Below are 44,882 nucleotides of genomic sequence, written 5' to 3'. Positions count from 1 at the left end.
GGGCGCCCGCGGCTGCGGGCGCCCCGCCCCCATGGAACTACTGGATGGTGTTGCTTACTTGATGTCGGCGTCGGTGTAGTAACCGGAGTCGATCAGTTCCTGCTTGTAATTGTCCTTGGTGACGATCACGGACTTCAGCAGGAAGGCAGGAACAACCTTGACCTTGTTGTTGTAGGTCTTGGTGTCATTGGTCTCGGGCTCCTGGCCCTTCAGGACTGCGTCCACCATCTTCACGGCCTGCTCGCCGAGCTTCCGGGTGTCCTTGAAGATCGTGGAGTACTGCTCGCCGGCGACGATGGACTTCACCGAGCCCTTTTCCGCGTCCTGGCCGGTCACCACCGGCAGGGCGCCCTTGGAGTAGCCGCCGGTGCTGGTGAGTGCGGAGATGATGCCGATGGAGAGTCCGTCGTAAGGTGACAGCACGCCGTCGAGCTTCTTGCCGGAACCGTAAGCGGCGGTGAGGATGTCCTCCATCCGCTTCTGGGCGGTGGCCGCCTGCCAGCGGAGGATGGCTGCCTGTTCAAACTTGGTCTGGCCGCTGGGCACCTTGAGGGTGCCGGCGTCCAGGTACGGCTTCAGGGTGTCCATGGCGCCGGTCCAGAAGAAGTTCGCGTTGTTATCGTCCGGGCTGCCCGCGAAGAGTTCAACGTTGAACGGGCCCTTGCCTTCGACCTTCTTGCCGGAAGCGTCCACCAGGCCCAGGCCGGTCAGCAGGGACGTTGCCTGCTGGACGCCCACCTCGTAGTTGTCGAAGGTGGTGTAGAAGTCGACGTTCGGGGTGCCGTTGATCAGTCGGTCGTAGGCGATGACCTTGACGTTCTGCTCCTTGGCCTTGGCCAGGACGTCGGTCAGCGTGGTGCCGTCGATCGCCGCGATGATCAGGGACTTCGCGCCCTTGGTCAGCATGTTCTCGATCTGGGAAACCTGCGTGGGGATGTCGTCGTTGGCGTACTGGAGGTCCGTCTTGTAGCCGAGCTTGGCCAGGGACTCCGAAACGTTCTTGCCGTCGGCGATCCAGCGTTCCGACGTCTGCGTCGGCATGGAGATCCCCACCAGGGCTCCGGCAGCGTCGGCGCTGCTGGAGTTGGTGGCGGCGCCGGGGCGGCTTCCGCAGCCGGTAGCCCCCACCGTAACAGCCAGGACGACGGCGACGGCGCCCAGGAGTTTCTTGATTCTCACGTTATTCTCCTTCCGTGGCCTGGTAGGACCACGAATCGGTGCTTGAGCGGAAAGCGTATGTACTTTCCGCCGGCGCCGGCCATTTGTGTCCGGCGTACCGAGGCCGTTCCGCGTTCCACAGGACCGGCACCGGAGGCTGTCATCACCGGAGTTCTACGTCCGGCTTGCCCCAACATCGCTGTTAGCGCTAACAATTATGGACTATGTTATCGCTGACAAAGCTGTGAAGCAAGACACAGATTGGTGACGGTCTGGGTGGTTGTGGTGGATCGATGGGGCAAGGCTCGGTCCGGAAGCAACAGCTGATCTCCCGCCCATTTGAGGCCGGCCGTCGGCTGGACCCCCGCACCAGGCTCAGGCACATCGGGGCTTGCTTCGTTTGTCTTTATCCGTACCGGCACTTCCTCCAGCAGGGGGAGGCTGGGCTACATTGGAGGACGAAGCAACAGCGGGCCCTCTGCCCCGGTCGCGGCCGGACTCATGGGAGACAGTCTGCTGGACCCCCGGACCTGGCTGAGGCAGATGGGGGTTGCTTCGTTTAAGCGGACACGTCCGCGCCCTCTACCGTGCAGCGCGATCGGGATGGTCACGTCCCGGTGGGTCCGGGTCTGGACGGAGACGGTATTGAATTCAGCGCCCACGGCAATTTAGCCGCTCATTTCCAAAATGACCCGCTCGCCTGCCGGGGCGCGGTAGTTTCCTGCGCCCAGGTGATGGTGTCTTGGCGGCGAGGGGCTGGCGGCAGGCGTTACGAACACCTGATGCGGGGCCTGCCAAAATTGCCAAAACGATTTGCCCGAGACCGTGGCTCACTGTATGGCGACTGTTCTGGTGGCGTCAAGGGGCTTGACAGGCCTCTGCCGACATCCCTAATCTGATGCCAAGTCGATTTGGCAAAACGATTTTTCATCCAATCCACTTGAAGCTTCCAAACCCCATCCCCACGTAGATTCCGTCAAAAGAAAGTGAGTCGACAGCGATGTCCTCTCGAACCACGATTTCCCGGATCACCGCCATTGGCGGGCTGTCCACCGCGGTGCTTCTGGCAGCAACCGCCTGCGGCGCGGGGGGGGCCCGGCGGCAACGTCGGGTAGCGCCGGTACCAGCACAGTCAACGTCCTCGTTGAGGCCGGTGGCCACGCCGAGCTGACAGGCGTCGCCGAACAGTGCAAGAAAGAGACAGGCGTTAACGCCAACTTCGTCGAGCTGCCTTACGACGGCATGTTCAACAGGCTCTCCAGCGAGTTCTCCTCCGGCAACGTCTCGTTCGACGTGGCCGCCCTGGACTCCGTCTGGCTGCCCAGCTTCAAGAATGCCGTGCAGCCGATCGACGAGCTCTTCACCGACGAAGCGAAGAAGGACATCTTCCCGGCCCTGGTCAAGGAAGCGAACGTGGACGGGCACTTCATCGGCATGCCTGCCTGGACCAACGCCGAGATCATCCTGTACCGCAAGGACCTGTTTGAGGACGCCAAGAACAAGGCTGACTTCAAGACCAAGTACGGCTACGACCTCGCAGCCCCCACGACGTGGAAGCAGTACCAGGACATCTCGGAGTTCTTCACCAAGGACGGCATGTTCGGAACTGACGTCAAGGGCGGTGTGGAAACCGAATGGCTGGCCCACGTCCTGCAGGCCGGCTCGCCGATGGTCCTGGACGAGAACAACAAGGTGGTCATCGACAATGCCGCCCATAAGGAAGCACTGGACTTCTATGTCGGCCTTGCCAAGTCCGCTCCCGCCGGCGCCGCCCAGGTGGACTGGGCTGCGGCGCAGAACCTGTTCAACCAGGGCAAAACAGCCATGACCCGGTTCTGGGCCCACGCCTACCGGCAGATCCCCAAGGATTCACCGGTGGCCGGCAAGGTCGGCGCGGCTCCCATGATCGCCGGATCCGCCGGTGTCGGCGCCGTTCCCGGGCCCTGGTACCTCACCGTGCCCAAGGCCACCAAGAACACCGAAGCGGCCAAGAAATTCATCAAGTGCGCTTACGACTACAACGACAAGGGGATCGAATCCAGTCTGGGCCTGGCCTCCCGCATCTCCGCCTTCGAAAAGTACCAGGACAAGGCAGGCTACGAGAGCTTCAAGCCGCTGATCGAAACCCTCAACGGCAAGGCCACAGCCACCCGCCCGGCCACCGAGAAGTGGCAGCAGATCGTGGACACCGTGCTGGTCCCCATGCTCCAGAAGGCCGTCGCCGGCGGTGACACCGCCGCACTCCTCGCCGACGCCAAGAAGCAGATCGAGGACCTGATCAAGTAAGACCCCCGCGGCCGGCACCTGAATGACCGGTGCCGGCCGCGGCCCCAACCAGCGGAAGAGAAAACCGTGCGCATCTCCGATCGCCGCTTCGCATTGTTCCTGATGACACCAGCGGCGCTGTTCCTGGCAGTCTTTGTCGCCTTCCCGCTGTTCCGGCTCGTGGCGGACAGCTTCTTCAAGATCTCGCCGATCGCCGGCGGACCCCGGGACTTCGTGGGCCTGGACAACTACTTCCGCGCCTTCGCGTCCGAAGCCTTCATCGGTGCCGGGTGGCGGACCCTGGCCTACACACTGGTGGTGGTCACCCTCGAATTCGCCCTTGGGCTGGGCATGGCCTTGCTGTTCACCACGCTGGGCCGCAGTTCCCAAATCTGGCGGACCGTCTTTATGTACCCGCTGATGATCGCCCCGATCGTGGCAGGTCTGCTGTGGAAGTTCCTGATGATCGATAACTTTGGCCTGATCGGAACCCTCCTGCACCAGGCCGGTATCCTGTCCAACCCCAACCAGATCGGCTGGCTGTCGGACCCGGGCATCGTGCTCTATTCGGTGGCCATCCCGGACATCTGGCTCACCACCTCGTTCATGTGCCTGGTCCTCTTCGCCGGACTGCAGAACATTCCCGGGGACCTGATTGAAGCAGCACGCCTTGATGGTGCACGTGCACCGGCTCTGCTGTTCCGGATTATCCTGCCGCTGCTCCGCCCCGTCATCGCAGTCGCCCTGGTGGTCCGCGGAATCGACGCAGCAAGGGCCTTCGACACCATCCTCATCCAAACCAACGGCGGCCCGCAGTCGGCTTCGGAAACCATGAGCCTGCTGATCTACCGCACCATGATCCGCTTCGGCGATCCGGGGCTGGCAAGCGCCATGGGCACCCTCTACCTGCTGGCGATGCTCGCCGTCGCATTCTTCGCGGTGGCTACCATCTGGCGGCCAGGAAAGGACAACTGATGCACGTCGCCGAAACAATTAAGCACGACGCCGGCATGCCGGCCGACGTGCCCGTGGAACCTTCCGTACCTGTCACCACGGCCGGGGCCCGCAGGCGCCGGGGCACCAACCGCGAGGGACTGGAAGCCGGCCGCCGCAGCACCCGCACCCTGCTATGGACCCTGCTCGCAGCAGCGATGGTGCTTTACGGTTTCCCGTTCCTGTACCTGATCTTCACTTCCTTCAAGACGCCGATTGACACCATCGCTGTGCCACCCACCATCCTGCCCCGGGAATGGACGCTGGAGAACTACGCCAACGCTTTGGGCCGCAACGGAGTCCCCGCATCCTTCATCAACAGCATCCAGACGGCCATTATCAGCACCGTGCTTTCGCTGGTGCTGGCGGTACCGGCGGCCTACGGCATCACCCGGTACCAAACCCTCAGCGGCAGGATCTTTATCATGGCCGCCCTGGTTACCCGCATGGTGCCTCCGGTGGCGATCGGTATTCCTCTGGCTTCGATGATGGCAACCGTTGGCCTTTCAGACACCCCCATCGCGCTGTCCATTGCCCACACCACCATCTCCCTGCCGCTCTCGATCTGGCTGATGTCCAGCTTCTTCGAGTCGGTCCCGAAAGACCTGGAGGAAGCTGCGACTGTGGACGGGTGCAGCAGACTCGGAGCCCTGTGGCGGGTGGTGATCCCGGTGGTCTCCGGCGGCATCGCCGTCACCGCGATCTTCGCATTCCTGGCCTCCTGGAATGAGTTCCTCTTTGCACTCCTGATGACAGCAATCCGCTCCCAGACAACGCCCGTGGTGATCGCGAACTTCCAGACCCAGTTCGGCCTGGACTGGGGATCCATGACGGCGCTGGCCGCCGTTTACTCCATCCCGGTCATCCTCCTCACCCTTCTCTTGCAGCGCAAGATCGTCGCCGGCATGACGCTCGGCGCCGTCAAGGGCTAGACCACCAGCAACGAGTAGCCTACTGATAGCCCCCAGGGGCATCGCCAACCATAAGGACGTGGGAGACAGATGAGCAACAAGAACATCGGCATCAAGGACGTGGCCGTCGCCGCCGGCGTCTCCGTGACGACTGTCTCCCACGTACTCAACGAGGTTTCCTACGCCCGGGTCAGGCCCGAAACCAGGGACAAGGTCAGGACCATTGCCGAGCAACTGGGCTATGGCCCCAACCGCCTTGCCCAGGCCCTTCGCACCCAGAGAACCGGCATGCTGGGGCTGGTCAGCGAGGAGATCGCCACCACGCCCCACGCAGGCCGGATCATCCTCGGCGCTGACGAGGCCGCCAAAGCCCGGGGATACAACCTCATGATCATCAACACCTCCGGCTCAGCCAGCCTCGATTCCCGGAGGGCCGACGTCGAGGCTCTCCTGGAACGCCGGGTGGACGGGATCCTCTACGCCACCATGTACCACCGCGACGTGGAGCTGCCGGCCAACCTCGGCAGCGTGCCCTCCGTCCTGGTCGACTCGGTGGCCACAGGCGGGAACATCACAGCCGTGATCCCGGACGAAGAAGGTGGTGCACGCGCCGCCGTGGGCGCGCTCCTCGAAGCAGGCCACACCCGGGTGGGGTTCATCAACAACACCGACGACGTCCCCGCAACCCATCAGCGGCTCCAGGCCTTCCGGGCCACGCTGACCGAAGCAGGGCTCGACGGCGGTGCGGCACCTGTCGAGTCCGACGTCTCGGAGGTGCAAGGCGGCTATGAAGCGGCCCGGCGGATCCTGGGACGCAAGGACCGTCCCACCGGCTTGTTCTGCTACAACGACCGGATGGCCATGGGAGCCTACCGCGCGGCAGCGGAGTTGGGGATCACCATCCCGGCTGACCTTTCGATCGTTGGCTTCGATGACCAGGAGCTGATCGCCGCCAACCTTCACCCGGGCCTCACCACCGTGGCCCTGCCTCACTACGAGATGGGCGCTTGGGCCACCGAGCACCTGATTGACGCCGTCGAGGGGAAGACCGACCTTACCCTCATGGCACTTCATCCGACCATACTGAGCTGCCCCCTCGTGCGCCGCGATTCCATCGCGGCTCCGCGGCAATAGGCATCCAGACCCTTCAACTTCCCAAGAGGAACGCCAGATATGTCCAGTTGCCTTGATGCCGCACGCCCGGAAACAGCCCCGGCAGAAACCCCCAGGTTCCGGCCTGCCATCCACTTCGCGGCGAGGGATACCTGGCTGAACGATCCCAACGGCCTGGTTTTCTACGACGGCGTGTACCACCTCTTCTTCCAGAACAACCCGTACGGCAACGTCTGGGGCAACATGTCCTGGGGCCACGCCACCTCCCGTGATCTGCTGCACTGGACGGAACACCCCGCTGCGATTACCTGCGACGAGACAGAGGACATCTTCTCTGGCAGCGTCGTCGTCGACCACGGCAACACGTCCGGGCTCGGCACACCGGACACACCTGCCCTCGTAGCCATTTACACAAGTGCCTACAAAGCCGCGTCCGAGTACAGCGGCACACAGGCGCAGTCGCTGGCCTACAGCACGGACGCAGGAATGACGTGGCGAAAATACGCAGGAAACCCTGTCCTCACCAGAAACTCCGCAAACTTCCGCGATCCCAAAGTCTTCCGCTACCGGGGGGACCAACGCTCCTATTGGGTCATGGTTGCCGTCGAAGCGCAGCATCAAAAGGTGGTCCTCTATCGGTCGCAGGACCTCAAATCCTGGGACTTTCTGAGCGACTTCGGCCCGGCCAACGCCGACGCCGGCGAGTGGGAGTGCCCTGACCTCTTTCCCCTGCCAGTGGACGGGGATCCGGAGAACATCAAGTGGGTGCTGATCGTCAACGTGAATCCCGGCGCCGTGGCAGGAGGCTCCGGGGGCCAGTACTTCATCGGGCACTTCGACGGCGTCAGCTTCACCCCCGACCCCTGCTCCATCGTGGCGCCCGAAGGGCTGTCCTCCCTGCCCGACTGCAAGGCGGGCTCTGCAGCCTTGCAGCAATGCCTGTGGCTGGACTGGGGACGCGACTGCTACGCCTCCGTATCCTTTAGCAACGTACCGGAGGGCCGGCGCATCATCATGGGCTGGATGAACAACTGGGACTACGCCAACCAGCTGCCCACCGCACCTTGGCGGTCGTCGATGACCCTCGCCCGCGAATTGCGCCTCACAGCATTCAACGGCTCCGCCCGTCTGATCCAGCAACCGGTCCTGGCCGGCCTCTGCGCAGGAGAAGAGCCGGCGGCAGCCTGGAATCTCATGGACGCAGGCACCTTTGAGCTGCAGGATTCAGCCTTCCGGTTGCCGGATGCGGTACCCGGCAGCGCCCAAGTCATTGAGGCGGAGATACTGCCCGGAGACGCCGAACAAGTGACCTGCCACCTGTTCGGAAATGGTGACGGCAGTGCGGGGACTGTGCTGAGCTACAACGCCGCTGCGGCCAAACTTGTCCTGGACCGCCGGCGGTCAGGTGACACCGGTTTTCACGAGAAGTTTCCCTCCGTGGAGTCAGCCCCGCTGGTCCTCGAGGACGGCGCACTCAAGCTGCACATCGTCGTCGACCATTGCTCCGTGGAAGTGTTCGCGCAGGGCGGCAAAGTGGTCCTGACCGACCTTGTTTTTCCCGCTCAGGGACATGCGGAGAACCGGCTGACGGTTGAGGGCGGGCCAGCCACCATCCGGACGCTCACTGTCACGGCGCTCGGTTAGCACGCACGCAGCGGATATAGGAAAGGGTCCCAAATGCCAACAGTCCAGCACAGCGACGATGAGCGCAGAACGGGCATTGATGTCCTTGTGGTCGGCGAAGCGCTCGTGGACATAGTTGTATCTTCTGCACACCGGCTCGATAGCTACCTTTCTGGCGCCTGGGGCAGCAGTCGTCAGGGAGCTTCTCGAACAATCACATCAGCGCTGCGTCGTCACCTACGATCCCAACATCCGCCCTGGGCTGCTCGGCAGCCAATTTGAGGCAAAAACCATCTTCGAGGAACTCGTCCCGTTCACAGAGGTGGTCAAACTCAGCGACGAGGATGCACTGTGGCTCTATCCGCGGCTATCCCTGGAAGCCATCCCAAAACGTATCCTCGAACTGGGCGCCGGACTCGTCGCCGTCACCATTGGAGCCGGCGACTCGTACATGGCTGCCCTTATCTACGGACTCCTCATGCGCGGAGCAGATGGGCTAGCGCCGTCCGTGCTGGAGCCGCCAACGCTGGAAGAACTGCAAAGGGACCTCCAGGAGCATCAACCGGTGGCCCCGTAGATTCCCGGGCTGGCCCTTCAACATCAAGGAAGAAACAATGACGAACAACAACTGCTACGACGTAACCACGTGGCCGGTCGGCAACCCAGCCAAGGACGTCGGTGAAGTCATCAACAGCATCATCGCCGACGTTAAGGAACGGCAGCACGCCGCCGATGTGAACAACGGAGGAAAGCCCGGCGCCGTTATCTACATTCCGCCGGGGGACTACCACCTCCGCACGCAGGTGCTCATCGACGTCAGCTTCCTTCGGATCGAAGGCTCGGGACACGGGTTTACGTCGTCGAGCATCCGATTCAACGTCCCCGAAGACGAATGGCCCGACCTGCATGAGCTCTGGCCCGGGGGGAGCCGCATCATCGTCGACCTTCCCTCGGCCGGCGAGGGGGAGGAATCCAAGGGAGCCGCCTTCCTTGTTGAGAGAAGCGGAAGCCCCCGTATCAGCTCGGTCGAGTTCTCCAACTTCTGCATCGACGGCCTGCATTTCATCCCGGATGGTTCCGGGATGCCCCCCGAGAACACCTATGTCAACGGCAAGACCGGCATATATGTAGCCAGCGCCAATGACTCGTTCCGGGTCACCGATATGGGGTTCGTCTACCTCGGGAACGCACTCACCATCCACAACGCGGACGCGCTTTCCATCCACCACAACTTCATCGCTGAATGCGGAAGCTGCATCGAACTGCGCGGGTGGGGGCAGGCATCAAAGATCACCGATAATCTGGTCGGAGCAGGACCTAAAGGCCACTCCATTTACGCGGAAAATCACGGAGGTCTCCTGGTCACCGCGAACAATGTCTTTCCCCGTGGTGCGAGCAGCGTCCATTTCAACGGAGTCACGCGTTCGAGCGTCACCAACAACCGCCTGCACTCGTTCTACCCCGGGATGGTGATGCTGGAGGAGAACAGTTCGGAGAACCTCGTGGCCACAAACCATTTCCTGCGTGACCATGAGCCGTGGACGCCCTTCCTGGGAGTCGACAATGGAATGGACGACCTCACCGGGCTTCTCAGCATCAGCGGCAGCAGCAATTCTGTCATCGGCAACCACTTTTCCGAGGTCATCGACTCTCAGACCGTCCGGCCGGAGGGCGCCAAACCCGTCATCATCCGGCTGAAGGCCGGGACCGCGAACTTCGTCTCCAACAACCACATGGTGGCGATGGACGTTGATTCCAAGTCAAGTGACTCCTGCTTCGAGGCGCAGGTGGACGCCTTGCTTGCCACCGACACTGCCACCGGACTCGCCGTGACGGCCGTAGTAGTGGAGCCCGAATCAGCCCGGAACACCATCCTTGATTCCGGAACTGATGACCAAGTTATCGCCGACAGGGCTGTCAACGCATTCAGGGCAACCCCCATGGTCGGCTCCTAGGCTGCCGGAATGTGATTCTACGTACCAGTTCAGGCCAGCGAGGCTCCCACGAACTGCAATGCCAGCGGACTGTTCGCTCTTACGACATATTGGCCGCCTCTCGTTGATGCCTAGACCGCGCCCCGAGGTTGCCCTATGGTTGGGGCAGCAACGGTCGTCGGCGGGTGGAGCTCCACTGCGGAGGTGCATCATGGGTATCATTTCTTCCGGTTTCCGTGGACGGCGGTCCGGGAATCCTGCATTGCCTCCCGGGCAGCATGAAACGCAGGACTTTCCTGTCCTGACGGCGGGGCCCGCCCCGCTCATCCCCATCGACGAATGGGAATTTTTCATCACCACGGAGAATGGCCAGCGGCTCTCCTGGTCCTGGAATGAATTCTTGGCCTTGCCGCAGGAGGAGATCACCAAAGACATCCATTGTGTGACCAGCTGGTCAAAACTGGGAACAGTGTGGCGTGGGGTTTCGCTGGACACCCTCTTCGAAAACGTGGAAACCACCAGCGACTTCGCCACGGCCCATTCGTTCGGCGGCTACACAACCAATGTTCCGCTCTGGGACCTCCTGGGCGGCAAGGCATGGGTGGCCTGGGAGTTCGGTGGCGAACCACTTGAACGGGCCCACGGCGGTCCGGCACGGCTTTTGGTGCCGCATCTGTATTTATGGAAAAGCGCCAAATGGATCCACGGGTTGGAACTGACAGGGGAAGACGTCCCCGGTTTCTGGGAATCGAACGGCTACCATCTCCACGGCAATCCGTGGCGCGAGGAGCGGTACTCGTGAGGCATCTGCTGTGAGTTCTGTGTGGCATGTCGCCGAAGTGGTCGGCGAGGCCCCGGAAAACGCCACCGCCCGGACCATCCGGCTGCGCGTGGATGGACTGACGGGACACCTCGCCGGCCAGCATATCGACATCCGACTCACCGCCGACGACGGGTATTCCGCCATCCGCTCATATTCGGTGGCATCCGCGAGCACGGATGGGCATCTGGAAATCACCGTGGACGAACTGCCCGACGGCGAGGTGTCGTCTTACCTTGTCCGGGATCTGGCCGTGGGGGACCAGCTGGAAATCCGGGGGCCCGTGGGCGGCTGGTTTGTCTGGCGGCCCGGCAAGGTGAACCAGGTGCAGCTGATCGGGGGAGGATCCGGTGTGGTGCCGCTGATGTCGATGATCCGCGCGCATCAGGCTTCCAGTAACGAGTCCCCGTTCAGGTTGCTTTATTCCCTCAAGTCCCCCGAGACTTCGCTTTACCGCGACGAGCTGCGACGGTTGGACCAGGAATCAGCCAAGCTGATGGTCGAGTACGTCTATACACGCTCGACGCCGGAGGGCTGGCCGGCCGCGCCGGCGCGCCTTACGTCGGACACCCTTTTGCGCAGGATTTTCCCACCCGAGGAGAACCCGGATGTCTTTGTGTGCGGTCAAACAGTTTTCGTGGAGACCGTGGCGGACTGGCTCGTGATGGCCGGCTATCCGCCGCAATCAATAAAGACCGAACGGTTTGGCGGGACGGGAGGTATCCGGTGAACGGCCCCGACAACTTCGCCTTCCGCGACTCCGAAGACCAGGATATTGCGGCTACACCCCATGACCCGATTCCGTACGTGGACGGGAACGCCACCGCCGGCGCCCTGTCCGAAATCTTCCGCATCGATATCATCGCCGCGCTCGGACGCTGCAGGCATTGCGGCTCAGCCAGGGCTTTTGGCGAGGCCATGGTCTTCACCGACGCCCCCGGCATCGTGGTGCGCTGCCGCGACTGCCAGGGCGTGTTGCTGAGGTTGGTGCAAACGCCAACGCGATATTGGTTGGATTTGAGCGGCCTCAGCGTCCTGGAAATCGACCGCGAGGAGTAGGGCCGGGGCCTGGCCCGGATCTTGGGCGAGGCCCCGGCCCTAGCGGGATCGCAGACCTCAGGCTGGCCGGGCCGATGGCCCTCAGACCAGGACGTCGATCGTCTCCGTGGAGGCTTGGGGAACCTGGCGGCGAAGCTTCATAGCGTCGAGCACGCGCTTCTCGGCCAGGGCGTAGGCTGCCTCATGCGGCGTGAGCCCCGCGCTGTTGCTCTCATTCAGGACTGCGGCGGTATTGTCCCTCAGCTTGTCCGAGATCATCGTGAAGACGTCCTCGGGTTTGACGACGAAGGGGGAGTAGCGTGCGGCCATGGAGTGGGCGGCCGCCACGATGCCGCCGGCGTTGGCGATGAAGTCGGGTACCACGATGATTCCGCGTTCGTGCAGGATCCGCCTGGACGTGGGGGAGGTGGGGAGGTTGGCGCCCTCCACGATGAGTTTGGCGTTGGTGCTGGCTGCTACGACGTCGTTGATGGTGTCTTCCCGGGCGGCGGGGATGAGGACATCTGCGTCCACGTCCAGGGCAGCGCCGGCCGGGAGTACGGCCCCGTAGTGCTGAACACAAGCGTCGCCGGCGGCGGCGCGGAGTTCCACCAGTTTGTCGATGTCGAGGCCGTCGGGGTCATGTACCGCCCCGCTTGCCGTAGAAACGGCAACGACGACGGCGCCAAGCCCGCGCAGGCGGGTTGCGGCCGCCTGGCCGACCGCACCGAAGCCCTGGATGGAGACCCGTGCGCCTTGGAGGCTGATGCCGCTGTTTTGCGCGGCTGCTTCAGCTGCTTCTGCGACGCCGTATCCCGTCACCCCGAGCTGGTCGTACGGGAGACCGCCCAGCGCCCGTGGCAACCCGGTGGACGCTCCGCGGTCGCCCAGTTCGTCGAGGAAGACTGCCGCGTCTTCCTCGGTGAGGCCCATGTCGAGGCCGAAGACATATTCGGCGGGGACTTCGTTGGCCAGCGTCCGGGCGAAGGCCCGCAGGATGCCTTCCTTGTTCGGGCCGGCCGGGTCCCCGAGGATGCCTGCTTTGGCGCCGCCGTGGAACAGGTCCACGGCGGCCCATTTCCAGGTCATGGTACGGGCCAGGCGGGCAACTTCCTGGACGGTAAGGCTGGGGCTCATGCGGGTGCCGCCCTTGCCGGTTCCCCGTGCGGTGTTGTCGATGACGAGGACTCCGCGCATGCCTGTCTTCCGGTCTGATACGACCACGATCTTTTCGGGCCCCCACTCGTCGAAGAGTGAGAAGGTGCTGTCGGTCATTTTCGGTGCTCCTGTTCATAAAAGGGTGCTGGTTCAGGCAAGGTGGACTCCCTGGAGGCGTTCGGCGGCCTCGGCGCTGGCCGTTTTGAGGGCTGCTACTGCCCCCTCCACCGCCGGGTTGATGGTGCTGGACGCGTGCAGGGCCACGACGTGCCTGCGCACCGGAAGATCAATAATCGTGGCGGTGCCGACTGACCCTGCTGCATGCCCCAGCGCGGGGACCAGGGCCACGCCCAGACCGGTGGCCACAAACCGCCTGATGACGTCGTAGTCATCGCTTCGGTAATGCACCTCTGGCTCAAATCCGGCTGCCGCACAGGCCCTGCGAAGGGAACGGGCACCGGAGGTACGTTCGCCGGTGGCCACCCAGGTTTCCTTTTCCAAGTCGGCGAGGGAGGTCCCCGCATCGGTAAACCGGTGCCCGGGCGGGAGTAACAAAATCAGCTCCTCGTGAAGGAGCGGCTCGGCTTTGAGCGTCTTTGGCCACGCCTGGGGCGCGAGGTCGTAGTGGTAGACGATCGCCAGATCGAGATCGCGGTCCAGCAGCAGTGGAATAAGTGCTTCCGGTTCGCCTTCGTCAAGGTCGATGCCTACGTCGCCGTGCGTCCGTGCGAACGTGGCGAGCGACGACGGAAGAAGTTGCTGGCTGGCCGTAGGAAAGCTGCCGAGCCGGACTTGCCCGAAGTTTCCTTCCGACATCGCTTTCACTTCCTCCTCAAAAGAGGCAAAGGCGGCAAGGACGCTCTGGGCGCGTTCGGCGAGGAATCCGGCCGAGGACGTGGGCCTGATGCCGTGGGCGTCCCGTTCGAAGAGCACCATCTTCACCGACCGTTCCAGGCAGGATATTTGCTGCGAGACGGCGGATCCGGTGTAGCCGAGCGACCGGGCGGCCTCAGCGAAGGACCCGGTCCTCAGCACAACGATGAAGGTCCGCAGATGCAGGGGATTAACCATGGTTTGCCAACTCGCCTTTGCTGGCGCGCTGCCGCTAGACGCCCCGGCCTGGGGTCAGGATTCCCAGGGGGTCGAAGGCCGATTTGACGAGGCGGTGTGCAGCCAAGGTTGCTGGTTCCAGTTGCTTGGCGAGCGAACCCACTTTGAGGGAGCCGATGCCGTGTTCACCGCTGATGGTGCCGCCGAGCAGGATCGCCTGGTCGGTGATGAGGTCGAGGATACGCTCCGCCGCAGCGTAGGCTCCGGGGGATTCATCCGCGATGATGACAGACGGGTGCAGGTTTCCGTCCCCGGCGTGGGCGAATGTCGGGATTTCGACATTGTTCGCGGCGCCGATCTGTTCCAAGGCAACGAACATGTCGGCCAGCCGGGAAATGGGGACGGCGACGTCGCTGGAGGCCCGGAGCCCGCGCGCGTCGAGGGCTTTGCCGGACACCCGGCGGGCTTCCAGCAGGACGTCGCCGTCGGCCTGTTCCACGCTTGTGGCGCCCGCCCTGGTGCACAAACCGGCCGCGACGGAGGCGTCCGCTTCGGAGGATGGAGAAATGAACTGGCCCACCAGGATGGCGGCGCCCTCCGTGGACAGGCCTGTTGGCTGGAACTGCTCCACAATCCTGACGCTGGCCCGGTCCATCAGTTCCATCACGTCGGGAACCACGGAACTGCCCATGATCGCCGTGACCGCCAGGCCGGCTGAAGCGGCCGTGGGAAAGGTTGCGCGGAAAGTCACAGCTTTGCCCGCGGGCCGGGGAACCAGCCGCAGGGTTGCCCCGGTGACGATTCCCAGCGTCCCCTCAGAGCCGACGAAGAGGCTGGTCAGGTCGTAGCCGGCCACGTTCTTTCGCGTCCTCGCTCCGGTGGAGATGACATCTCCGTTGGCCAGGACCACCTCGAGGCCAGCCACGCTGTCGCTGGTGACTCCGTATTTCACGCACCGCAGGCCTCCGGCGTTAGTGGCGATGTTGCCCCCGATGGTGGACTGCCGATAGCTCGCCGGGTCCGGTGCGTACATCAGGCCGTACTCGGCAGCAGCGGCATCCAGGTCCGCTGTGACCACCCCCGCCTGGACTTGGGCGAGGCGGTTGTCCGGATCGATGCTGTGGATGGCGTTCATCGGGGCGAGGGAAATCACCAGTCCGCCCTCATACGCCACGGCCCCTCCGGCCAGTCCTGTCCCGGCGCCCCTGACGGAAACCGGAACATGATGCCGGGCGGCCCACTGGACGCCGGCAACCACGTCGTCCGTGCAGCGCGCAGCCACAACCGCGGCCGGCATGCCCGCCGGAACGGCGCGTGAAGCGTCGCGGCTGTGGTGGGCGAGGTCTGCCGGATCCGTCAGTACCTGCGGACCAAGGTGGTGGCGGAGTTCGTGGACGGTTGTCACTGGTGGTGTCCTTACTGCGTGGGCGGGGGCCGAAGGTATGAATGGGTCTGCAGGCGGCGGCCGGGCCGCCGCCTGCAGGGATGGCTAGATGAACGTGACGCCCTGGGCGAGCGGGAGCTGGCCGGAGAAGTTGATGGTGTTGGTGGCCTGGCGCATGTACGCCTTCCACGAATCCGAGCCCGATTCGCGGCCGCCGCCGGTTTCCTTTTCGCCGCCAAAGGCGCCGCCGATCTCCGCGCCCGAGGTGCCGATGTTCACGTTGGCGATGCCGCAGTCCGAACCGCTGGCCGAGAGGAACAGCTCCGCTTCGGTCTGGTCCTGCGTGAAGATGGCAGAAGACAGGCCCTGTGGAACGGCGTTGTGGATCTCGATGACCTCCTCCAGGGTTTCGTAAGTCATCACGTAGAGGATGGGGGCGAACGTTTCGTCATGCACGACGGCGGTCTGCACGGGCATGCGTACGACGGCGGGTTCCACGTAGAAGGCTTCCGGATGCTCGTCCGCGAGAACGCGGCTGCCGCCTTGCACCACTTCCCCGCCTTCGGCGACGGCCTGGGCCAAGGCTTCCTGCTGTGCCTTGAAGCTGCCGGCGTTGATCAGGGGTCCAACGAGGGTTCCCTCCTGGGTGGGGCTGCCGATGTTCAGCGTGCGGTACGCCTCGACGATCCGCGGAATGAGGGTGTCGGCGATTGACGAGTGCACGAAGAGCCGGCGCAGTGAGGTACAGCGCTGGCCGGCCGTGCCCGCCGCGGCAAACACGATGCCGCGAAGGGCCAGGTCCAGGTCGGCGGAGGGGGCAACGATGGCGCCGTTGTTGCCGCCGAGTTCCAGCAGCGCGCGGCCGAACCGCCTGGCAATGGTGGGGGCGATTTCCTGGCCCATGCGGACGGAGCCGGTTGCGGAGACAAGTGCGATGCGGGGGTCCTCGACGAGTCTCTGGCCCCCTGTGCGGTCGGTCAGCAGCAGGTGGTGGATACCGGCAGGTGCCCCAACATCCTTGATGGCGCGGGCCAGCAGGGTGTCGACGGCGAGGGCGGAGAGGCGGGTGGCATCGGCAGGCTTCCACACCAGCGTGTCACCGGCCACGAGTGCCAGGGCGGCGTTCCAGGCGAACACTGCCACCGGAAAGTTGAAGGCAGAAATGATGCCGACGACGCCGAGCGGGTGCCACGTCTCGGCCAGCCGGTGCCCGGGCCGCTCCGAGGGCATGGTCTTGCCGTAAAGCTGGCGGGACTGGCCGACCGCGAGGTCCGCAATGTCGATCATTTCCTGCACTTCGCCCAGGGCTTCGGAGCGGATCTTGCCCACCTCGGCAGTGATCAGGGATGCGACGTCCTCCTTGTGTTCGGTCAGCAGCTGGCCCCAACGTTTGACGACGGCGCCGCGGACCGGCGCGGGTACGTTGCGCCAGGTTTTGAACGCCTCGGCGGCGGCGGAGATGGCTGCCTCGATGTCGTCGTCGGTATGGACGGCTGTGGAAAGGATGACTTCGCCGGTGATGGGCGTGCGGGTTTCCCGCGGCCCGTCCAGCAGGGCCGGGTCCACGCCGATGGCCTGCAGGCTCTTGTGGACTTCGGCGGTGATCTCGGATGTGGCCGGGAGTGCGGGGGCAATGGTGGTCATGGGAGCTTCCTTCAGGTTGGAGATTTAGTGCTGGAACGTGAGGTCGGTGATGGTGATGCCCAGGGCGCGTTCGGCCTGCGCCAGGGACTCGGACCGCTGCGCTGAGTACAGGTCGTTGGGGTCGTAGATCCTGCGGCCCAGCACTTCGGACAGCCGGTCGATGTCGTACGGGGTGCCCGCCTGGGCATCGTCGCGGGACCCGTCGTCGGTCAGGTTTGACTGGAAGATCCCCGCAGCCGATCGCGGCAGGAAGTCCTCGTAGACGATGGGCTCGGGAACCAGGGCTCCGGCCTCCACGAGGTCGCGGAGGGACGCGGATCCCGTCCGGGCGGCTGCGGCGGGCTCTGCCGCGCGGTATGTGAAGTACGCGAGATCCTGCAGGGCAAGCTCCTGCTCGGTGTCCGGAAGATTCTTCTTCCAGACCTGCGCCGCGATCTCAGACCGGGATGTCCCGGCCGGGCTGGCGGCCAGCCAGGTGTCCACCTCGGCAACCATGCGGTCGTAGAGGTTCCTGCCCTTCTCAGTGAGGGCGATGCCGCGCTGTTCCACCTCGCCGAAACGGACACGGAGGGACCCCGGCCGGATGCCGCCGTCGGAATAGCGGAAGACCCGTTCCTCGGCCAGGGCCCGGAAGGACGTCTGGCGGAGCAGGACGTCAGGACCTTCCCAGCGGGGCGGCCCCTGGATTTCATCGATCATCGTGATGCCCCGGGCCTGCATCCGGGCATACAGGTCATCGATGTCCAGAACGCGGGGAGTGAGGTGGTTGATGTGGGTGGAGGGAACCCCGCCGATGTCGGCCGCAACCGCGGAAATGGCTTCCAGCTTGAAGTACCAGTCGTGGTCAACGGGGTCTGCGGACAGCTTGAATGCGGAGGTGGCCAGCTCGAGGAGGCGTTCGGCCTCGTGCCCGTCCAGGCGGCCTTCTTCGGCGCTCTTGTCGGCAAGGTGAAGCAGCTCGTCCGGGAACAGGGTCCGCGCGCCAATGAAGGACTCGAGCTGGTCCTGCGTTTCCTTATCGAAGAAGCGGCGGTCGTCATGGGCGAGCATCGAGGTGAAGACGCGGAACGGGTTCTTTGCCAGCTCCTGCGAATCCACCGGGCGGAACGCCGTGGAGACCACCGGGACGGAGCTCTTCGAAGCGTCCCGAAGGTCGTAAAAGCCGACGGGATGCATTCCGAAGGCTGCGAAAATCCTGGCAACCTGGGCAAGTTCCTTGGGAGAACCGACGCGGATGGCACCGTGGCGCTCCGCCGTGACCCGCTCGACGCTGCCAAGTCGCTCGGCGGCCTGCCCGTTCCTTCGGATGAAATCCTCGTTCACCTCGCGCGAGACATCCACGAGCGTGTTGTAGGCGGGAACTTCGTTGCCGTACAGCGTGGCAAGGCGGAGAGCGAACTCCGCCCTGAGTTCCCACAGCTGCAGCTTCGTTGTTGTTGGCATGGGTCTTCCTTTCAATCCTGATGCTTGATTTGGCTGGACCCGGAGGGGACCGGATCAGGGCTTAGATGATGTGGACTTCCTTTACCCGGGACAGTTCGCCGGCGAAGCGGGCCGCGCTGAACTGTTCCGGATCCATGAAGGATTCGCGGCCGAGGTACATATCCCTGACGAGTTCGCCCACGGCAGGACCCTGCAGGAAGCCGTGGCCGGAGAAGCCCGTGGCATACATGAAGCCCTCCACGGTGTCGGAGGAACCGATCATGGCGTTGTGGTCGGGTGTGTTTTCGTACAGTCCCGCCCAGCCGACTTCAAGCTCCTGATGGGCCAGTGCCGGTGCCACGATTTCCGCCGCACGGTTGAACGCGGGAACCCATTGGTAGTCGAATTCGCGGCAGAAGCCCGGTTCCTGGTCCTGGTTGGAAATGCCAAGCAGCATCCCGTTGAGGTAGTTGTGGAAGTACAGCGTGGTGGACAGGTCCAGGGTGAACGGGACAGTGGGGAATGCGACGTCGCGCTGGGACGTCATTCCGATCTGCCGCCGAACCGGTTCGATCGGCAGATGAACGCCTGCCATGGCTCCCAGCCGGGTGGACCAGGCTCCGGCGGCGCAGATTACTGTGCTGGTCCGGATGTGGCCGCGGTTCGTGTGAACACCCCTTACGGCGCCGCCGCCGGCATCGATGTCCAGTACCTCGGTGTCCTCGCACACCGTGGCCCCCAGTTCCCGGGCGGCTCCGGCATAGGCCCGGACCACCTTGGACGGTTCCGCGAACCCGTCCCGGGGGGAATAGGAGGCCCCGCGCAGGACATCGGGGTCCAGGAAAGGGTTGATCTGCTGGGCTTCCGCAGGGGAGACCATCCGGCTGGATCCACCCAGCGAGTTCTGGATATGGGTGCTGGCCTCCACCTCGAAAAGTTCGGCCTCCGTGCGGCAAAGGAAGAGATAGCCCACCTGCCGGAGCCCGATGTCGGCATTGAACTTCTCGCCGAAACGCTCATAGGCCTCCAGGCTGCGCTGCCCGAGCCGGATGTTCCCCGGATCCGAGAACGTCGCCCGGACTCCGCCCAAGGGCTTGGCCGATGAGCCGGAGCCGAGTGTGTTGCGTTCGATAAGGACGACGTTCCGCACCCCGGCCTCCGCGAGGTGAAAGGCGATGCTGGTGCCCATGATCCCGCCGCCAACAATTACCACGTCTGCCTCCGCCGGAAGCGGAGCTGCAGGTGACTTGGCCAGCGGGACCACGTTGTCCGCGTGCTTGATCTGCATGTTTTCCTCCCAAAAGCCTGTCTTGGAACAAGCTTGGAGGGACAGGTGCTTTTAGGTCTATCGATAAATTCTCAATATTTCGTTTAGCTTTGCTATATGAAATGGACGTTTGAGCAGCTCAAGACCTTCAAGGTGGTGGCCGAGCTGGGAACCATGACCGCCGCGGCGGAAGCGCTTGGATTCACCGCCGGTGCCGTATCCCAGCAGATGTCGGCGCTGCAGGGCAGTGTCCGCCGGCCCTTATTCGCACGGGACGGGCGCAGGGTGATCCTGACGGATGCGGGCCGTACACTGCTGCGCCATGCCGCAGTGCTTCTCGACGATGAACGTCGTGCTGCCGCGGCGCTCAGTGGCCCCCAGGCAGAGCAGCGGGCCGTAGTGTCGGTGGGCGTCTTCGGCTCGGCTGCCGTGTCGGCGATGCAGCCGGCCATCAGCTACCTGCGGAGCTCCTCACCGAACGTTGCCATCCAGGCCGTCGAAGTCGACGTGGAGACAATGCCGCAGGCCGTGCAGGAATCCCGGATCGACATCGCCCTGGGTTTGAACTACGGCGACGCGCCGCAGCCGCCCTTGCGTGGAGTTGAGTCCCAAACTCTGCACCAGGAGCCGTTCCTGATGATCTTGCCCCCGTCGGATCGTGGACAGCTGCGCACACCCCAGGCCCTGGTAGAGCACGCCAACAGCAGTGACTGGATCCTTCCGCCGGTGGACACCTACTTTGGGCGGGCCTGCAGGTTTGCCTGCGCCCGGTCCGGCATTGAACCGAACGTCCAGCACCTCGTGACTGATACAGCTGTTTCGATCGCGCTCGCCGAGTCCGGGATTGGCATCACCCTCGCCACGCCACTCATGATGGGCCTCCGGCCGACGGCCGCTCCAACGGCCGTTCTGCCCGGGGAGCCGAGCCGCAGTATTGTGGCCATCGTGCGGTCCTCGGCGCTGGAACGCGACAGCGTGCGGGCGGTCCGGGACGCCCTGGTGCATGCCTTCAGGTCACGGCCTGCGTTGGGCTGATCGTCCTCGGCTGAGTTCTGGCGGGCGCGCCAGCGAAAGAATCCCTTGCGGCAGGGCCATGACTGGTCGCCCTCGAGTGCTTCCGGTCACAGTTCGCGCTCCTTCATAGTCGTTGGAGCACCAACACCTGGGGGACAAGCAGCCGAAAACCGGCCGGAACCAGACGGAGAGATCAAAAGCCCATGAATGCTGAACGACAGTTACACAGGAACCTCAAACCACGCCAACTCACCATGATCGCGATCGGCGGGGTCATCGGGGCCGGCCTGTTTGTCGGTTCGGGGGTCGTGATCAACGACGCCGGGCCGGGAGCCTTTCTCAGCTACGGAATCACGGGGGTGCTCATGATCCTGGTCATGCGCATGCTCGGCGAAATGGCAACGTCCAGCCCGTCCACCGGCTCCTTCGCCGATTACGCACGCCGGGCCCTCGGGGGATGGGCCGGATTCTCGGTGGGCTGGCTGTACTGGTACTTCTGGGTCATCGTCGTCGGCTTCGAGGCCGTTGCGGGCGCGAAGGTGCTCTCGTACTGGATAGACGCTCCGCTATGGGCCCTCTCGCTGGCGCTGATGGTGCTGATGACCTGTACCAATCTTTTCTCCGTCTCCTCTTTCGGCGAATTCGAATTCTGGTTCGCCGGCATCAAAGTGGCGGCCATTGTGGCGTTCCTGGTCCTCGGCGGCGCCTTCGTTCTTGGCTTCTGGCCGGGCAGGGCGATGGACTTCAACAACCTTGTTAGCCATGACGGCTTCCTTCCGCACGGCCCGGGCGCGATCTTCTCAGCGATCGTCGTCGTGGTTTTCTCAATGGTTGGCGCCGAAGTCGCAACCATCGCCGCAGCAGAGACGCAGAACCCCGTTCGCTCAGTCACCAAAGCCATGAAGTCAGTGGTGGTCCGAATCTCCATCTTCTATGTGGGCTCGGTGTTCCTCCTGGCCGTCATCGTGCCGTGGAACTCCACCGAACTCGGCGCGTCCCCGTTCGTCACGGCTTTCACCGTCATGGGCATTCCATTCGCAGACACCCTCATGAATGCCGTGGTGCTCACCGCCGTGCTTTCATGCCTGAACTCCGGCCTCTACACCTCCTCCAGGATGCTGTTTGTCCTGGCTGCCAGGCGTGAAGCCCCCGCCGCCCTGACCCGGGTCAGCAGGCGCGGGGTGCCGGCCGCCGCAATCCTCGCTTCCTCGGTGGTCGGATTCCTTTGCGTGATCGCCGCTGCGATTTCCCCCGACGGCGTGTTCCTCTTCCTGCTCAACTCATCAGGCGCCATCATCCTCTTCGTGTACCTGCTGATAGCCCTCTCCCAGATCGTCCTGCGCCGGCGCGCCAAGGAAGAGGAACTGAAAGTGAAGATGTGGCTCTTTCCTGGGCTGTCGGTCCTCACGGCCGTCGGGATCTCCGCCGTCCTCGTCCAGATGGCCATAAGCGGCAGTACCCAGATTTCACTGGCACTGAGCTGTCTCTCCTGGGTCGTCGTGCTGGGCCTGTACCTCATCGTGCGAAGGCGCGGCGGCTCACTGGATATTCAGGCCCCGGTCGTTGATGCAGATGCTTCCAGCCAAGATGCCCTGACGGAAGTTACGTCGTCTCAAGCCGCAGTGCCGGGGAGATAGCAGGCCTTGCTCCGACGGTTTGCTAGTGGACACTTTTGGTTGCTCGGTTCGAGGACTATGGTGCGATCCACTCGCTTGCCCAGTGGTTTCCTTCGCGGATGAAGCGGCACCGTTTATGGGTTTTGGACGAGATGTCCAGCCAGTCCAACTGCTCAAGACGCACGCGCACCCAGGCGAATCTTTCAAACTCAGCGTTCTCCTTCGATTCGCTTGAGTGCGCGGCGGACGAGTCGGTGCCGGGATTGCTTTCCAGCGGTGCGCCGGGCGTCAGCGGCGAGCGGTAGAGGACCCGGGTCTGGGGACCGAGCGCGTCCCAGGCTCGTTGTCGTTCCGCCGGGTCCTCGACGATCTCCGCGCGGCCATCCATGCGCAGCTGCACGCCGGCGTCACTGTCGATCGCCGCGAGGGCCACGAGCGGATTCCTGCGGATCTCATCGGCCTTCGCCGACTTTGTATTGGTGGTGAAGGAGACACTTCCCTCTTCGGCGTCGAAGCCGCGAAGAATGAGCCCCCGGAGGCGGGGCGCGTTGTTCGCGTCCACCGTTGCCAGGTAGGCGAGGGTGAAGGACGTCCGCTTCGTCGTCGCTTCCCCGAGGGATCCCCAGATAAAGCGAAGCAGTTCCTGTTGCTCGTGATCCATGCTTTTCTCCTGGTGGGTGCCGGTCAGATGACGGCACGTTCGAGGAGCGGTTCGTTTTTGGCGATGCGCTCGTAGGAGAGGGCGGAGAGGTCCATGGAGCGGAACTCCCCGTAGGTGATCAGTTCGGCGACTCCGCGGCCGCAGGCGGGGGCCTGTTGGCTGCCGTGCCCGGAGAAGCCGCAGCAGAACAGCAGGTTGGCGACCTCGGTGTGCGCGCCGAGGATGGCGTTGTGATCGAAGGTGTTGAACTCGTAGTGTCCCACCCACGAATCGGTGACCTTCAGGGCGCCCAGTCCCGGGATGCGCTTGGTAACTACCGGAAGCATCTTCTCCTCCCAGATGGGTTCCGGGTAGTCGAAGTCGTCGACGTCGACTGCCGGGTCAGCGTCTTTGGGCGGGCAGCCGACCAGGTAGTCCCGCTCCCCGAAGGAGCGCATGTGAACGCCGGTGGGATCGATGGTGAGCGGGAGATCCTGGTCGAGGGGGTGTTCGGCGGAGAAGATGTAGGTGTATCGGCGGCGCGCCTCAATAGGCAGGTCCACGCCCGCCAGCCGTGACACGGCCGCGGCCCCGGTGCCGGCGGCATCTACCACCTTGCCGACGGAGATCACCTCGCCTGTCTTCAGCGTGATGGCGTCGATCCTGTCGCTGGTCCGCTGCATGTTGATGACCTCGTTCTCGATGTAGTCAACGCCCTTGTCACGGGCCTTTTGGCGCAGCCAGCGCACCATGGCGAGGGCGTCGAAGGCGCCCTCATCGACGGTGTTGAGGCTGCCCGCGACGATGTCGTCGAGGTTGTAGAAGGGGTACGTGCCGGCGATCTGATCGGGTGAGAGGATCTTCGTGCCGGCTCCGTTTGCGGCCTGAAGCTGCTGGTCCTCGCGGAGCGTTTCCGCGAACGTTTCGTTGTCTGCAAGGTAGAGGTAGCCGAAGTTACGGATCGGGATGTGGGGGATGTCAGCATCGCCGCCCAGGTTCTCACGGAAGTTCTTGACGAACTCTGCGGCGTACTGGGCGATCTTCACGTTAATCTCTGTAGCGAACTGCTGGCGCATGCAGTTGTTGCTGGCCATGGTGGCTGAGTGCTCGAGGGTGGCGTCCTTCTCGACGACGAGCACGCTGCCGGAGAAGTCGGGGTTCGCGCTGAGGAACCAGGCTATGGCGGATCCGCTCGTCGCTCCTCCGACGATGGCGACGTCGTAGGCGTCCTGTCGGGGACGGGCGGGGATCGGTGTGAAGGGCATCATTGACTCACTTTCATCAAGGGTTCATGAACCAGTCGCCACTCGGCGATGAGGATCCATGCGGCGGGGAGGGGAGGCCGGCGGAGGGGCCGGCCGGGTAATCGGCCGGCCCCTCGGCTGCGCGGACGTCCGTTAGAGGGCGTAGACCTGACCGGTCTGGGCACCTTCGACGGAACGGACATACGCCTGGGCGACATCGGCAAGATCGACCGGCGGCATGCCCGGGAAGTAGTCCCCGTACTGGGCGAGGCTCTCCGTGAAGACCGTAGGGCTGACGGCATTGATGCGCTGCGGGGCGATCTCGATGGCCGCGGCACGGACGAAGGCCTCGACCGCCCCGTTGGCCATGGAAGCCGCAGCGCCGGTGAGGATCGGCTCACGGGCAGTCACCCCGGTAATCAGGGTGAAGGAGCCCCGCTCGGCGGTCCGGGGAATACCCTGGCGCACCAGGTCGATCTGGCTGAGGACCTTGCCACGGAACGCCGCCAGGTAATCCTCCGGGGTAAGCTCCGCGACCGGCCCGTACGGCACGTGGCCGGCGGCGCTGACCACAGAGTCGACCCGGCCGGCCCGGTCATAGAGTTCAGCGACCTGCGCCGGGTCCGTGATGTCGTAGCGCAGGTCACCATCATTGCGTCCTACGGTGAGGACTTCGTGTCCGCGGGTGTGCAGGGCTTTGTGGACGGCTGTGCCGAGCGTACCGCTGGCGCCGATGAGAAGAATTTTCATACCTACGACGCTATGGCCCGGTTTAATCGAAGGGAAATACCTTTTGGTAACCATCTATAATCTGGGGTTATGAATGTGGAGTTGCGACACCTGCGGGCACTCACCGCCATCGGTGACGAGGGAACCATCACCGGCGCAGCTGCCAAGCTCCACATCAGCCAGCCTGCGCTCTCCCGCACCCTGGAGCAACTGGAGCGCCGCGCCGGTGTGCGGCTGGTGGAGCGCACTACCCGGGCCCTGGCGTTCACCGAAGCCGGCCAGAGGCTCTACGAACGCGCCCACCTGATTCTCCACCAGCTCGACGATGCGCTGGCGGAAGCAGCTGCCGGAGTACGGCCGCTGCGCGTCGGTTTCGCCTGGGCCGCGCTCGGCGAGAGCACGATTCCCCTGCTGCGGACCTGGCGCGAGGAACGTCCCCACACCCCGATCCAGGTGCACCGCCGAGAAGACCCGGAAGCCGCCCTGCGCCGAGGAGAGATCGATGCAGCACTGCTGCGCACCGAGCCTGCGGCGGACGCCGGCCTCGAAGTGCAGCTGCTCTACCGGGAGCGCCGCCTGGCCGCCATGTCCGACGACGATCCACTGGCAGGCCGGCCGTCCCTGCGGCTGGGCGACCTCGCCGGCCGCCCGGTGGTGCTGTGCTCAACCGCCCCCACCACGGCCAACCTCTGGACGGACGAGCAGCGCCCCCGCACCTTCGAAGTGGCCAACGTCGACGAATGGCTCACTGTGATCGCCACGGGAGACGCCATAGGCGTGACCGCTGAGGCCACCGAGCACAGCCACCCCCACCCCGGCGTCCGCTACCTGCCACTGGAGGACGCGCCACCCGTATCAGTCCACCTCGCCTGGCCACGCACGCCCAGACACCCGGCCACCCCGGCCTTTATCACCCACGTCCGGCGCCTCATCGACACCGCCGGCCTCCGAGCATAGACGCAAGCAAAAAGGGGCGCCGGAAGGCGTGATGCGTCTCAGCGGGCCCTGGTCACTCGTACACCGCCCACCGACCCTGTCCAGGGCGTATCGCCCGGGTCGGGCAGTAAGAGATGTGCGAAAACGTACCCCTGCTGAAGTGCGACGACCTGCGAAGTGGCCCCGGCGCAATCCATCGCCAGTTCCATCGGCCGGAAGGGGGCGCCGGGATGCTCCTGTCCGAAGGCAACCTTCGCGCCGGACGCCCCAATACAGGCAGCGGTGACGGTGTACTGCCCGGCCGCCGGCACCATCTCGGTACTGCCAAAGCCCCTGAGGGGCCCGTCCAATGGCCCCACATCGGAAAGGATGGCTGGTTCCGGCGATGCCCCCAGGAGCCGGTCCAGCTCAGCGTAGTTCCTGGCTTCCTGTTCCAGCACACGCGGATCGCTGTAGGGCTTCGCGGCACCCGATACCGGCGCCGGGTCAGCTGTTGGCGTGTAAACCGGCTGGGAGCCAACTGCTGGGGTATGCACGGGTTCGGCGTCTTCATAGGCGCACCCCGAACTGCCAGTCAGAGGGATCAGCAGGCACAGGGCAAACGCAAGCCGGTGCCGCCTGTCCTTTGTTCCCACATTTCCATGGTGGGCGCGCCCGCGGTCCAAAAACAATCACCGTGCTGGTTTCGGCGGCACTGTCCCGATTATTGCTGCGCGGCACGCTTTGCGGCCAGGACGGTGTACTTCAGTGCATTGCCGCGGGCGAGTTCGACGGGGTATCTCTGTTCGTTGACGTCGATTTTGGCCCGGAGTGAAGCTACCAGGTCCACGTCCAGCACATCGGCGAGCCGCAGGAGATACCCGAAAACATCGGCCATCTCATGCTCCACAGCAGTCCTGTTGCCCGGGTCGTTGAGCCATTCACCCACCTGCCCGTCCCGTAACCACTGAAAAAGCGACAGCAGCTCGCCTGCCTCGCCGCTCAGGGCCATGGCCAGGTTCCTGGGCGTGTGGAACTGCTCCCAATCACGGTCCTGGGCGAAGCGGCGCAACTGTGCCGTTAAAGACTCGACACTCATGGAACCAGCCCCGGCGAATGCGCGGCTGCCACAACTTGATCCCGCGCTGCACTGTCGAGGGCTTCCAACACCCGCGCGTTGTTTGCCGCGTCAGCGAGACCGTAGCGGAGCGGCGTGCCGTTCAGGACGCTGTCGGCAAAGTGTTCGCCCATCCGCACAAAGTGGTTTTCACCTTTGACCTTGTGATAAATCGTGTCCTGCCCGAAGTGATGCTCCTCCAGGACCGAATCCTCCTCCAGGAGCCCAAAAGGATTCTCGAGGTAAAGCCGGCCCCCGGTTCCAGTGACCTCTAAATAGTTTCGGCGCTCGAGGTTCACCCCGGTATCAAAAAGCGCGGTGGCGCCGTCGGGAAAGCGCAGGACACCCGCAATGCTGGTATCAATCTGACCCCCGTCGTTGGCGTCGCGGTAGTTGCCGAAGGCGGCGACTCCAGCCGGCTCCTGTGCAGTGACCATCCGGCTCATGTTGACGCAGTAGCATCCCGTATCGAAAAGTGCCCCGCCGCCAAGGCCCGTGTACCAGCGGATGTTGTCGTCCCCGCCCGCGTCAAAGGTGTGGGCGACGTGGACAAAGGTCAACTTGCCCACGACGCCGGCAGCCAGCAGGTCTTGCAGCTTCCCGAAGCGGGGGTGGAAGCGGTACATGAAGCCTTCCAGGACTTTCAGCCCTGTCTCGTCGGCCTTGCGTGCAATCTCTTCAACCTCGACGGCGCTCATCGCCAAGGGCTTTTCGCAGAGGACGTGCTTGCCCGCGTCCAATGATTTCAAGATCCACTCGAGGTGCAGTGCGTTCGGCAAGGAAATGTAGACGGCGTCGATATCCGGGGAGGCCAGCAGCGCCTCATAGGAGCCAAACGCCTGCGGGATGCCGTGCTTGTCGGCGTACTCCCTGGCCTTTCCCTCGGTGCGGGAAGCAATGCCCGCGACCTCACCGTTTTTCGTTTCCTGCAACGCCGGAATCGTCTTGCGGACAATGCGGGCGGTGCCCAGAATGCCCCAACGCAATTTCTCGCTCATTTAACTCTCCTTTTCAGAGCCCACCCCGCCGGTGCTGGGCTCTGCGCCCTCTGCGGTCGGCCAACGCCCAGCGTTTCACTGGGCGTCGGCCGGTGGCAACAGGGGTACCACCTGCCGGACAAGGAAGATGAGCTTTCCGCCCGCCGCAAAGGTAGGTAGACTGGTCTACCTACCCGAATCGCCCCTTGCACTTCCGGAGGATACCCATGGCTGCTCCTGTTGGCCGATCAACCACCAAGCGGCCAGCGCGCGCCTTGCTGCTCGAGGCTGCGGCACGCCTCTTCTATGCCGGCGGCGTTGCGGCTACGGGCATCGACTCCATCACGGCGGCGGCCGGGGTGGCCAAGAAAAGCCTCTACAACAACTTCGCCTCCAAGGCGGACCTGGTCGCCGCCTACCTGGCCGACCGGCATGAGGAATGGCTCGCCCTGTACCGCGACCGGGCCGCGGCTGCGGTCACTCCGCAGGACTGTGTCCTCGCCGTGTTCGACGCCTACATCGACCACGCGAACTTTGCCTACGAGCACGGATTCAGGGGATGCGGACTGCTCAATGCCGCCGCCGAACTGCCCGCGGGCGCCCCCGGAAGGCAGTCCGTGCGGCAACACAAGGAGGAGGTCGAGGGCCTCCTGCGCAAGCATGTGGCGGAGCTGCTGCCGCAGCAGGATGAAGTGGCCGGCAGGGTTGCGCGGCATCTGGCGTTCCTGCTCGAGGGTTCAATGGCGAGGGCCGGCCTCGAAGGCGGAGACCGGTGCCTGCACGAGGCCCGGATGATCGCCGCCGGTATGCTGGCGGGACTGTGAAAGCGGCGCTCGGCCGGATGAACGGGGCGCTCTTGGGGGCTGTTTTTGTGGTGGCCGCATCGACGCTCTGGGGTACGACAGGAACGGTTGCCACGTTCGCGCCGTCGGTAAGTCCGCTGGCGATCGGTGCCGTGGCGATGGGCGTGGGCGGGCTGCTGCAGGCGCTGTACGCGCTGCGCCCGATCACGAACCACTGGGCTGGCCTCCGCGGCCGGTGGCCGCTTGTCTCACTCGGGGCGGCCGCCGTTGCGGTCTACCCTCTTGCCTTCTACAGCTCCATGCACCTTTCCGGCGTCGCGCTCGGAACCGTGATCTCGATCGGTTCGGCCCCTCTCGCGTCGGCGGTCATTGAGTGGGTGGCGGACCGGAAAGAGCTGACCCGCCGCTGGACGCTGGGCGCGCTGACCGGGGTGGCGGGTGCCGGACTCCTGTGCTTTGCCGGTGACAGCGCAGAACGGCCGGGCGCCCTTGGCGAAGCCTGGGGCGTGCCGGCGGGAATTGTCCTGGGGCTCGTGGCCGGCATCACCTACGCTCTGTACTCGTGGGCTGCCCACCGCCTGATTCGCGGGGGAGTGCCGTCCCGGGCCGCCATGGGTGCGGTGTTCGGCCTGGGCGGAGTGCTGCTGATGCCCGTGCTCGCACTGACCGGCCGGCCACTCCTTGAGTCGTGGGGCAACTTCACGGTGGGCGCCTACATGGCACTTGTCCCCATGTTCGCCGGCTACGTCCTCTTCGGTTGGGGACTGGCACGCGTCCGCGCGAGTACCGCCACGGGCCTGTCTCTCATGGAAACTGTGGTTGCCGCCGTGCTGGCCGTCGTCATCGTGGGTGAACGGCTGCCCGCACTCGGCTGGCTCGGCGTGGCCATGGTGCTGGCGAGCCTGTTCGTCCTGACGCCGCGCCAGTCCGCCTAGCGGCGGCCCTCGCTCGATGGGCCCTCGATATGCGCCGACCAATGTTTCCAACATGTTAACTCCATGTTTCCAGCATGTTAACTACAATGGTGAAATAGTCTCCCGAATTTCTCAGGGAACTTCGCGAAAAGGCCTCCCACAAACGAATCAGCTGACGTACTTTTACTACAGGAAAGAATCACAAGCTTGACGTGAAAGGAAACGCCATGACACGCGAGGAAGCCTTCGCACGATGCACGTCGGACTCGTACGTCGAGTTCTACGGCGGACGCTGGCTCATCGTGCCGTTCGCGCAGGTGGAGCAGCCGGCGTTCTTTGTTTGCTCCCCGGCGACGCTCCGCGGCAGCCGCTAGTCGCCGCCGCCCGGGTCGCCGGCCTGTCCGTTGGCTCCGGCAAGGGCGCCGGAGCCGTAATTTACAACATGAATAATTCTATTTGGCGTATTTCCGCGTAATTGATTTACGCACGAATTTGGCGGCGGGGATATCCCCCGCCGCCATTTCGCCTATTGCCGGCGGCAACCCCGCGGCCGGCAGCCCATACCGCGGGCTAAAAACTCCGGAGCCTCTGCGGCGAGCAAACGAAAAACTCTGGCTGCTCAACCGGCGCGAAAGGAACGACCAGCCACCGGCCGCCGTAGAACTCGACATACGAGTCCTGGGGGCACTTTGCGTAAGCCTCTTCCCGGGTCATTGGTCTTTCCTTTCGATTCGAACGGTATGGATGCTTTCTGTTGCTATCCATGATTCCGAAGCAATGGGACAGGGGTAACGCCGTTTTCTGACAGTCCTGACTATCCTTTTGGGTGGGAGAGCGGGGCCGGCGGAAAATCACCGGCCCCACGAACGAAGGAAGAACTAGGAGCGCAGGAAGAACGTGGCCGCCGGCCGCTCGTCCTTGCCCACCTTCGCCACCGCCAGCGCGCCCTGCCGAAGCACGAGGTAGGAACCGGGGACATCCACCGACTCAAAAGAGACGCCGGCGGCATCCGACAGCCCGCCCCGCTTGAGGAAGGCCGACGACGAACCCTCCGTGGTCGCGATGGTCACCGCTGATCCCTGCAACCGCAGGTAGCGGCCCTTGGCCAGGACCGGCTCGATCACGACCGAATTCTTCTTGGCATAGCCGGGCGCAATGCGGAACTGGGACGCCCCGAGTGCGGGGGAGGGCGCGGCGGTGACGGTCACGCCGTCGTGTGCCAGGAAGCTGCCGGGCGCTGAGGAGGGCTCCAGGCGGACCGGAAGTTCGCCGTCGCCCACCGGCACTCCGAAGTCCGGCGTGCCGTCCGCGTTCCAGTAGAGCCGCTGCACCCGGGCATGCCGGTTGGGGTCGTAAAGCGGATCGCCCACGATAGTCCGGTAGGACCTGGCGTGGTAGACGAGCACGTCGTTGCCGGCCTCGTCCACAGTGAAGGAGTTGTGGCCGGGCCCGTACTGCTTCGATCCCTCGTTGGTGGTGAGCACGGGCGTCGGCGTCTTCACCCAGGAAGCCGCGCTGAGCAGGTCGTCCGTGGCGTCCGCCGTCAGCAGGCCTATGCAGTAGTTGGCGTCCGTGGCGCTGGCGGAGAAGGTGACAAAGATGCGTCCGTTCCGCTTGATCACCGCGGGTCCCTCGTTCACCTTGTAGCCCACGGTCTCCCAGTTCAGCGTGGGAACGGCAATGCGGACCGGGGCGCTGGAGAGCGTGGACGGCGAGGACATGGAGGCGATGTACAGGCTGGAGTTCACGCCGGTGTCGCTCTGGGCCCACAGCAGGTAGCGCGTGCCGGCGTGCTCGAAGGTGGTGGCGTCCAGCGAGAAGGTGTCGGCATGCGTGTACACGCGCACCGGGGGTCCCCACACGGCGGTGGTCGGGTCGGCGTCGGCCGTGGAAATCACGTAGATCCGCACCCGGAAGACGTCGTTGCTGTCGCCGGCGGCGAAGTAGATGTGCCACTGGCCGTCGAAGTGGTGCAGTTCGGGTGCCCAGATGTGCCCGCCCATGGTTCCGGACGCGGGCCGCGTCCAGACGACGGCTTCCGCTGCGCTTCCCAGCCCGGCGATGGTGGGGGAGGAACGGACGATGATGCGGTTGTACTCGGGCACGGAGCCGGTGAAGTAGTACTTCCCGTCCGTGTGCTTCATCAGCCACGGGTCTGCCCGCTGCGGCACCACCGGGTTGATCAGCGGGGCAGGTTCGACGGCGGCGGCAGCGGCGGGTGCCGCCACCAGGGCCCCGCCTCCGGCTCCCGCGACGGCGAGGGCAGCGGCTGCGGCTGTTCCCGTGCCGAGGAAGGAGCGGCGGGAGAACTGGCGGTTGACGGAATCATTCATGCTGAAAAAGTCCTTTCGACGTGCGGGAGGTGACGTGCGGGAAGTGCGGGGCAGGTAAAACGTCAGCCGGCTTTCCGGGCGAAGAGCCGCTGCAGCAGGATGAAGACCAGGAGCAGGCCGCCGATGACGATCTTGGTCCACCAGGAGCTGAGCGTTCCGTCGTAGGCGATGAAGGTCTGCACGATGCCCAGCACCAGCACGCCGACGACGGATCCCAGGACGTAGCCGGTGCCGCCGGTCAGCAGGGTGCCGCCGATGACCACTGCGGCGATGGCGTCCAGTTCCATGCCCTGGGCCGCGAGGCTGTAGCCGGAGAGGCTGTAGAAGGAGAACAGGATGCCGGCGACGGCGGAGCAGAGGCCGCTGAGGGAGTAGACAAGGATCTTGGTGCTCTTCACCGGCAGGCCCATCAGCATGGCGGAGTGTTCGTTGCCGCCGATGGCGTAGACGGTCCGGCCGAACCGGGTGTGGTGCAGGATGAAGAAGGCGGCGGCGACGATTCCGAGGGCCAGGAGCACGCCGGGTGAGACGAAGAGATCCCCGGGCAACGGGATCTGGGCCTGTGCCATGCCGGTGAAGAATCCCTCGGTAACGGGGATGGAGTCGAGACTGATGACGTAGCAGAGGCCGCGGGCCAGGAACATGCCGGCGAGGGTCACGATGAACGGCTGGATGTCGAAGTATTGGATGATCAGCCCCATCAGGAGTCCGAGCCCGCCGCCGATGAGCAGCACCAGGACGATGACGGCGCCCGCGTTCCAGCCCTGCTGCAGGAGGGTGGCGCTGACCATCATGGACAGTGCGACGACGGCACCCACGGACAGGTCGATGCCGCCGGTGAGGATCACGAAGGTCATGCCGACGGCGAGGACGATGAGGAAGGTGTTGTCGATGAAGAGGTTCAGGAGCACCTGGCCGGAGAGGAAGCTGGGGTACATGCCGGCGCCCACCGCGAACATGGCGATGAACAGCCCCACCGTGGCCAGGGTGGGTGCGTAGCGGGCGCCGCCGCGGAGCCGGTTGCGCGTAGGCGACGGCTTCTTGACAGTCAGGGGAGTAAGCGTGGTCAGGGGAGACATCAGACGGCCACCTTTTCCTTTGCGGATTCTGTTGCGGCGGGTTTGGGTGCCTTGAGCCGGCTGAGCAGGTTCCGTGCCTTGGGCGCCTGCAGGAGGCAGACCGTGATGACCACGAGCGCCTTGAACACCAGGGTCACCTCCGGCGGGATCCCCAGGGTGTAGACGGTGGTGGTAAGTGTCTGGATGATGAAGGCCCCGACGACGGTTCCCACCAGGGTGTACCGCCCGCCTGCCAGCGAAGTGCCGCCGATGACCACGGCCAGGATGGCGTCCATTTCGATGTAGAGGCCGGCGTTGTTGGCGTCGGCGGCCGTGACGTTGGAGCTGATCATCAGCCCGGCGACCGCGGCGCAGACGGCGCTGAAGACGTAGACGATCCAGATGATGTTCCGCGACCGGAGCCCGGCCAGGCGGCTGGCCACCGGGTTGATGCCGACCGCTTCGATCAGGGTTCCCAGCGCGGTGCGCCGGGTGAGGACTGCGGCCAGGACGAAGACGGCCGCGGTGATCAGGATGGAGACCGGCAGGGTGAACAGGTAGCCGGCGCCGATGGATTTGTAGCGGTCATTGGACACCGAGATGATCTGGCCGCCGGTGATGAGCTGGGCGATGCCGCGGCCGGCTGTCATGAGGACCAGGGTGGCGATGATCGGCTGCACGCCGATGGTGGAGACCAGGAAGCCGTTCCAGGCGCCCAGGGCAAGGGCGGCGACGACGGCGATCAGTACCGCCATGGCGGCCGTCACCGGGGAGCCGGGGTCGGGGGAGGCTGCGATGTAGGCGCACGAGGCGGCGCCGGCGATTGCCACGACCGCGCCGACGGAGAGGTCGATGCCGCGGGTGGCGATGACGAGGGTCATACCGAGCGCAATCAGGATGGTGGGTGCGCCGTTGCGCATGATGTCGATCAGGCTGCCGTAGAGGTGGCCGTCCTGCATCCGCAGGCCCAGGAAGTCGGGCCGGAAGACCTGGTTGAGCAGGAGCAGCGCCGCGAGGGCGATGACCGGCCAGGCAAGGCGGTGTTTCAGAAGGGATTTCACTGGTTACCTCCGGCGATGACCGCCATGACGTCTTCCACGGAGACGCCGTCGTTGTTGATTTCGGCGACCATCGCCCTGTCCTTGATGACGGCGATGCGGTCGCTCACGCGCAGGACTTCCTCGAGCTCGGAGGAAATGAAGATGAGGGACATGCCGTCGGCCGCGAGCTGGCTGACGAGTTTCTGGATCTGCGTCTTTGCCCCGATGTCGATGCCGCGGGTGGGCTCGTCGAGGATCAGGAGTTCGGGGCGGGTGACCAGCCAGCGGGCCAGGAGCACCTTTTGCTGGTTGCCGCCGCTGAGGTTCCTGATGAGCGCGTCGGGGTTGGCCGGGCGGATGTCCAGGGTTTTGATGTACTCGGCCACGAGTTCGTCCTGGACCTTGCGGGGGATGCGGCGCGCCCAGCCCTTGGTGGCCTGCATGGCCAGGACCAGGTTGTCGCGGACGGTGAGGTCGCCGATGAGGCCTTCGGCCTTGCGGTCCTCCGAGCAGAAGCCGATGCGCTTGTCGATGGCGGTGCGCGGGGAGCGGATTTTCTGGCCCGTGCCTTTGATTTTGATGGAGCCTTCGTCGGCCTTGTCGGCACCGAAGAAGAGCCGGGCGATTTCGGTCCGGCCGGCCCCGAGCAGGCCCGCCAGGCCCACGACTTCGCCGGGGTTGATGGACAGGTCGACGTTGGACACCGACCCCTTCCGGCCGAGGCCCTTGGCTTCGATGAAGGGGGTTTCGCCGGCGCCGGTGGTGGCGGGCGTGCGGGCGTGGGCCTGGTCGAGTTCGGCGAGGGCTTCCATGTCCTTGCCGATCATCTTGGAGATCAGGCTCATCCGGGAGAGGTCCCGGGTCAGGTACTCGCCCACGAGTTTGCCGTTGCGCAGGACGGTCATCCGGTCCGAAATCTCGTAGACCTGCTCCAGGAAGTGGGAGACGAAAAGGATGGCGACGCCGCGGTCGCGGAGGTCCCTGATGACGCGGAAGAGCTGGCTGACCTCGTCGGCGTCCAGGCTTGAGGTGGGTTCGTCCAGGATGAGGACCTTGGCGTTGATCTCCACCGAGCGGGCGATGGCGATCAGCTGCTGGACCGCGATGGAATGCGTGGACAGCAGCGAGCCGGGATCGATGTGGTCCAGCTGCAGTTCGGCCAGCACCTCACGGGTCCTGGCCCGGACGCCCTTCCAGTCGATGGAGCCGCGGCGGCGCGGTTCCCGGCCCAGCAGGACGTTTTCCTCAACGGTGAGGTTGGGGCAGAGGTTGACCTCCTGGTAGACGGTGCTGATGCCGGCTGCCTGGGACTCCCCTGGGGATGAGAACCGCTTCGGTTCGCCGAGCACCGTGATGGTGCCGGCGTCGATGGTGTAGACGCCGGTCAGGGCCTTAATCAGCGTTGACTTGCCGGCACCGTTTTCACCCATCAGGGCGTGGACCTCGCCCTGGAAGAGGCGGAAGTCGACGCCGTCGAGCGCCTTCACCCCTGGGAATCCAATAGCTATGCCGGTCATCTCGACGACCGGAACGATTTCGTTCATCCTCGTGTCTTTCCTGTGATTGGTGTCCCGTGCGGCGGCGGTCATCCGCCGCCGCACGGACGTTCAGGGGCGCCGTGGCTTAGTAGGGGCGGCTGGCAAGAACCTGCTTGGCCTGCTCCTGCGTGAAGGTGGTCTCCTCGGTGACGACGCGTTCGGGCACGCTCTCGCCGGCGATGACCTTCTTGGCCAGGTCCATGAGCTGGTCACCAAGCATCGGGCTGCACTCGACGATGTAGTTGATCTTGCCGTTACTCAGCGCGGTCATGCCGTCCTTCACGGCGTCGATGGTGATGATCTTGATGTCCTTGCCCGGAACCTTGCCGGCGGCTTCGATCGCCTCGATGGCGCCCAGGCCCTCGTCGTCGTTGTGGGCGAAGACGACGTCGATGTCAGCGTTGTTCTTCAGGAACGCCTCCATGACCTGCTTGCCGCCGCTGCGGGTGAAGTCGCCGCTTTGGGAGGCGATGATCTTCAGGTGCGGGTCGGCCTTGATGGCTTCCGCGAACCCTTCCTTGCGGTCGTTGGCGGGGGCGGAGCCGGTGGTGCCCTGGATCTCGACGATGTTGACGGTGTCGGTGGCGGACTTGGAGTCCTTGACCAGCCAGTCCCCGGCCTTCTTGCCCTCCTCGACAAAGTCGGAGCCGAGGAAGGTCTTGTAGAGAGTCTTGTCAGAGGAGTCTACGGCGCGGTCTGTCAGGATGACCGGGATCTTGGCGTTCTTGGCTTCCTTCAATACGGTGTCCCAGCCGGACTCCACCACGGGGGAGAAGGCGATGACACTGACCTTCTGCTGGATGTAGGAGCGGATCGCCTTGATCTGGTTCTCCTGCTTCTGCTGGGCGTCGGAGAACTTCAGGTCGACGCCGGCCTTCTTCGCAGAATCCTGGACCGACTTGGTGTTGGCCGTACGCCAGCCGCTCTCGGCGCCGACCTGGGCGAAGCCCATAGTGATCTTGTCGCCGCCCGAACCGCCGGCTGCACTGCCGCCGCAGGCGGTGAGGGTCAGCATTGATGCGGCGGCCACCGCAAGCAGGGATTTCTTAAACACAACATCCTCCCGGAAGCGTTAGTTACATGCAGGCGGGAGACTTCAAACACCGCCATTGCTGCAAGTGAGCTGATGAGCTCTGTGGATCATTGTGAACGCTAACAATCTGGGCCGTCAAGTAGCGTCGGTCACAATTTCGCAGGGATGCTGCGCAAGCTGTCGATTTTAGAGAATGCCCTTTACAAGTGCGGAAAGATGTCGAATACTCGACTCCGGTCGGCACTTTGTTAGCGTTCACAACGCAACGGTTCAAATGGGTTGCCGGCGCACCGTTCAATGGAGAAAGGCCATCCCTTCCATGCCATCAAAACTTTCACCCACCAAGCGGACCTGCACCCTGGTGCTCACCGGGTCGCTGGCGGCCGCGCTGCTGTCGTTGGCGCCGGCCCTGGGCGCCAATGCCGAGTCCGGCCAGAACCGGACCATCAGCATCGACGCAGCAGGGTCCGGGCCCGCGATCGACCCCACCATGTACGGAGCCTTCTACGAGGACATCAACCAGGGTGCCGACGGCGGCATCTATGCGGAGCTCGTCCAGAACAGGTCCTTCGAGTTCAATTCCGCCGACAACCGCACCTACACGCCGATGACCGCCTGGGAAACCCTGAAGCGGGGCAGCGACGGAACAGTCGCCGTCGTCAATGACAGCAACCGGCTGAACGAAAACAACCGGAACTACCTGCAGATCGATGCCACCGCGGCCGGCGCCGGAAGCGGTGCCGGAGTGGGCGTGCGCAACAGCGGCTGGAACGCCGGGCAGAAGCTCGAGGCGAAGAAAAAGTACAACTACTCCGTGTGGGCGCGCACCTCCAACCCGTCCGGGTCCACCCTCGCCGTGACGCTGGAGACGCCGGAGGGAACCCGCCTGGACATCGCCACCATCAAGGTCAAGGGTGACCGCTGGGCCAAGTACGAGGTGACCCTCTCGCCCAAGTCCTCAACCGGCGCCGGGCGGCTGGCGACGGTTGTCCAGGGGACCGGCACCGTCCGCCTGGACATGGTGTCGCTGTTCCCCCAGGACACCTGGAACGGCAGGGAAAACGGCCTGCGCAAGGACCTTGCCGAGAAGGTCAACGACCTGCATCCCGGCTTCCTGCGCTTCCCCGGCGGCTGCATCGTCAACACCGGAAGCTACGACACCTACTCGGCCCCCAACTACACGCGCGCCCGGACCTACCAGTGGAAGGACACCATCGGCCCGGTGGAGCAGCGCCCCGTCAACCGGAACTTCTGGGGCTACAACCAGAGCTACGGCCTCGGCTACATGGAGTACTTCCAGTGGGCCGAGGACATGGGCGCCGTTCCGGTTCCCGTGGTTCCGGTGGGCGTAACCGGCTGCGGAGACAGCAACCGCGCCCCGGACCAGGCAACCCTCGACCGGTATATCCAGGACACCCTGGACCTGATCGAGTTCGCGAACGGCGACGCCAGCACCGAGTGGGGCGCCAAGCGCATCGCCTACGGCCACCCGGCGCCGTACAACCTGGACCGCATCTCGCTGGGCAACGAGGAGTACAAGCCGGAGTTCAAGCAGTACTTCACCCAGTTCTACAATGCCGTCCGCAAGGCCCACCCCGAGATCAAGATCATCGGCAACACGGGCCCGTTCAGCCAGGGCCCCGAGTTCGAGGACCTCGCCAACTTCAACGCCACCACCGGCGTGGACCTCGTTGACGAGCATTACTACAACACGCCGTCGTGGTTCCTGAACAACAACCACCGCTACGACTCCTACGACCGCAACAGCTACAAGGTTTTCCTCGGCGAGTACGCGTCGCAGGGGAACAAGCCGGAGAACGCCCTGGCCGAAGCCTCGTACATGACCGGCCTGGAGCGGAACGCGGACGTGGTCAAGATGGCGTCCTACGCGCCGCTGATCGCCAACGAGGCCAACACGCAGTGGAGCCCGGACATGATGTTCTTCAACGGCACATCCGTGCGGACCACCCCCAATTACGAGGTCCAGAAGCTGTTCATGAACAACGTCGGCACGCAGGTTGTGCCCAGCACGCAGGAGAACCCGGCCTCCACCGTGGTGCCGATTTCCGGCAAGATCGGCCTGTCCACGTGGGCCACCTCTGCCCGCTACGACGACGTCAAGGTCACCGGCGCGGACGGCGCCACCCTGTTCAGCGACGACTTCTCCGGAACAGCAGCAGCCTGGACCGGCAACGGCACGGGATCCTGGTCCGTCCAGGACGGCGGCTACGTCCAGTCCAGCACCACCGCGCAGAACACCATGGTGACCGCCGGCAGCGCCGACTGGAGCAACTACACGCTCAGCACCAAGGCCACCAAGCTGGCCGGCTCGGAGGGCTTCCTCGTTTCCTTCGGCGTCAAGGACACCGGCAACTACTTCTGGTGGAACCTGGGCGGCTGGAACAACTCGAAGTCCGTCGTCGAGAAGGCCGTCAACGGCGGCAAGACGAACGTCATCGAAAAGAACACCGTGATCCAGACCGGACATGAATACGACATCCGGATCGAGGTCTCCGGGCGCACCGCGAAGCTCTATCTGGACAACGTCCTGTGGGGCACCGTGGATGACACGCAGGCCGACCCCGTCTACTCGGTGGTCACCCAGGACGCCAAGTCCGGCGACACCATCGTGAAGGTGGTCAACACCTCCGCGGACAAGACCCCGGTGGACATCAAGGTGGCCGGCGCGGCCAACCTCGGCACCACAGCTGCGGTGACCACCCTCACGCAGACGGCCGACGGGCAGAACCTGGCCCCGGCGTCGAGCACCTTCAGCGGCGCGGGAGCGGCGTTCACCTACGAATTCGAACCGAAGTCGGTGACCTTCATCCGGCTGGCCAACGCGCATAAGTAAGTAGGCACCACCAAAGCCGATGGCTTTGACCGGGAAGGCCCGGCTGGACTGAACAGCCGGGCCTTCCCCTTATCCGGACCATTTCCAACCGGACCATTCCCAAGGAGATCCAATGATGAATCACGTGTCCAGACGCAACATCCTCCGGCTCGGTGCGGCCACTGCCGTCCTGCCCTGGCTGCCGTCCCTGGCGGCGCAGGCGGCGAACGCAGAGGACCCGATTACCGGGGCGGCGCTCGCCGGCGCGGGCGCCCTCAGCCCCTTCAAACTGTCCGACGTCAGCCTGGGCCCGGGGGTGTTCGCCCGGAAGCGTGAGCTGATCCTGAACTTCGCCCGCGGCTACGACGAGCGGCGATACCTCAATGTCTTCCGCGCCAACGCCGGCCTGCAGCCGCTGGCCGGGGTGGTGCCGCTGCCCGCCGGCGGCTGGGAGGGGCTCGACGGCGAGGCCAACGGCAACCTGCGCAGGCACTTCACCGGCCACCACATGTCCATGCTGGCCCAGGCCTACGCGGGCACGGGGGAGGAGGTCTTCGGCACCAAGCTGCGGAACCTGGTGGCCTCCCTGCACGAATGCCGCGGGGCGCTCTCCGTGGAACCCGCCATCCGGACCACCGGGGGCCGTCTGTCCGGGACCGCCGTCGACATCGCCCGCGGTTCGTATATGTATGGCCAGCTGCCCGCCGGCTCCGTGGACGGGCTGACGGCCATGACCTTCGCCGCGTGGGTACGTCCGACGGCGGCGGCGAACTGGGCTCGGATCTTCGACTTCGGCAATGACACCAGAACCTACGCGTTCCTCGCCCAGCGCGACGGCGCCGGCCTGCCGCGGTTCGCCATCACCCGCAACTTCGCCGGCGGTGAACAGACCATCGTGGGCGCCGCCCCGCTGCCGGTCAACGAGTGGAGCCACGTAGCCGTCACGCTCGACGGCCGGACCGGAACGCTGTACGTCAACGGAAAGCAGGCCGGCCAGAACACCGCCCTGACCCTGACCCCGGCCCTACTGGGAAGCCTCGCCAACGTCTGGCTTGGCCGGTCGCAGTACAACGACCCCAACTTTGCCGGCGCCTACCAGGACGTCAACATCTGGCAGTCCGCGCTGACCGCGGCGCAGGTAGCGGAGCTGGCGGCAGCCCGCGCGTCGGACACCTCGGCCGGGAACGGCGACGTCGTCTCCCTCGCCTGCGGAGAAACCGGCGGCTCCGTGCTGGCGGACGCCTCCGGCAAGGGCCGGAATGCAACGGTCCGCCGCACCTGGGGACTGCCCAGCCATCCCGGCTACCTGGCGGCCTACCCGGAGACCCAGTTCGTCGAACTGGAAAGCAGGACCAGCCCCGACTACTTCCGCGTCTGGGCTCCCTACTACACCGCCCACAAGATCCTGAAGGGCCTCCTGGACGCCTACACGGCAACCTCCGAACCGAAGGCCCTGGACCTGGCCTCCGGGCTCTGCGACTGGATGCACTTCCGGTTAAGCAAACTCACCCCCGCGGTCCGGCAACGCATGTGGGGTATCTTCTCCAGCGGCGAATACGGCGGCATCGTAGAGGCCATCCTGGAGACCCACGGCCACACCGGCAAGCCGGAGCACCTGGAACTCGCCAAGTACTTCGACCTCGACTCCCTCATCGACGCCTGCGCCCAGAACAAGGACGTCCTAGCCGGCCTGCACGCCAACCAGCACATCCCGATCTTCACCGGGCTGGTGCTCATGTACAACACCACCGGCGAGGAGCGGTACCTCACCGCGGCCCGCAACTTCTGGAGCATGGTGGTGCCCACGCGCATGTTCAGCATCGGCGGGACCAGCCAGGGTGAGTTCTGGAAGGAGCGGGACCGGATTGCAGCCACCCTGAACGCCACCGACGCCGAATCCTGCTGCGCCTACAACATGCTCAAGCTGTCCCGCGAGCTGTTCTTCAAGGACCGGAATCCCGCCTACATGGACTACTACGAGCGGGCGCTTTTCAACCAGGTCCTCGGCTCCAAGCAGGACCGGGAGAGCGCGGAGCTGCCGCTGGCCACCTACTTCATCGGCCTGCAGCCCGGCGCCGTCCGCGACTTCACGCCCAAGCAGGGGACCACGTGCTGCGAAGGCACCGGCCTCGAATCCGCAACGAAGTACCAGGATTCCGTGTACTTCACCGCCGGGGGCGGCAATGCCCTCTACGTCAACCTCTACATTCCGTCCACCCTGCGCTGGGCCGCGAAGAACATCACGGTCACCCAGGCGACGTCCTTCCCCTTCGAACAGAAGACGGCGCTGAAGATTGAAGGCTCAGGGCGGTTCGAGCTCCGGCTGCGGGTTCCAGCGTGGGCCACGGCGGGCTTCACCGTCCGGGTCAACGGGGCACCCGCTGAAGCGACGGCGACGCCGGGCACTTACCTCAGCCTCGCCCGGACCTGGAAGACCGGGGACACGGTCGACGTGGACATGCCGTTCACCCTCCGCGCCGAGCGGACCCTGGACGATCCTTCCGTGCAGACGCTCATGTACGGGCCGGTGCACCTGGTGGCACGCGACGCCCGCACCGGCCTTCTCCCGTTCGGCCTCTACGGAACGGCCCGGCTCAACGGCGATCTTGCCCCGGCACTCAGGCCGGTCGCCGGCAAACCCCTGCACTTCACCCTCGCCGGCGTCGAACTGGCGCCGTTCCTCGAAGGGACGGAGGACGCGTTCCACTCGTACTTCCGCCGCGCCGAGCCTTCCGTGGTGTTCGGCGGCGTGGATTCGGGCGTCGCCAACCCCGTGCGGGCCAACCAGACCACGCTCCTCGACGACGTCTGGCAGGCAGCCCCCTTCGCCAACAAACCGTCACTGCTCCGCCGCGTCACCCAGGTGACGAACACGTGGGTCTCCGAAGGCCCGCTCAGCCGGGCCGACGCAGACCGCATTTACGCCGCGGCGCAGCGGGCGGCCTTCAGTTCGGCACGCGGCTGAACTGACTTACCCACCCACCCCCAGCGGCCTTCGGGCCGCCCGAACGAAAGTGTCTCAATGCTCCCTACCCACTCGCGGGCCCGCACGGGCCCGGCCATAGCGACGGCGGCCGCACTGGCCGCTTCCGCCGCACTGGCGCTCGGCGGGCTGACCGCCATACCCGCCCACGCCGCCGTCGACGACGGGCTGGTCCTCAAGTACAACCTGACCGAAGCCGCAGGGACGGTGGCCGAGGACAGTTCCGGCAACGGCCGCAATGGCGTGATCAGCGGTGACGCCACCGCCCTGGGCAGCGAAGGGCTGCAGCTCGGCGGCACCAACGGCCACGTCCGGCTTCCCAACGACGTCATGCGGGGGCTGGACGCCATCACCGTCTCCACGGACGTGAAGATCGCGGCCGACCAGGGCGCCCCGTACTTCATCTGGGGGATGGGCAACACCACCAGCGGCACCGGCAACGGCTACCTCTTCACCACGGGCAACTCGTACCGGACCTCCATTGCCAGCGGCAACTGGTCCACCGAGCAGACCACCAGCGCCAACCGGGACCTGGCCCGCGGCGCGTGGAAAACCATCACCTATACCCTGAGCGGCGGAACCGCCGTCCTCTACGAGGACGGCACCGAAGTCGCCCGGAAGACCGGCGTCACCATCACGCCGGGAAGCATCGGGGGAGGAACGACGACGGCGAACTACCTTGGGCGCTCCGTCTACAGCGGCGATAAGTACCTCAAGGGCCAGGTCCGCGACTTCCGCATCTACAACCGCGCCCTCTCGGCCGACGAGGTGCGAGAGCTCGGCTACGTTTCCCCGGAACAGCGGGTAGCACTCGACCTGCAGGACCTGTCGTTGGGGGACACCTCCGCGGTGACCGCCAACCTGAAACTGCCGGCCACCGGGCCCAACGGCTCGGCCTACACCTGGTCCTCCTCGGATCCGGCCACGGTCTCGGCCCAGGGCGCCGTCACCCGGCCGGCCCACGGAACAGGAGACGCCACCGTCACCCTGACGGCCACGGCCACCTCAGGTGGGGCATCGGCGTCGAAATCCTTTACCGTCACGGTGCCGGAAGACATCAGCGACGACCAGAAGGTCAGTGAGGCCTCCGCCGCCCTGAACGTCTGGGACGCCGACGCGATCCGCGGGAACATCACCCTTCCGGCGGCCGGCCTGCACGGCACCGCCGTGGAATGGAAGTCGAACGACGACGCCGTTGTCACCTCCACCGGCGAGGTCACCCGGCCGGCCTACGGCAGCAAGCCCGCCGTGCTCAACCTGCAGGCCGCGGTGAGCCTCGGCAAGGCGAAGGCCAAGAAGAAGTTCCGCGTCGCGGTGCTGCCGCTGCCCAAGGCGGAAGCAAAGGAGGGCTACGCCTTCGCGTACTTCACCGGCAACGACCTCGCCGGCGAGAACATCTACATGGCAGCCAGCCGCGGCAACGACGCCCTCAAATGGGACGAACTGAACGGCGGCCAGCCCGTTCTCAAATCCGGGCTCGGCACCAAGGGCCTGCGCGATCCGTTCATCATCCGCTCCCCGGAAGGCGACAAGTTCTACATGATCGCCACTGACCTCTCCATCGGCAGCGGCACCAGCTGGGACTCCTCCCAGCGCCAGGGCAGCCAGTACATCGAGGTCTGGGAGTCGACCGACCTGGTCAACTGGTCCGGCCAGCGCCACGTTAAGGTCTCCCCGGACACCGCGGGCAACACCTGGGCGCCGGAAGCGCACTACGACGAGAAGATCGGCGCCTATGTTGTGTACTGGGCGTCCAAGATCTACGGCGACAACGACCCCAACCACACCGGCGGCACGTACAACAAGATGATGTACTCCACCACCAGGGACTTCCGGACCTTCACCGAGGCCAAGGTGTGGAACGATCCCGGCAACTCGGTCATCGACTCCACAGTCATCAAGGAGGGCGACACCTACTACCGGTTCACCAAGGACGAGGGGCAGGTCTCCGGCTGCCTGGACATCATGCAGGAAAAGTCGAGCGACCTGCTGGCCGTCGACCTGCCCGCCACCAACCCACGCAATTGGACGCTGCTGGGCAACTGCATTGGCAAGAAGGCCGGAACGGGCGGGGTGGAAGGCCCGACGGTCTTCAAGTCGAACACCGAGGAGAAGTACTACCTGTTCGTCGACGAGTTCGGCGGCCGCGGCTACATCCCGCTGGAAAGCACCAGCCTGGAGAACCCGGACTGGAAGCTTTCGACGAACTACGAGCTGCCGCGGGCCCCGCGCCACGGCACGGTCCTGCCCGTCACCAAGGCGGAACTGGAGCGCCTGCACAGCCAGCTCTGATGTTGGAGTTTTTGTCCACTTGT

General features: G+C 64.8%; 35 protein-coding genes and 2 pseudogenes. 19 read left to right on the top strand and 18 right to left on the bottom strand.

Annotation, left to right across the window (positions count from 1 at the left end):
- Positions 1–54: 54 nt before the first annotated feature.
- Positions 55–1,179, bottom strand: a complete 1,125-nt coding sequence (chvE, locus tag ACFRAH_RS17035; protein ID WP_377992082.1) for a multiple monosaccharide ABC transporter substrate-binding protein — start codon at positions 1,177–1,179, stop codon at positions 55–57.
- A 979-nt stretch (positions 1,180–2,158) separates the two neighbouring features.
- On the opposite strand from chvE, the pseudogene ACFRAH_RS17030 reads away from it, so the two are divergent.
- The 10 genes and pseudogenes from ACFRAH_RS17030 (at position 2,159) to ACFRAH_RS16985 (ending at position 11,876) form a co-directional block, all read left to right on the top strand.
- A pseudogene (locus tag ACFRAH_RS17030) lies at positions 2,159–3,444 on the top strand (ABC transporter substrate-binding protein).
- Between the two features lie 66 nt (positions 3,445–3,510).
- A complete protein-coding gene (locus tag ACFRAH_RS17025) occupies positions 3,511–4,398 on the top strand; it encodes a carbohydrate ABC transporter permease (RefSeq protein WP_377992081.1) in 888 nt (295 codons plus the stop codon).
- 35 nt (positions 4,399–4,433) lie between these two features.
- Positions 4,434–5,348 (top strand): carbohydrate ABC transporter permease, encoded by a 915-nt coding sequence (locus ACFRAH_RS17020; RefSeq protein ID WP_377992086.1) that lies wholly within the window; start codon positions 4,434–4,436, stop codon positions 5,346–5,348.
- A gap of 69 nt (positions 5,349–5,417) precedes the next feature.
- Complete coding sequence (locus ACFRAH_RS17015) at positions 5,418–6,461, top strand: LacI family DNA-binding transcriptional regulator (RefSeq protein ID WP_377992080.1); 1,044 nt, start codon at positions 5,418–5,420, stop codon at positions 6,459–6,461.
- 39 nt (positions 6,462–6,500) lie between these two features.
- Entirely contained in the window at positions 6,501–8,084 is a 1,584-nt protein-coding gene (locus ACFRAH_RS17010; RefSeq protein ID WP_377992079.1) for a glycoside hydrolase family 32 protein, read from the top strand.
- A 121-nt stretch (positions 8,085–8,205) separates the two neighbouring features.
- Positions 8,206–8,640 (top strand): annotated as a pseudogene (locus tag ACFRAH_RS17005) (carbohydrate kinase); the annotation flags it as partial.
- A 37-nt stretch (positions 8,641–8,677) separates the two neighbouring features.
- Positions 8,678–10,018, top strand: coding sequence for a NosD domain-containing protein (locus ACFRAH_RS17000; RefSeq protein ID WP_377992078.1), 1,341 nt, complete (start codon positions 8,678–8,680; stop codon positions 10,016–10,018).
- Positions 10,019–10,208: 190 nt separating this feature from the next.
- Complete coding sequence (locus tag ACFRAH_RS16995; RefSeq protein WP_377992077.1) at positions 10,209–10,799, top strand: molybdopterin-dependent oxidoreductase; 591 nt, start codon at positions 10,209–10,211, stop codon at positions 10,797–10,799.
- A gap of 10 nt (positions 10,800–10,809) precedes the next feature.
- Positions 10,810–11,547 carry a ferredoxin reductase gene (locus ACFRAH_RS16990; RefSeq protein ID WP_377992076.1) on the top strand — a complete coding sequence of 246 codons (738 nt, stop codon included), beginning with the start codon at positions 10,810–10,812 and terminating at the stop codon, positions 11,545–11,547.
- The gene (locus tag ACFRAH_RS16985) at positions 11,544–11,876 is read left to right on the top strand and encodes a DUF6510 family protein (RefSeq protein WP_377992075.1); all 333 of its coding nucleotides are present in this window, start codon (positions 11,544–11,546) and stop codon (positions 11,874–11,876) included. The genes ACFRAH_RS16990 and ACFRAH_RS16985 overlap by 4 nt, the downstream gene beginning before the upstream one ends.
- Positions 11,877–11,957: 81 nt before the next feature.
- Here ACFRAH_RS16985 and ACFRAH_RS16980 read toward each other — a convergent pair whose 3' ends face one another.
- From ACFRAH_RS16980 to ACFRAH_RS16955, 6 genes are all read right to left on the bottom strand, one after another.
- Complete coding sequence (locus tag ACFRAH_RS16980) at positions 11,958–13,130, bottom strand: Glu/Leu/Phe/Val dehydrogenase (protein WP_377992074.1); 1,173 nt, start codon at positions 13,128–13,130, stop codon at positions 11,958–11,960.
- Between the two features lie 33 nt (positions 13,131–13,163).
- Positions 13,164–14,084 (bottom strand): LysR family transcriptional regulator, encoded by a 921-nt coding sequence (locus ACFRAH_RS16975; protein ID WP_377992073.1) that lies wholly within the window; start codon positions 14,082–14,084, stop codon positions 13,164–13,166.
- A 34-nt stretch (positions 14,085–14,118) separates the two neighbouring features.
- Positions 14,119–15,468 carry an FAD-binding oxidoreductase gene (locus tag ACFRAH_RS16970; RefSeq protein WP_377992072.1) on the bottom strand — a complete coding sequence of 450 codons (1,350 nt, stop codon included), beginning with the start codon at positions 15,466–15,468 and terminating at the stop codon, positions 14,119–14,121.
- Positions 15,469–15,552: 84 nt separating this feature from the next.
- Complete coding sequence (locus ACFRAH_RS16965) at positions 15,553–17,091, bottom strand: aldehyde dehydrogenase family protein (protein ID WP_377992071.1); 1,539 nt, start codon at positions 17,089–17,091, stop codon at positions 15,553–15,555.
- 24 nt (positions 17,092–17,115) lie between these two features.
- The gene (locus ACFRAH_RS16960) at positions 17,116–18,534 is read right to left on the bottom strand and encodes a 2-oxoadipate dioxygenase/decarboxylase family protein (RefSeq protein ID WP_377992070.1); all 1,419 of its coding nucleotides are present in this window, start codon (positions 18,532–18,534) and stop codon (positions 17,116–17,118) included.
- A gap of 61 nt (positions 18,535–18,595) precedes the next feature.
- Positions 18,596–19,801 carry an NAD(P)/FAD-dependent oxidoreductase gene (locus ACFRAH_RS16955; protein ID WP_377992069.1) on the bottom strand — a complete coding sequence of 402 codons (1,206 nt, stop codon included), beginning with the start codon at positions 19,799–19,801 and terminating at the stop codon, positions 18,596–18,598.
- Between the two features lie 96 nt (positions 19,802–19,897).
- Between ACFRAH_RS16955 and ACFRAH_RS16950 the strand changes: the two genes are divergently transcribed.
- Positions 19,898–20,815: a LysR family transcriptional regulator gene (locus ACFRAH_RS16950; RefSeq protein WP_377992068.1), complete on the top strand. Its 918-nt coding sequence runs from the start codon at positions 19,898–19,900 to the stop codon at positions 20,813–20,815.
- 182 nt (positions 20,816–20,997) lie between these two features.
- Entirely contained in the window at positions 20,998–22,431 is a 1,434-nt protein-coding gene (locus ACFRAH_RS16945; protein WP_377992067.1) for an amino acid permease, read from the top strand.
- A gap of 55 nt (positions 22,432–22,486) precedes the next feature.
- Here the strand turns inward: ACFRAH_RS16945 and ACFRAH_RS16940 are convergent, their stop codons facing one another.
- The 3 genes from ACFRAH_RS16940 to ACFRAH_RS16930 form a co-directional block, all read right to left on the bottom strand.
- Entirely contained in the window at positions 22,487–23,071 is a 585-nt protein-coding gene (locus tag ACFRAH_RS16940) for a pyridoxamine 5'-phosphate oxidase family protein (protein WP_377992066.1), read from the bottom strand.
- Between the two features lie 23 nt (positions 23,072–23,094).
- Positions 23,095–24,318 (bottom strand): NAD(P)/FAD-dependent oxidoreductase, encoded by a 1,224-nt coding sequence (locus tag ACFRAH_RS16935; RefSeq protein WP_377992065.1) that lies wholly within the window; start codon positions 24,316–24,318, stop codon positions 23,095–23,097.
- A gap of 129 nt (positions 24,319–24,447) precedes the next feature.
- Positions 24,448–25,044 carry a short chain dehydrogenase gene (locus ACFRAH_RS16930; RefSeq protein WP_377992064.1) on the bottom strand — a complete coding sequence of 199 codons (597 nt, stop codon included), beginning with the start codon at positions 25,042–25,044 and terminating at the stop codon, positions 24,448–24,450.
- A gap of 69 nt (positions 25,045–25,113) precedes the next feature.
- Here ACFRAH_RS16930 and ACFRAH_RS16925 point away from each other — a divergent pair, with 69 nt between their 5' ends.
- Complete coding sequence (locus tag ACFRAH_RS16925) at positions 25,114–25,980, top strand: LysR family transcriptional regulator (RefSeq protein WP_377992063.1); 867 nt, start codon at positions 25,114–25,116, stop codon at positions 25,978–25,980.
- A 38-nt stretch (positions 25,981–26,018) separates the two neighbouring features.
- On the opposite strand, the gene ACFRAH_RS16920 is transcribed toward ACFRAH_RS16925, so the two are convergent.
- From ACFRAH_RS16920 to ACFRAH_RS16910, 3 genes are all read right to left on the bottom strand, one after another.
- Positions 26,019–26,495 carry a hypothetical protein gene (locus tag ACFRAH_RS16920; RefSeq protein WP_377992062.1) on the bottom strand — a complete coding sequence of 159 codons (477 nt, stop codon included), beginning with the start codon at positions 26,493–26,495 and terminating at the stop codon, positions 26,019–26,021.
- A gap of 167 nt (positions 26,496–26,662) precedes the next feature.
- Positions 26,663–27,037 carry a nucleotide pyrophosphohydrolase gene (locus tag ACFRAH_RS16915; protein WP_377992061.1) on the bottom strand — a complete coding sequence of 125 codons (375 nt, stop codon included), beginning with the start codon at positions 27,035–27,037 and terminating at the stop codon, positions 26,663–26,665.
- The gene (locus ACFRAH_RS16910; protein ID WP_377992060.1) at positions 27,034–28,053 is read right to left on the bottom strand and encodes a Gfo/Idh/MocA family protein; all 1,020 of its coding nucleotides are present in this window, start codon (positions 28,051–28,053) and stop codon (positions 27,034–27,036) included. Before ACFRAH_RS16910 ends, ACFRAH_RS16915 begins: the two co-directional genes overlap by 4 nt.
- Before the next feature lie 206 nt (positions 28,054–28,259).
- On the opposite strand from ACFRAH_RS16910, the gene ACFRAH_RS16905 reads away from it, so the two are divergent.
- The 3 genes from ACFRAH_RS16905 (at position 28,260) to ACFRAH_RS16895 (ending at position 30,123) form a co-directional block, all read left to right on the top strand.
- Positions 28,260–28,856 carry a TetR/AcrR family transcriptional regulator gene (locus ACFRAH_RS16905; protein ID WP_377992059.1) on the top strand — a complete coding sequence of 199 codons (597 nt, stop codon included), beginning with the start codon at positions 28,260–28,262 and terminating at the stop codon, positions 28,854–28,856.
- A gap of 32 nt (positions 28,857–28,888) precedes the next feature.
- Positions 28,889–29,770 (top strand): DMT family transporter, encoded by an 882-nt coding sequence (locus tag ACFRAH_RS16900; protein WP_377992058.1) that lies wholly within the window; start codon positions 28,889–28,891, stop codon positions 29,768–29,770.
- A 206-nt stretch (positions 29,771–29,976) separates the two neighbouring features.
- On the top strand, positions 29,977–30,123 hold the full coding sequence (locus tag ACFRAH_RS16895; RefSeq protein ID WP_377992057.1) for a hypothetical protein: 147 nt from the start codon (positions 29,977–29,979) through the stop codon (positions 30,121–30,123).
- Positions 30,124–30,627: 504 nt separating this feature from the next.
- On the opposite strand, the gene ACFRAH_RS16890 is transcribed toward ACFRAH_RS16895, so the two are convergent.
- The 5 genes from ACFRAH_RS16890 to ACFRAH_RS16870 form a co-directional block, all read right to left on the bottom strand.
- Positions 30,628–32,082: a family 43 glycosylhydrolase gene (locus ACFRAH_RS16890; RefSeq protein WP_377992056.1), complete on the bottom strand. Its 1,455-nt coding sequence runs from the start codon at positions 32,080–32,082 to the stop codon at positions 30,628–30,630.
- Positions 32,083–32,144: 62 nt separating this feature from the next.
- A complete protein-coding gene (gene yjfF, locus ACFRAH_RS16885; RefSeq protein WP_377992055.1) occupies positions 32,145–33,161 on the bottom strand; it encodes a galactofuranose ABC transporter, permease protein YjfF in 1,017 nt (338 codons plus the stop codon).
- Positions 33,161–34,201 carry an ABC transporter permease gene (locus ACFRAH_RS16880; protein WP_377992054.1) on the bottom strand — a complete coding sequence of 347 codons (1,041 nt, stop codon included), beginning with the start codon at positions 34,199–34,201 and terminating at the stop codon, positions 33,161–33,163. The genes yjfF and ACFRAH_RS16880 overlap by 1 nt, the downstream gene beginning before the upstream one ends.
- A complete protein-coding gene (locus ACFRAH_RS16875; RefSeq protein WP_377992053.1) occupies positions 34,198–35,724 on the bottom strand; it encodes a sugar ABC transporter ATP-binding protein in 1,527 nt (508 codons plus the stop codon). Before ACFRAH_RS16875 ends, ACFRAH_RS16880 begins: the two co-directional genes overlap by 4 nt.
- Before the next feature lie 79 nt (positions 35,725–35,803).
- Positions 35,804–36,772, bottom strand: a complete 969-nt coding sequence (locus tag ACFRAH_RS16870; protein ID WP_377992052.1) for an ABC transporter substrate-binding protein — start codon at positions 36,770–36,772, stop codon at positions 35,804–35,806.
- A gap of 298 nt (positions 36,773–37,070) precedes the next feature.
- Between ACFRAH_RS16870 and ACFRAH_RS16865 the strand changes: the two genes are divergently transcribed.
- From ACFRAH_RS16865 to ACFRAH_RS16855, 3 genes are all read left to right on the top strand, one after another.
- Positions 37,071–39,605 carry an alpha-L-arabinofuranosidase C-terminal domain-containing protein gene (locus tag ACFRAH_RS16865; protein ID WP_377992051.1) on the top strand — a complete coding sequence of 845 codons (2,535 nt, stop codon included), beginning with the start codon at positions 37,071–37,073 and terminating at the stop codon, positions 39,603–39,605.
- A 112-nt stretch (positions 39,606–39,717) separates the two neighbouring features.
- Positions 39,718–42,549 (top strand): beta-L-arabinofuranosidase domain-containing protein, encoded by a 2,832-nt coding sequence (locus ACFRAH_RS16860; protein ID WP_377992050.1) that lies wholly within the window; start codon positions 39,718–39,720, stop codon positions 42,547–42,549.
- Between the two features lie 57 nt (positions 42,550–42,606).
- A complete protein-coding gene (locus tag ACFRAH_RS16855) occupies positions 42,607–44,859 on the top strand; it encodes an immunoglobulin-like domain-containing protein (protein WP_377992049.1) in 2,253 nt (750 codons plus the stop codon).
- The last annotated feature ends 23 nt before the right edge of the window (positions 44,860–44,882 follow it).

The sequence above is a fragment of the Arthrobacter sp. NPDC056727 genome (genome assembly GCF_042790555.1).
In the GTDB taxonomy this organism is placed as follows: Bacteria; Actinomycetota; Actinomycetes; order Actinomycetales; family Micrococcaceae; genus Arthrobacter.
The sequence above is the reverse complement of the archived record's forward strand: the minus strand, read 5'-3'. Positions and strand labels throughout refer to the sequence as shown.

Coding starts and splice junctions, on each gene's coding strand:
- ACFRAH_RS16855 (WP_377992049.1), top strand. CDS start 42,607: ATGCTCCCTACCCACTCGCGGGCCCGCACGGGCCCGGCCATAGCGACG.
- ACFRAH_RS16915 (WP_377992061.1), bottom strand. CDS start 27,037: ATGAGTGTCGAGTCTTTAACGGCACAGTTGCGCCGCTTCGCCCAGGAC.
- ACFRAH_RS16925 (WP_377992063.1), top strand. CDS start 25,114: ATGAATGTGGAGTTGCGACACCTGCGGGCACTCACCGCCATCGGTGAC.
- ACFRAH_RS16980 (WP_377992074.1), bottom strand. CDS start 13,130: ATGACCGACAGCACCTTCTCACTCTTCGACGAGTGGGGGCCCGAAAAG.
- ACFRAH_RS17010 (WP_377992079.1), top strand. CDS start 6,501: ATGTCCAGTTGCCTTGATGCCGCACGCCCGGAAACAGCCCCGGCAGAA.
- ACFRAH_RS16890 (WP_377992056.1), bottom strand. CDS start 32,082: ATGAATGATTCCGTCAACCGCCAGTTCTCCCGCCGCTCCTTCCTCGGC.
- ACFRAH_RS16860 (WP_377992050.1), top strand. CDS start 39,718: ATGATGAATCACGTGTCCAGACGCAACATCCTCCGGCTCGGTGCGGCC.
- ACFRAH_RS16905 (WP_377992059.1), top strand. CDS start 28,260: ATGGCTGCTCCTGTTGGCCGATCAACCACCAAGCGGCCAGCGCGCGCC.
- ACFRAH_RS16865 (WP_377992051.1), top strand. CDS start 37,071: ATGCCATCAAAACTTTCACCCACCAAGCGGACCTGCACCCTGGTGCTC.
- ACFRAH_RS16875 (WP_377992053.1), bottom strand. CDS start 35,724: ATGAACGAAATCGTTCCGGTCGTCGAGATGACCGGCATAGCTATTGGA.
- ACFRAH_RS16965 (WP_377992071.1), bottom strand. CDS start 17,091: ATGACCACCATTGCCCCCGCACTCCCGGCCACATCCGAGATCACCGCC.
- ACFRAH_RS17020 (WP_377992086.1), top strand. CDS start 4,434: ATGCCGGCCGACGTGCCCGTGGAACCTTCCGTACCTGTCACCACGGCC.
- ACFRAH_RS16950 (WP_377992068.1), top strand. CDS start 19,898: ATGAAATGGACGTTTGAGCAGCTCAAGACCTTCAAGGTGGTGGCCGAG.
- ACFRAH_RS16935 (WP_377992065.1), bottom strand. CDS start 24,318: ATGATGCCCTTCACACCGATCCCCGCCCGTCCCCGACAGGACGCCTAC.
- ACFRAH_RS16975 (WP_377992073.1), bottom strand. CDS start 14,084: ATGGTTAATCCCCTGCATCTGCGGACCTTCATCGTTGTGCTGAGGACC.
- ACFRAH_RS16895 (WP_377992057.1), top strand. CDS start 29,977: ATGACACGCGAGGAAGCCTTCGCACGATGCACGTCGGACTCGTACGTC.
- ACFRAH_RS16910 (WP_377992060.1), bottom strand. CDS start 28,053: ATGAGCGAGAAATTGCGTTGGGGCATTCTGGGCACCGCCCGCATTGTC.
- yjfF (WP_377992055.1), bottom strand. CDS start 33,161: ATGTCTCCCCTGACCACGCTTACTCCCCTGACTGTCAAGAAGCCGTCG.
- ACFRAH_RS16960 (WP_377992070.1), bottom strand. CDS start 18,534: ATGCCAACAACAACGAAGCTGCAGCTGTGGGAACTCAGGGCGGAGTTC.
- ACFRAH_RS17015 (WP_377992080.1), top strand. CDS start 5,418: ATGAGCAACAAGAACATCGGCATCAAGGACGTGGCCGTCGCCGCCGGC.
- ACFRAH_RS16930 (WP_377992064.1), bottom strand. CDS start 25,044: ATGAAAATTCTTCTCATCGGCGCCAGCGGTACGCTCGGCACAGCCGTC.
- ACFRAH_RS16955 (WP_377992069.1), bottom strand. CDS start 19,801: ATGCAGATCAAGCACGCGGACAACGTGGTCCCGCTGGCCAAGTCACCT.
- ACFRAH_RS16940 (WP_377992066.1), bottom strand. CDS start 23,071: ATGGATCACGAGCAACAGGAACTGCTTCGCTTTATCTGGGGATCCCTC.
- ACFRAH_RS17000 (WP_377992078.1), top strand. CDS start 8,678: ATGACGAACAACAACTGCTACGACGTAACCACGTGGCCGGTCGGCAAC.
- ACFRAH_RS16945 (WP_377992067.1), top strand. CDS start 20,998: ATGAATGCTGAACGACAGTTACACAGGAACCTCAAACCACGCCAACTC.
- ACFRAH_RS16995 (WP_377992077.1), top strand. CDS start 10,209: ATGGGTATCATTTCTTCCGGTTTCCGTGGACGGCGGTCCGGGAATCCT.